The sequence below is a fragment of the Curtobacterium sp. ME-Dv--P-122a genome, from assembly GCF_030209645.1.
GTDB classification, from domain to species: Bacteria; Actinomycetota; Actinomycetes; order Actinomycetales; family Microbacteriaceae; genus Curtobacterium; species Curtobacterium flaccumfaciens.
Genome location: NZ_JARVRO010000014.1, coordinates 114360 through 172030, shown reverse-complemented (window position 1 = coordinate 172030; position 57671 = coordinate 114360). Strand labels below are relative to the sequence as shown.

Annotated in this window: 50 protein-coding genes and 1 tRNA gene (2 of these 51 cut by a window edge); 15 read left to right on the top strand and 36 right to left on the bottom strand. The window is 71.7% G+C overall.

The features are described 5' to 3' along the window. A protein-coding gene (gene treZ / locus QRN49_RS15555) for a malto-oligosyltrehalose trehalohydrolase (RefSeq protein ID WP_284756600.1) crosses the window boundary here: on the top strand, window positions 1-1350 show its 3' portion. 405 nt of this gene lie to the left of the window's left edge; the window shows 1350 of its 1755 coding nt (coding positions 406-1755); its start codon lies off the left edge, out of view; the stop codon is at window positions 1348-1350. Window positions 1351-1455: 105 nt separating this feature from the next. On the opposite strand, the gene QRN49_RS15550 is transcribed toward treZ, so the two are convergent. The 8 genes from QRN49_RS15550 to QRN49_RS15515 form a co-directional block, all read right to left on the bottom strand. After that, the gene (locus tag QRN49_RS15550) at window positions 1456-2250 is read right to left on the bottom strand and encodes a polyprenol monophosphomannose synthase (RefSeq protein ID WP_284756599.1); all 795 of its coding nucleotides are present in this window, start codon (window positions 2248-2250) and stop codon (window positions 1456-1458) included. Between the two features lie 45 nt (window positions 2251-2295). Next, complete coding sequence (locus QRN49_RS15545) at window positions 2296-3018, bottom strand: class F sortase (RefSeq protein ID WP_284756598.1); 723 nt, start codon at window positions 3016-3018, stop codon at window positions 2296-2298. Then, window positions 3015-4169: a family 8 glycosyl hydrolase gene (locus QRN49_RS15540; RefSeq protein ID WP_284756597.1), complete on the bottom strand. Its 1155-nt coding sequence runs from the start codon at window positions 4167-4169 to the stop codon at window positions 3015-3017. The genes QRN49_RS15545 and QRN49_RS15540 overlap by 4 nt, the downstream gene beginning before the upstream one ends. Window positions 4170-4268: 99 nt before the next feature. Then, on the bottom strand, window positions 4269-5093 hold the full coding sequence (locus QRN49_RS15535; RefSeq protein ID WP_111111288.1) for a DUF4397 domain-containing protein: 825 nt from the start codon (window positions 5091-5093) through the stop codon (window positions 4269-4271). 358 nt (window positions 5094-5451) lie between these two features. Beyond that, window positions 5452-7440, bottom strand: a complete 1989-nt coding sequence (locus tag QRN49_RS15530) for an ArnT family glycosyltransferase (protein ID WP_284756596.1) — start codon at window positions 7438-7440, stop codon at window positions 5452-5454. Beyond that, on the bottom strand, window positions 7437-8924 hold the full coding sequence (locus tag QRN49_RS15525) for a glycosyltransferase (RefSeq protein WP_111034041.1): 1488 nt from the start codon (window positions 8922-8924) through the stop codon (window positions 7437-7439). The genes QRN49_RS15530 and QRN49_RS15525 overlap by 4 nt, the downstream gene beginning before the upstream one ends. Then, window positions 8921-9418, bottom strand: coding sequence for a GtrA family protein (locus QRN49_RS15520; protein ID WP_258320816.1), 498 nt, complete (start codon window positions 9416-9418; stop codon window positions 8921-8923). Before QRN49_RS15520 ends, QRN49_RS15525 begins: the two co-directional genes overlap by 4 nt. A 217-nt stretch (window positions 9419-9635) precedes the next feature. Further along, a complete protein-coding gene (locus QRN49_RS15515; protein WP_071405490.1) occupies window positions 9636-10640 on the bottom strand; it encodes an aldo/keto reductase family protein in 1005 nt (334 codons plus the stop codon). Window positions 10641-10847: 207 nt separating this feature from the next. Here QRN49_RS15515 and QRN49_RS15510 point away from each other — a divergent pair, with 207 nt between their 5' ends. The 4 genes from QRN49_RS15510 (at window position 10848) to QRN49_RS15495 (ending at window position 14896) form a co-directional block, all read left to right on the top strand. Beyond that, the gene (locus tag QRN49_RS15510) at window positions 10848-11987 is read left to right on the top strand and encodes a putative endonuclease domain-containing protein (protein ID WP_284756595.1); all 1140 of its coding nucleotides are present in this window, start codon (window positions 10848-10850) and stop codon (window positions 11985-11987) included. Between the two features lie 109 nt (window positions 11988-12096). Further along, complete coding sequence (locus tag QRN49_RS15505; protein WP_027464630.1) at window positions 12097-12657, top strand: YceI family protein; 561 nt, start codon at window positions 12097-12099, stop codon at window positions 12655-12657. 686 nt (window positions 12658-13343) lie between these two features. Next, window positions 13344-13910: a TIGR03086 family metal-binding protein gene (locus QRN49_RS15500; RefSeq protein WP_110864494.1), complete on the top strand. Its 567-nt coding sequence runs from the start codon at window positions 13344-13346 to the stop codon at window positions 13908-13910. Then, entirely contained in the window at window positions 13907-14896 is a 990-nt protein-coding gene (locus tag QRN49_RS15495; RefSeq protein WP_284756594.1) for an aldo/keto reductase, read from the top strand. The genes QRN49_RS15500 and QRN49_RS15495 overlap by 4 nt, the downstream gene beginning before the upstream one ends. 82 nt (window positions 14897-14978) lie before the next feature. Here QRN49_RS15495 and QRN49_RS15490 read toward each other — a convergent pair whose 3' ends face one another. Beyond that, a complete protein-coding gene (locus QRN49_RS15490; RefSeq protein WP_110864492.1) occupies window positions 14979-15905 on the bottom strand; it encodes an oxygenase MpaB family protein in 927 nt (308 codons plus the stop codon). Window positions 15906-16000: 95 nt separating this feature from the next. On the opposite strand from QRN49_RS15490, the gene QRN49_RS15485 reads away from it, so the two are divergent. Next, complete coding sequence (locus tag QRN49_RS15485) at window positions 16001-17683, top strand: long-chain-fatty-acid--CoA ligase (protein WP_284756593.1); 1683 nt, start codon at window positions 16001-16003, stop codon at window positions 17681-17683. Between the two features lie 61 nt (window positions 17684-17744). Here QRN49_RS15485 and QRN49_RS15480 read toward each other — a convergent pair whose 3' ends face one another. From QRN49_RS15480 to QRN49_RS15465, 4 genes are all read right to left on the bottom strand, one after another. Next, window positions 17745-18752: an EamA family transporter gene (locus QRN49_RS15480; RefSeq protein WP_284756592.1), complete on the bottom strand. Its 1008-nt coding sequence runs from the start codon at window positions 18750-18752 to the stop codon at window positions 17745-17747. After that, window positions 18749-20650, bottom strand: a complete 1902-nt coding sequence (locus tag QRN49_RS15475) for an APC family permease (RefSeq protein WP_245164602.1) — start codon at window positions 20648-20650, stop codon at window positions 18749-18751. Before QRN49_RS15475 ends, QRN49_RS15480 begins: the two co-directional genes overlap by 4 nt. A 154-nt stretch (window positions 20651-20804) precedes the next feature. Beyond that, window positions 20805-21083 (bottom strand): hypothetical protein, encoded by a 279-nt coding sequence (locus QRN49_RS15470; protein ID WP_111111221.1) that lies wholly within the window; start codon window positions 21081-21083, stop codon window positions 20805-20807. A gap of 11 nt (window positions 21084-21094) precedes the next feature. Further along, a complete protein-coding gene (locus QRN49_RS15465) occupies window positions 21095-22495 on the bottom strand; it encodes a PspC domain-containing protein (RefSeq protein WP_284756591.1) in 1401 nt (466 codons plus the stop codon). A 114-nt stretch (window positions 22496-22609) separates the two neighbouring features. Here QRN49_RS15465 and QRN49_RS15460 point away from each other — a divergent pair, with 114 nt between their 5' ends. Both QRN49_RS15460 and QRN49_RS15455 read left to right on the top strand, forming a co-directional pair. Further along, the gene (locus tag QRN49_RS15460; protein ID WP_284756590.1) at window positions 22610-23842 is read left to right on the top strand and encodes an ATP-binding protein; all 1233 of its coding nucleotides are present in this window, start codon (window positions 22610-22612) and stop codon (window positions 23840-23842) included. Further along, window positions 23839-24501, top strand: coding sequence for a LuxR C-terminal-related transcriptional regulator (locus tag QRN49_RS15455; protein ID WP_284756589.1), 663 nt, complete (start codon window positions 23839-23841; stop codon window positions 24499-24501). The genes QRN49_RS15460 and QRN49_RS15455 overlap by 4 nt, the downstream gene beginning before the upstream one ends. Before the next feature lie 15 nt (window positions 24502-24516). Here QRN49_RS15455 and QRN49_RS15450 read toward each other — a convergent pair whose 3' ends face one another. From QRN49_RS15450 to QRN49_RS15410, 9 genes are all read right to left on the bottom strand, one after another. Then, a complete protein-coding gene (locus tag QRN49_RS15450; RefSeq protein WP_051596514.1) occupies window positions 24517-25365 on the bottom strand; it encodes an ABC transporter permease in 849 nt (282 codons plus the stop codon). Beyond that, window positions 25362-26363 carry an ATP-binding cassette domain-containing protein gene (locus QRN49_RS15445; protein WP_111022661.1) on the bottom strand — a complete coding sequence of 334 codons (1002 nt, stop codon included), beginning with the start codon at window positions 26361-26363 and terminating at the stop codon, window positions 25362-25364. The genes QRN49_RS15450 and QRN49_RS15445 overlap by 4 nt, the downstream gene beginning before the upstream one ends. A gap of 59 nt (window positions 26364-26422) precedes the next feature. After that, window positions 26423-27217 (bottom strand): hypothetical protein, encoded by a 795-nt coding sequence (locus QRN49_RS15440; protein WP_284756588.1) that lies wholly within the window; start codon window positions 27215-27217, stop codon window positions 26423-26425. Between the two features lie 153 nt (window positions 27218-27370). Further along, window positions 27371-28891, bottom strand: coding sequence for an inositol monophosphatase family protein (locus QRN49_RS15435; protein ID WP_284756587.1), 1521 nt, complete (start codon window positions 28889-28891; stop codon window positions 27371-27373). A 128-nt stretch (window positions 28892-29019) separates the two neighbouring features. Beyond that, complete coding sequence (locus QRN49_RS15430; protein ID WP_282819418.1) at window positions 29020-30096, bottom strand: ABC transporter ATP-binding protein; 1077 nt, start codon at window positions 30094-30096, stop codon at window positions 29020-29022. A 71-nt stretch (window positions 30097-30167) separates the two neighbouring features. Beyond that, the gene (locus QRN49_RS15425) at window positions 30168-30980 is read right to left on the bottom strand and encodes an ABC transporter permease (protein WP_128781245.1); all 813 of its coding nucleotides are present in this window, start codon (window positions 30978-30980) and stop codon (window positions 30168-30170) included. After that, complete coding sequence (locus QRN49_RS15420) at window positions 30977-32011, bottom strand: ABC transporter permease (protein ID WP_111034030.1); 1035 nt, start codon at window positions 32009-32011, stop codon at window positions 30977-30979. The genes QRN49_RS15425 and QRN49_RS15420 overlap by 4 nt, the downstream gene beginning before the upstream one ends. Further along, window positions 32008-33162 carry an extracellular solute-binding protein gene (locus QRN49_RS15415; protein WP_284756586.1) on the bottom strand — a complete coding sequence of 385 codons (1155 nt, stop codon included), beginning with the start codon at window positions 33160-33162 and terminating at the stop codon, window positions 32008-32010. Before QRN49_RS15415 ends, QRN49_RS15420 begins: the two co-directional genes overlap by 4 nt. A gap of 266 nt (window positions 33163-33428) precedes the next feature. Further along, the gene (locus QRN49_RS15410; protein ID WP_071405478.1) at window positions 33429-34379 is read right to left on the bottom strand and encodes a hypothetical protein; all 951 of its coding nucleotides are present in this window, start codon (window positions 34377-34379) and stop codon (window positions 33429-33431) included. Between the two features lie 114 nt (window positions 34380-34493). Between QRN49_RS15410 and QRN49_RS15405 the strand changes: the two genes are divergently transcribed. Both QRN49_RS15405 and QRN49_RS15400 read left to right on the top strand, forming a co-directional pair. Then, window positions 34494-34916, top strand: a complete 423-nt coding sequence (locus QRN49_RS15405; protein ID WP_284756585.1) for a DUF3054 domain-containing protein — start codon at window positions 34494-34496, stop codon at window positions 34914-34916. Beyond that, window positions 34913-35926, top strand: coding sequence for a LacI family DNA-binding transcriptional regulator (locus QRN49_RS15400; protein ID WP_027464613.1), 1014 nt, complete (start codon window positions 34913-34915; stop codon window positions 35924-35926). Before QRN49_RS15405 ends, QRN49_RS15400 begins: the two co-directional genes overlap by 4 nt. Before the next feature lie 136 nt (window positions 35927-36062). Here QRN49_RS15400 and QRN49_RS15395 read toward each other — a convergent pair whose 3' ends face one another. Beyond that, the gene (locus QRN49_RS15395; RefSeq protein ID WP_017886998.1) at window positions 36063-36716 is read right to left on the bottom strand and encodes a hypothetical protein; all 654 of its coding nucleotides are present in this window, start codon (window positions 36714-36716) and stop codon (window positions 36063-36065) included. Between the two features lie 70 nt (window positions 36717-36786). Continuing rightward, window positions 36787-37749 (bottom strand): DUF3097 domain-containing protein, encoded by a 963-nt coding sequence (locus tag QRN49_RS15390; RefSeq protein ID WP_194653672.1) that lies wholly within the window; start codon window positions 37747-37749, stop codon window positions 36787-36789. A gap of 80 nt (window positions 37750-37829) precedes the next feature. Here QRN49_RS15390 and QRN49_RS15385 point away from each other — a divergent pair, with 80 nt between their 5' ends. Further along, a complete protein-coding gene (locus QRN49_RS15385; RefSeq protein ID WP_111235477.1) occupies window positions 37830-38879 on the top strand; it encodes a zinc-dependent alcohol dehydrogenase family protein in 1050 nt (349 codons plus the stop codon). A gap of 109 nt (window positions 38880-38988) precedes the next feature. On the opposite strand, the gene QRN49_RS15380 is transcribed toward QRN49_RS15385, so the two are convergent. The 9 genes from QRN49_RS15380 to mnmA all read right to left on the bottom strand — a co-directional run bounded on the left by QRN49_RS15380 (window position 38989) and on the right by mnmA (window position 52274). Further along, window positions 38989-39711: a methyltransferase domain-containing protein gene (locus QRN49_RS15380; RefSeq protein ID WP_111038782.1), complete on the bottom strand. Its 723-nt coding sequence runs from the start codon at window positions 39709-39711 to the stop codon at window positions 38989-38991. Beyond that, window positions 39708-40907 (bottom strand): type III polyketide synthase, encoded by a 1200-nt coding sequence (locus QRN49_RS15375; RefSeq protein WP_284756584.1) that lies wholly within the window; start codon window positions 40905-40907, stop codon window positions 39708-39710. The genes QRN49_RS15380 and QRN49_RS15375 overlap by 4 nt, the downstream gene beginning before the upstream one ends. A gap of 123 nt (window positions 40908-41030) precedes the next feature. Continuing rightward, window positions 41031-42536: an Asp-tRNA(Asn)/Glu-tRNA(Gln) amidotransferase subunit GatB gene (gene gatB, locus QRN49_RS15370; RefSeq protein ID WP_284756583.1), complete on the bottom strand. Its 1506-nt coding sequence runs from the start codon at window positions 42534-42536 to the stop codon at window positions 41031-41033. Next, entirely contained in the window at window positions 42536-44083 is a 1548-nt protein-coding gene (gene gatA, locus QRN49_RS15365; protein ID WP_111022649.1) for an Asp-tRNA(Asn)/Glu-tRNA(Gln) amidotransferase subunit GatA, read from the bottom strand. The genes gatB and gatA overlap by 1 nt, the downstream gene beginning before the upstream one ends. Before the next feature lie 11 nt (window positions 44084-44094). Continuing rightward, window positions 44095-44394 carry an Asp-tRNA(Asn)/Glu-tRNA(Gln) amidotransferase subunit GatC gene (gene gatC, locus QRN49_RS15360; protein WP_017887005.1) on the bottom strand — a complete coding sequence of 100 codons (300 nt, stop codon included), beginning with the start codon at window positions 44392-44394 and terminating at the stop codon, window positions 44095-44097. A gap of 137 nt (window positions 44395-44531) precedes the next feature. Next, window positions 44532-46853 carry a transglycosylase domain-containing protein gene (locus tag QRN49_RS15355; RefSeq protein WP_284756582.1) on the bottom strand — a complete coding sequence of 774 codons (2322 nt, stop codon included), beginning with the start codon at window positions 46851-46853 and terminating at the stop codon, window positions 44532-44534. A gap of 287 nt (window positions 46854-47140) precedes the next feature. After that, window positions 47141-48577, bottom strand: a complete 1437-nt coding sequence (locus QRN49_RS15350; RefSeq protein WP_284756581.1) for an alpha/beta hydrolase — start codon at window positions 48575-48577, stop codon at window positions 47141-47143. Between the two features lie 193 nt (window positions 48578-48770). Then, the gene (gene ligA / locus QRN49_RS15345; RefSeq protein ID WP_209130237.1) at window positions 48771-51101 is read right to left on the bottom strand and encodes an NAD-dependent DNA ligase LigA; all 2331 of its coding nucleotides are present in this window, start codon (window positions 51099-51101) and stop codon (window positions 48771-48773) included. A gap of 66 nt (window positions 51102-51167) precedes the next feature. Next, window positions 51168-52274 (bottom strand): tRNA 2-thiouridine(34) synthase MnmA, encoded by a 1107-nt coding sequence (mnmA, locus tag QRN49_RS15340; RefSeq protein ID WP_284756580.1) that lies wholly within the window; start codon window positions 52272-52274, stop codon window positions 51168-51170. 56 nt (window positions 52275-52330) lie between these two features. Between mnmA and QRN49_RS15335 the strand changes: the two genes are divergently transcribed. The 3 genes from QRN49_RS15335 to QRN49_RS15325 all read left to right on the top strand — a co-directional run bounded on the left by QRN49_RS15335 (window position 52331) and on the right by QRN49_RS15325 (window position 54737). Continuing rightward, window positions 52331-53638, top strand: coding sequence for an MFS transporter (locus tag QRN49_RS15335; protein WP_284756579.1), 1308 nt, complete (start codon window positions 52331-52333; stop codon window positions 53636-53638). A gap of 166 nt (window positions 53639-53804) precedes the next feature. Continuing rightward, window positions 53805-53885: transfer RNA gene (locus tag QRN49_RS15330), tRNA-Leu, on the top strand. Window positions 53886-54029: 144 nt separating this feature from the next. Next, a complete protein-coding gene (locus tag QRN49_RS15325; RefSeq protein ID WP_138802754.1) occupies window positions 54030-54737 on the top strand; it encodes a DedA family protein in 708 nt (235 codons plus the stop codon). A gap of 88 nt (window positions 54738-54825) precedes the next feature. On the opposite strand, the gene rdgB is transcribed toward QRN49_RS15325, so the two are convergent. Genes rdgB through murI form a run of 3 tightly spaced genes read right to left on the bottom strand, consistent with a single transcriptional unit; the run spans window position 54826 to window position 56995 of the window. Continuing rightward, window positions 54826-55419: an RdgB/HAM1 family non-canonical purine NTP pyrophosphatase gene (gene rdgB / locus QRN49_RS15320; protein WP_194621584.1), complete on the bottom strand. Its 594-nt coding sequence runs from the start codon at window positions 55417-55419 to the stop codon at window positions 54826-54828. Further along, complete coding sequence (rph, locus tag QRN49_RS15315; RefSeq protein WP_111223806.1) at window positions 55416-56153, bottom strand: ribonuclease PH; 738 nt, start codon at window positions 56151-56153, stop codon at window positions 55416-55418. The genes rdgB and rph overlap by 4 nt, the downstream gene beginning before the upstream one ends. Beyond that, window positions 56150-56995, bottom strand: coding sequence for a glutamate racemase (gene murI, locus QRN49_RS15310; protein ID WP_111022679.1), 846 nt, complete (start codon window positions 56993-56995; stop codon window positions 56150-56152). The genes rph and murI overlap by 4 nt, the downstream gene beginning before the upstream one ends. Window positions 56996-57110: 115 nt before the next feature. Here murI and QRN49_RS15305 point away from each other — a divergent pair, with 115 nt between their 5' ends. Further along, on the top strand, window positions 57111-57671 hold the 5' portion of the coding sequence (locus QRN49_RS15305) for a nicotinate phosphoribosyltransferase (RefSeq protein ID WP_284756578.1). 729 nt of this gene lie beyond the right edge of the window; the window shows 561 of its 1290 coding nt (coding positions 1-561); its start codon is at window positions 57111-57113; its stop codon lies beyond the right edge, outside the window.

The window sequence follows — 57671 nt, the reverse complement described above, 5'->3', positions numbered from 1 at the left end:
CTCCCCGTCAACGCCGTGAACGGCGAGTGGAACTGGGGCTACGACGGGGTCGGCTGGTTCTCCGTGCACGCCCCGTACGGCGGCCCGGACGCCTACGACCGGTTCGTCGACACGGCGCACGCGCTGGGGCTCGGGGTCATCCAGGACGTCGTCTACAACCACCTCGGACCGAGCGGCAACTACCTGCCGCTGTACGGCCCGTACCTGCTGGCCGGGCTCGGCAACACCTGGGGTGACTCGGTGAACGTCGAGCACCCCGAGGTCCGCCGGTACGTGCTGGACAACGTGCGCATGTGGTTCCGCGACCACCACGTCGACGGGCTCCGGCTCGACGCCGTGCACGCGATCCGCGACACCACCCGCCCGCACGTGCTGGCCTCGATGGCCGACGAGACCGACGCCTACTCGTCCTTCATCGGCCGTCCGCTGTCGCTCATCGCGGAGTCCGACCTCAACGACCCGGTGATGTTCCGGCCGCGTGAAGCCGCCGGGTACGGCCTCGCCGGGCAGTGGTCGGACGACTTCCACCACGCCGTGCACGTGGCGCTCACCGGCGAGACGAACGGCTACTACGCCGACTTCGCCCCGCTGTCGGCGCTGGCGAAGGTGCTCGAGGACGGCTTCTTCCACGACGGCACGTGGTCGTCGTTCCGCGGCAAGCGGCACGGCCGGCCGATCGACCGCGGGACCTCCCCCGCGACGGCCCTGGTCGTCGCGAACCAGAACCACGACCAGATCGGCAACCGCGCCGCCGGCGACCGGCTCGCGGCGACGCTCGACGACGAGGGGCTCGTGATCGCCGCGGCCCTGACGCTGCTCGGGCCGTTCACGCCGATGCTGTTCATGGGCGAGGAGTTCGCGGCCTCGACGCCGTGGCAGTTCTTCACCTCGCACCCGGAGCCCGAGCTCGGCAAGGCCACCGCCGAGGGGCGCATCGCGGAGTTCGCCGCGCACGGGTGGGACGAGTCAGCGGTGCCGGACCCGCAGGACCCGACGACGTTCACCAACTCCAAGCTCGACTGGGCCGACGTCAGCTCGGAGCGCGGCGCGGCGATCCTGCGTGCCTACCGGGTGCTCATCGCCCTGCGGCGCACCGACCAGGCGTTCGTCGACCACCGCTACGAGGCGAACGCCGTCCGCTTCAGCGAGGACCGCCGCTGGCTCGTGCTCACGCGCGGGCTGCTCGGTCCCGACGTGGCGCCGGTGCACGTCGTGGTGAACTTCGCCGACGACGCAGCCGAGGTCCCGGTGCCCGACGCCGTGGGCGAGGAGCTCTACGGCTTCGGCGCGACCGAGGTCGATGCCGGCGTCGTCCGGTTCCGCGGCCGCGGCGTGGTCGTGCTGCGCTAGCCGACCGCGGGCTGCGCGAGCCACCCGCGGGCTGCACACACGAACGGCGACGAACCCATGGGTCCGTCGCCGTTCGTGTGTGCAGACGTTCGTGTGTCCCCGGCGTCAGCCCGCGTGGTCGGCGACCGCGTGCGCGTTCTTCCGCACGGACGGCAGCTTGCGGTGGTCCTTCACCAGGGAGCGGGTCTCGCGGATCCGGCGGTCGATGCCCCACTTCGTCACGAGCGCCAGGCTCTCGCGGACGATGTTGCCGCTCATCTTCGAGACGCCGAACTCCCGCTCGGTGAACGTGATCGGGGTCTCCACGACCCGCAGACCCGCCTCGAGGGCACGCCAGCACAGGTCCACCTGGAAGCAGTACCCCTTCGACGCCACACCGGCGAGGTCGATCCGCTCGAACGCCCGCGACGTGAACACCCGGAACCCGCCGGTCGCGTCACGCACCGCGATGCCCAGGGCGAGGCGGGTGTACAGGTTGCCCCCGCGGGAGAGCAGGAGGCGGTACCAGGGCCAGTTCTCGACCTTGCCGCCCTTGATCCACCGGGAGCCGAGCACCAGGTCGTTCGAGTCGGCGAGCTCGAGCATCCAGGGCAGGTACTCGGGGTGGTGGGAGCCGTCGGCGTCCATCTCGACGAGCTTGGCGTAGCCGTGTTCCAGGCCCCACGCGAAGCCGGACAGGTACGCACCGCCCAGGCCGTCCTTGACGGTGCGGTGCATGACGTGCACCCGACCGGTCTCGCGGGCGATCGCGTCCGCGATGTCGCCGGTGCCGTCGGGTGAGTTGTCGTCGACGACGAGCACGTGCACGGAGTCGTCGGTCGCGGCCAACGTGCGCTCGACGATCGGCAGGACGTTCTCGGCTTCGTCGTAGGTCGGGATGATGACCAGGGTCTCGCTCATGGTGCTCCTCGTGCTCGCAGTCGAATGTATCGCTGGCTTGGTGGGTCAATCCGACGAGAGGTCTGCGAACACGATCAGATTGTCCGTGTAGTGCCCGGTGGCGGTGTCGAACGTGCCGTCGCAGGTGATGAGTCGGAGTTGCGGGGTGGGGGTGGGGCCGTAGACGTCGCTCGTCGGGAACGCCGACTTGGCGGCGCGTTCGGAACGGTCGACGGTGAAGGTGCGGGTGGTGCCGTCGGACATCCGGACGTGGACCTCGTCGCCGGCGACCAGTTCGTCGAGCCGGAAGAACACCGCGGCGCTCGTCGGGCTGTCGACGTGACCGGCGATGACGGCGGGGCCGACCTCGCCGGGGACGATCCCGTCGCTGAACCAGCCCGCGCTGTCCCAGTCGACGGGCGGGTCGAGTTCTCCGGCAGCGCCGCGGTGCAGGTCCTCGAGCGAGGACCGCACGCCGATGGCCGGGATCGACACGCTGACCGGGGTAGCCGTCGAGCGGGCTTCGGGTGCGGCCGGGTCCTGGAACCCGTCGGTGCCGGAGCCCGAGGACGAAGACGACGACGAGGACGAGGACGACGACTGCGACTGCGACTGCGACGGAGACGACGAGGACTGCGGCGGGGACGACGACGCGCCACCGCCGACGGTCGACGCGACCGCCACCCCGGCCACGCCCCCGACCACCACGACGGCGGCGACCACGGCACCGATCACCCCGCCTCGGCGCCGGACGGCCGAGACGCGCCCGGCGCTCCGACGGCCGCTCACGAGCCGCCTCCCACGTCGCTGGCGCATCCGCCGAGCACGTCGGAGGTCAGCATGGTCGAACCGATGGCCAACCAGGCGTCTCCGTAGTAGGTCGGTGTGGTCGCCGCCGTGCGGTCGGCCCGCTCGAGGTCGGTGGCAGCCGCACGGGAGGAACCGGCGGCCTGCTCGGCCGCGGCCCGCGCGGTGTAGGCCAGCGCGTTCGTGTCCTGCGTCACCGGGGTGCCGCCGAGGTCGAGCTGCGAGGCGAGCCGCGTCGTCCGTCCGAGCGTGGGCGCGAGCGCCGCCGCGAGCTGCCGGTCGGACGCCGAACACGCCTCGGCGTACCGGAGCGGCGTCCGCATCGCGTCGTAGCCGTAGAGCACGCGCCCGTCGCCACCGGCGGCCGGCATCGGGTCCACCGATCCGTCGGCGTGCACCTGGGACCAGTCGCTGGGCAGGTCGGTGGCGTCCAGCACGGCGGCCGTCACGGCGCGGGAACCCCGGTTCAGCGCGTTCCAGCGGTCGTCCCCGGTGGCGTCCGCCAGCACCGAGAAGGCCGCGGGCGAGGCGTACGACGTGTTGTAGCTGTAGGGCTCCCGATCCGCCCACGGTCCGGGCAGCAGGATCGTGCCGAGGTCCGTCCGGGCTGTCTCGTGCTGGAGGATCGCCGCCGCGATGCGCTTGCCCGCGGCGGTGTACCGGTCGTCGTCCCAGGCCTTCCCCGCGAGCACGAGCGCCCGGGCGGCGTCGAGGTCGGCGTCGCTCGCGGACTGCTCGTCGGCGACGCCCTCGTCGGACGTCCACCGCCACGCCAGCAGGTCGTCGCCGGTGAGCAGGTGGTCCTTCGTCCACTCCCAGATCGCGTCGAAGCGTGCACGGTCGTCGTTCGCGTAGGCGATGAGCAAGCCGTACGCCTGCCCCTCGCTGACGGTGTCACCGCCCTGGTCGGTGCGGACGACGCGACCGCCCTCGACGTAGCGGTCCAGGAACGCCGACCGCAGCTGCTTCGGTGAGCGCGCCCCGTCGGGCGCGGTGGTCGAGGTCGGGGTCGCCGTGCCGCGAGCGGCGGTCGTGGTGCTCGACGACCAGGGACGGACGGCGACGATCGCGACGACGACGGCGACGAGGACCGCCGCCACAGCGGCGACCGGTATCCAGGTCCTGCGGGTCATGCTGGCCTGCCTCTCCGGGGATGGTGGGGGGGGTCGAAGGGGAGGCGCGGATCACGTGGGCCGTGCAGCGCACGTGATCCGCGCCTCCAGTCCGGGGCGTCAGCGGAACAGCGAACGGAGCATCGCGACGGCCGCGTGGACCGCCTCGGTCACCGGTCGGTCGGCGGCTGCGCCGCCACCGCCGGTCTGCACACCGCCGGACGGGGTGGCGGCGGTCGCCGCGGCGTCCGTCACGGGCACGACCGTCAGGTTGCCCTTGCTGTCGTCGAGGACGAACAGGGTCGAGACCGTGTTGCCGGCGAGGTCGACCTTGGCGGTGCCCCGCTGGCCGCTGCCGGAGACGTCGAGCGACCACTTGCCGGCGTCGACCGTTGCGTACTTGGTGGCGCTGCCGAAGGTGGCGTCCTCGGCGATCGGGGTGCCGTCGGAGGTCTGCACGTCGACGCGCTTCGCGGTGGTGGCGGCCTGGACGAGCCGGAGCTTCGCCTTGCCGTCGCCGGGCTGCTGCAGGTCGTCGGTGAACGCGGTCGTCTTGAGCCCGTCGTTCTTGCCGTAGGCGACGACGGTGCTGGCGTCGCCCTTCTGCACGGTGACGTCGGTGGAGATGACCGGGGTGGAACGCGGGGCGTCGGCGGCGCGCATCGAGAGGACGTAGGTGCCGACCGGCAGCTTCTCGTACGGGCTGACCTGGCCGTAGGTGACGTCGTCGAGTTCGAAGACGGTCTTGCCCCCGGCGAGGCTGGACAGTTCGACGTCGACGCCCTTCGTGTCCGGCGACAGGTGTCCGACGCGGAGCCAGCCCTGGTCGGCCGTCGCGGCGGAGGCGGTCTGCGGGGCGGCGAGCCCGACCGTCGCGGCGACGAGTGTGGCGGCGAGCGCTCCGACGACGACGGTGCGGCGGCGGTTCGTGGTGCGTGCGGTCATGATGGTGCTCCTTCGGGTCGAGGTGCGGTTGGCGTGCGGGTGTCGTGCGGGTGTCGTGTCGAGGTGCGGGCCGTGCGGGCCGTGCGGGCCCCCGGGCGAGCGGGCGGAATGCCGGGGTCCACGCCGGAGCCCTCCGGGCATTTCGCCCGCTCGTCCAACGGGCGCTCCGCCCCGACGTGTTCGCGGGGAACGGTTCCGCGGCCGCCCCGGCGATCGGGCGGAATGCCCGGGTCCACGCCGGAGCCCTCCGGGCATTTCGCCCGCTCGCGGGACGCCGGCTCGCGGAAGGCCGGCTCGCGGGACGCCCGCTCGCCGGACGCCAGCTCGGCCAGCTCCCGCTCGGCCGAGCGATCGGGGGTCACGAGGCGCTCGTCGCGGTCGTCGTCGGGTCGGCCGGGGCGTACGTCACCGTGAGACGTGCTCCCTCGCGCTCGACCGAGTCCGGCCGGAACGCCTGGGACATGGCGTCGAAGGTCCGAGCGACCCGTGCTGCCGAGGCGTCGTCGCTCGTGTGCAGGACGACGGTGCGGAACGGCTGGCCGGTCTCCCCGGTGCGCGGGGTGAACCGGTCGACCCGCACGTCCTGGTCGGCGAGCACCTGACCGAGCGCGATCATCGCCCGCGAGTCGACCTGTCCGGCGCGGAACTGCGACTTCGTGCCGTCGTCCGCACGCAGGGCCGGGTTCGAGGCGAGCTCGGTGCCCAGGGTCTTCCGGACGTCGGTGGCCCGGGTGATCGCGGTCTCGGCGGCACTGGCTCCCTCGGCGTGGATCCGGCGGACCTCGACCTGCTGGTCACCGGTGCCGAAGGTCGCGACGGCAGTGGAGTTCTCGATCGCCTGCCGCACGTCGGTGGACGAGTTGCCGCCGGTGCGCATGGAGTCCGTCGTGATGACGTAGTCCGAGTCCTTCCAGCCGTTCGGGGACTGCCGTTCCACCGCTCCGTCGGTGTCGAGCTTGTAGTACCAGACGACGTTGTTCCGGGCGAAGCCGTCGTCCACCAGGTCGACCCACATGGCGTCGTCGACCAGCAGACGCGAGGACTTCGGCACGTTGTCACCGACCCACTGCTCGGCCTGCTGCATGGGCAGGTCGAGGTTGCCGAGCAGGAACCCGCGCAGCTGCGTCCCCCACAGCGGCACCGCGACGACGAGCGCCGCAGCCGTGACGACGGCCCAGGTGATGCCGAGGCCGCGCCGTGCCCTCGGGCCGAACCGGCTCCGGGTGTGGACCCGACCGGCGACCGTCAGGACGGCACGCTCGGCGGTGTACGCGACGAGGAGCGCCGCGAACGGGATGAGCATGATGACGTACGGCACCGGCAGGTACCCGTTCGGCCGGAACATCACCGCGAGCAGGAACACGAGCATCGCGGCGATCGGTCGGACCCGGCGCAGGAACAGCCCGACGACGGCGGCGACCGAGCCGAGCACGATGAACACCGGGTCGAGTGCCCACCACTGCGCGGCGGCCTCGTTCGCCAGGCTGCCCCCGTCGAACACCGATCCGGAAGCGGTCCGCGACCCGAGCTGGTAGGTGACGCCCTCCCACAGGCTGACCCGCCCGGCGCCCGGCACGAGTTCGCCCTTCACCGCGGCGAGCAGCAGGTACCCGCCGCCGATCAGCACGAGCACGGCCCCGGCGACGCTGAGCGTGTACCGGCGGGTGCTCTTGTCGGCGCGACGCACGGCCATCCAGATGAGGAACGGCAGCGCGAGCAGGTAGGTCTCCTTGGACAGCACCGCGATGCCGAGGCAGGCAGCGGCACCGGCGAACCCGGCGAGCTGCTGGCGACGGCTCAGCACGAGGACGAACGCGGCGAGCAGCCAGGGCGTCGCGACGTTGTCGATGTACACGGTGCGGTGGTACTGCAGCGCGAGCGGTGACAGCGCGAAGACGAGCCCGGCCGCGGCCGCGGTGATCCGTCCGGCACCGAGTCGCCGGGCCAGGACGAACAGCAGGATGCTCGAGACGGCGGAGAAGAACACCATGGCCTCGCGCCCGGCCTCCACCGCGAAGGGGTACCGCGCGAACGCCCCGGTCAGTCCGGTGTACCCGGCGATCTGGATCCATCCGAGCGGCGGGTGGTCGTACCAGTACGTGTAGTGGGTGAGCTCGCCGAGGTTCGTGATCGCCCACGCTTGGGCGGTGTACGTCCCCTCGTCGTCGATGCGCTGCGGTGTGCCCGACATGTTCCAGGCCTGGACGAGCACGGTCACCGCGACGACGGGCAGCAACCACGTCAGGCTGGCTGCGTGCCGGCGGAACCACGCCCCGATGCCGGCCCGGTGTGCGGTGGAGCCACCACGGATCGGGATGCCCGTGGTGTCGGTGATGCTGGCGGTCATCGGGTGCCTCCCGTGGTGGTGCCGGCGAACGCACGGTCGGACGACGCTGCGCCCGATCCGTCGAGGTCCGAGGCGAAGCCGACCACCTGTCCGTTGCGGTGCTGGCCGGTGTGCTCGGTCTTCTCCCACCCGTTCTGGCCCTTGGCGTGCCGGACGACTGCCCGGACCGCCGCGGCGGCGAGGAACACCTGGTAGGGCACCAGGCCGAGCACGAGCCGCACGTAGTCGCGGAGCCGGACCTTCTCGCCGTACAGGCGGCCGAACTCGTTCAGCCCGACGATCTCGACGGCGAGCAGCATCAGCGTCGGTGCGACCGGGATGAACGACACCAGGGCGATCGCCGTCGGCACCTTGACGAACAGGATCATCAGGACGCTCAGCGGGATGAGCAGCCCGGTGGCCGCCTGGATGAACGGCATCGTGAGCATGTAGCGGGCGAAGAACCGCTGCCGGAAGGACGGCAGCTTCTTCCACTCCCCCTTGCCCAGCACCTGCAGGAAGCCCTGGTTCCACCGCGTGCGCTGCTTGAGCAGCGAGGCGAAGGTCGGCGGGGTCTCCTCGCGGGTGACGGCCTCGGGACTGTAGGCGACGACGACCTTCGCGCCGTCGGCGGAGAGCCGCACGCCGAGCTCGCAGTCCTCGGCGAGGCAGTGCGCGTCCCAGCCGTTCGACCACTCCAGGCGGGAGCGGGTCACGAAGACGGTGTTGCCCCCGAGCGGGATGAACTTGGACCCGGCGTGGAAGTGCAGGCGCGAGCGGAACCAGAAGTAGTACTCCAGGACGTTCCGGAGCGACCACCAGCTCGACCTGAAGTTCATCAGCTGGACGCCGCCCTGCACCACGTCGGCGTCGGTCTCCTGGAACCGCGAGTCGACGAGGGAGAGCAGCCGCGGGTAGACCTCGTCCTCCGCGTCGAACACCCCGACGATGTCACCCGTCGCGTGCTGGAGCGCGAGGTTCATCGCCTTCGGCTTGTTCTTCGGCAGGGTGTCGTCCACCACGACCTTGATCAGGGAGGGGTGCCGAGCCGCCGCGGCACGCACGACGGCGTCGGTCTCCGGGTCGTCCTCCCCGACGATCGCGATGATCTCGAAGTCGGGGTGGTCCTGGGTCGCGAGCATGTCGAGCGTCTGCCCCATCACGTCCTGCTCGTGCCGACCGGGCACCAGGAGCGTGAACCGGTGCGTCGCCGGACGCGGGGTCTGGCTGAAGCTGGTGGACTTCAGCGCGTCCCGCGAGCGCCAGGCGTGCAGCATCCACCAGAGGGTGGTCAACGCGATGATCGTGAGCAGCACGGAGAGGGCGATGAGGGTCGAGTAGCCGAGCCACTCGCCCAGCGACCAGGCGGCCTGTGGGAGCTGCCCCGAGCCTCCCGTCGGCACGTCCGTGGTCCCGCGGTTCGGGACGTCCCCGGTCGTGCCGGGGCGTTCGTCGGGCTGGAGCAGCGGCCCTGCGGCCGTCAGCAACACGGCTGAGATGGTCATTCGGGGAACCCCTTCGGACGTGTGTCGGTGGACCGGAAGACGAGGGCCTTGTACGCGGCGAACCGGAACGCGGTGCCGAGGACGAGGCCGACGCCGTTGCCGGCGACGTTGTCGGCGAGGGTGGACGTGAAGCCGAGGACGTAGTGCGAGACGAACAGGCAGGCAGCGGCGATGCCGAGGCCGACGAGGTTCGTGGCAGCGAAGAGCAACCCCTCGCGGACGGTCTCGCGGCGGCCGGTCTGGCGCTGGGAACGGAAGGTGATGAAGCGGTTGCCGAGCCACGCGACCGAGGTCGCCACGATGGCCGACACGATCTTCGCGGCGATGGGACCGTCCGACATGACGGTGGCGCGGAGCAGGTTGTAGACACCCAGGTCGATGACGAAGCAGACGGCACCGATGGTGCCGAACGACGCGAGTTGCCTCGCGGTGGCGAGCAGGCGCGGGACCGTGCCAGGGCGCACGGTCCGCACCGCACCGGTGTCGGGTGACACCAGAACGGGGGTACGAGTTCGGGTCATGCCCCCGATTCGGGGGGCGTGGCTGGGTGGTTTGGGCGGGGTACGCGACTTGCCAGGCCGCTGCCAGATGCGCGACACATGCCGTTCATCTTGACGATCCATCAGCTGCGGTGGTCAGGGGCGCACGGACGACGGACGGGAGGCCCGGTGCCAGCTGGCACCGGGCCTCCCGTCCGTCGGTCGGTTGCGTCTACGCGGGGCGCGACGACGGGGACACGTTCTTCGACGCGTCCCGTTCCGGGATGTCGCCGAGTGCCTCGTCGATCGCCGCGAGGGCGTCCGCGTCGAGCTTGACGCCGGCGGCCTTGACGTTGTCGGTGACCTGCTGCGGACGCGAGGCACCGACGATGGCGCTCGCGACGTTCTCGTTCTGCAGGGTCCACGCGATCGCGAGCTGCGCGAGCGTGAGGCCGGCCTGGTCGGCGACGGGCTGCAGGCGCTGCACGGCTTCGAGGACCTCGTCGCGCATGAACCGCTTGATCATGTCCGCGCCGCCCTTCTCGTCCGTGGCTCGCGAGCCCTCGGGCAGGGGCTGACCCGGCTTGTACTTGCCGGTCAGGACGCCCTGCGCGATGGGCGACCAGACGATCTGCGACAGGCCGAGCTGCTTCGAGGCCGGGACGACCTCGCCCTCGATGACCCGCCACAGCATCGAGTACTGCGGCTGGTTCGAGATGAGCTGGAAGCCGAGCTCCTTGGCGAGTGCGGCACCGGCGCGGATCTGCTCGGCGGACCACTCGCTGACGCCGATGTAGAGCGCCTTGCCCTGGCGGACGACGTCGGCGAAGGCCTGCATCGTCTCTTCGAGGGGGGTCTCGTAGTCGTAACGGTGCGCCTGGTAGAGGTCGACGTAGTCGGTCTGCAGTCGCTCGAGCGAGCCGTCGATCGACTCCATGATGTGCTTGCGGCTGAGGCCGACGTCGTTGTGCCCCTTCGGGCCGGTCGGCCAGTAGACCTTCGTGAAGACCTCGAGGGACTGGCGCCGCTCGCCCTTGAGCGCCTCGCCGAGGACGGTCTCGGCGGCGGTGTTGGCGTACGTGTCCGCGGTGTCGAACGTGGTGATGCCGGCGTCGAGCGCTGCCCGCACGCACTGGGTGGCGACGTCGTTCTCGACCTGCGAGCCGTGCGTCAGCCAGTTGCCGTAGGTGATCTCGGAGATCTTGAGTCCGGAGTTGCCCAGGTACCTGAATTCCATGATGTCGACGCTACTGGAGTGAGCGCGCACGTGAGGGGTCCCGCGAGTGCCTGTCGGGGTGGGTGGGGTGGGGGGTGTGCGGTGGTCTGGTCGGGGTCGGGGTCGGGGTCGGGGTCGGGTCGGGTCGGGTCGGGTCGGGACCCGCGAGCGGGCGAAATGCCACGGTGCTCTTGCCAGCCCACCCACACTTTTCGCCCGCTCGCCTGGATGACCCCGGGCTGCGACTTCCGCGCTCCCTGCGATCGCCTGCACCCCAGCGAGCGGGCGAAACACCGCGGTGCGGTCGGCAGCCGGCACGGTGTTTCGCCCGCTCGCGGGGGCAACTGTCCCTCCACATGGGCAAGGGCGGGCAAGCAGTCCACAGAGGAGGCCCGACTCCCGTCCTCGGGGACGGCTCGCCGTCACGCTGTGGAGATGACCGCAAGACGCCGACTCCCGATGGCACTCCGCGACGCTTCGTTCCGGGTACGGGACGCGCTGCACAGAGGCGTTTCGCGGGGCCGACTCGAGGCTCGCGATCTCGTCCGCCCGTTCCACGGCGTCCGATCAGCGTTCCCACCGGAGTCCGTGGATGAACGCGCAAGGGCGCTCACTCCTCGACTCCGCCCCGATCAGGTCTTCAGTCACGTCACTGCGGCAGCGATCATCGGCGTCCCGTTCCCCCGTCGTCTCGAACGCGATCAGCGGCTGCACGTCACGACGATCGGGACCAACCAAGCGCTCCGGGTTCGCGGCACGGTCGGCCACCGAGCCCGGTACGGGTCAGTCCGCGCGACGATCGCACGAGGAGTGCCACTGACCACTCCGGCCGACACGTTCGTCGCACTGGGCTCGATACTGACGCTCGACGAGCTCATCGTCGCGGGCGATGCGCTCGTGGGGCGGCTCGGCTGGGCGACGCTCGACGAACTCGCCCAGGCCGTCCGACGACGACGGGGCATCCGCGGGATCGTGAAACTCCGCCTCGCGCTCGACGAGATCCGGAGGGGATCTCGGTCTCCCGGAGAGACCCGGACACGGCTGGCACTCGTCCGCCGCGGACTCCCGGAACCGGCACTCAACCACGATGTCGTCGTCGACGGGCAGTGGGTCGCATGTGTGGACCTCGCCTACCCCGAGGCCAGGGTCGCGATCGAGTACGAGAGCGACCTGCACCGCACCGATCCAGCCACCTTCCGGAAGGACCTGACGCGCGGGGAGCACCTCAAGGACGTCGACTGGTGGCTCGTCAGAGCAACAGCAGACGACGTCGCGCACGGCGTCGACCGTTTCGTGGACCGCATCCGACGGCTGCTCGAGGCCGGCGCCAGAGGAGCCCACGACACGCGGTTTGCGACACTTGGGTGAACAATGGTTGACGCTTCAACCAAAACGGTGCACACTGTCGTAGTATCAACTCGATGCAGGCGCATGGAACGCGTCGCACCGCAGACTCTCGTTCGGAAGAAGGATCACCATGACGCTCACCGCTGACACCGTTCCCGGCTACAAGACCGGCACCTGGAAGATCGACCCGACCCACTCCGAGGTCACCTTCTCGGTCCGCCACCTCGCCATCAGCAAGGTCAAGGGCAAGTTCGAGACGTTCGACGCCACCGTCGTCACCGCCGAGAACCCGCTCGAGTCGACCGTCGAGGCCAACATCGACGTCGCGTCGATCAACACCGGCCAGGAGCAGCGCGACCAGCACCTCAAGACGAGCGACTTCTTCCTCACCGAGGAGCACCCGCAGCTGACCTTCCGCTCGACGAGCATCGAGGCGAAGGGTGACGACCTGCACATCGCGGGCGACCTGACCCTGCGCGGCGTCACCAAGCCGGTCGTCCTCAAGGCCGAGCTGGGCGGCTTCACCACGGACGGCTACGGCCAGGTCAAGTTCGGTGCCGAGGCGACCACGAAGATCGACCGCACCGAGTTCGGTGTGAACTGGAACGCGGCGCTCGAGGCCGGCGGCTTCACGCTCGGCAACGACGTCACGATCAACCTCGACGTCCAGTTCGTCCTCCAGGCGGCCTGAGCCACCTCTGACTCAACGCCCGACTGAGGGCACCGAGCAGCACTCCCCGAACCCGAGAAGAACGCCCCGACTCCGCACGGAGTCGGGGCGTTCTTCGTTGCCCGCACTGCTCCCCCGACCACGAGCGGGCGAAATACCACGGCCCTTCGTCCTGTCTCATCGGGCATTCCGCCCGCTCGACGATGCCGGCGCCGAAGTCGACGCTGATCCCCGCAATCACGCCCACGCCGGCACCCGTGCCCATGCCGTGCCCGTGCCCGTGCCCGTGCAAACATCCACGCCACGAGCGGGCGAAATACCACGCCGATCTCCTTAGCGCGCCGGACATTTCGCCCGCTCGTGCAAGGACCCGAGCGGGAGGCGGGCGAGCGACCACGGCCGAGATCGGAAGCGCGGCCGAGCGGGCGGAATGCCCGGGACGCAACGGGGACGAAGTGCGGCATTTCGCCCGCTCGCGGAACGAGGCGCGAGGACGCGCAGGACACGTAGCTAGGGGCACGAGCGCACCAGCGCGCACGAGCGGGCACGAGCGACCGGGCGCAGCCCCCGCCCCGACCGGCCCCGCCCCCGCCCCCGCGTAACGTTGGCACGTGCGACGGCACCGAGGGGAATCCGCACGCCGGACCCCGAGTTGCACGAAACGCACCAACCACGAGCACGCCCGCACGACGAACAGGAGCACCACCATGGCCACCGACTGGATCGCGATGCAGGCCCTCGCGGCAGCCGAGTTCGGCCGCCGCGTCGCCGCCGTCGCCGACTGGGACGCCCCCACCCCCGACTCCGAGTGGACCACCCGCGACCTCGTCGCCCACGTCGTGGACGAACAGCGCTGGATCCCGAAGCTCCTGACCGGGTGCGACTACGCCCAGGCCCAGGCCGACCTCGAGCCGATCGGCGACGACCTGGTTGCCGAGTGGCACCGGTTCGCCACGGCGGCCACCGACGCCTGGCGGAACGCCCCGCAGGACACCCCCGTGCACCTCAGCACCGACGTCGTGCCCGCCGCGCAGTACCTCACGGAGCAGACGAGCGACATCACGATCCACACGTGGGACCTCGCCCGGGCGACCGGCACCGAGGAGTCCCTGCCCGACGAGCTCGTCCGCGCCGTGTGGGAGTACTTCGAGCCGCAGATCGAGGACCTCGCCGCCACCGGCCTGTACGCACCCCCGGTCGACGTCACCGAGGACTCCCCGCTCCAGGTCCGCCTGCTCGCCGTCACAGGCCGTGATGCCAGAGTGACTGCATGACCACCGACACGAAGCGCCTCGGCAACTCGGGGCTCGAGATCAGCAGCGTCGTCCTCGGCATGATGTCGTACGGCGACCCGGACCGCGGCTCGCACGCCTGGAGCGTCGGCATCGACGAGGCCCGCCCGTTCGTCCGTCGCGCGTTCGAGGCCGGCATCACGACCTTCGACACCGCGAACGTCTACTCCGACGGCAGCAGCGAGGAGATCACCGGCACGCTCCTCGCCGAGCTGGCTCCGCGCGAGGACGTCCAGGTCTTCACGAAGGTCTTCAACCGGATGCGTCCCGGCCGGAACGGCGCCGGGCTGTCCCGCGCGGCGATCATGCACGAGATCGACGCCTCCCTGACCCGGCTCGGCACGGACTACGTCGACCTGTACCAGATCCACCGCTTCGACCCGGTGACGCCGATCGAGGAGACCATGGAGGCCCTCCACGACGTCGTCAAGGCCGGCAAGGCGCGCTACATCGGCGCGAGCAGCATGTGGGCGTGGCAGTTCGCCGAGATGCAGCACACCGCGGAACGCCACGGCTGGACGAAGTTCGTGAGCATGCAGGACCAGTACAACCTGCTCGAACGCGAGGAGGAGCGCGAGATGCTCCCCTTCTGCGAGCACACCGGCGTCGGCGTGATCCCGTGGAGCCCCCTCGCCCGCGGCCGCGTCACCCGCCCCTGGGACGCCTCCGGGTCGGGCTCGCGCGCGCAGACCGACGAGTTCGGCAAGACCCTGTACAAGCAGGACGAGGACGCCAACCGGGCGATCGTCGACGCGGTCGAGGCCGTCGCCACCGAGCGCGGCATCCCGATGGCGCAGGTCGCCCTGGCCTGGGTCGCCGGCAAGCCCGCGGTCTCCGCGCCCATCGTCGGCGCGACGAAGGAGCACCACATCGACGACGCGGTCGCAGCCGCCTCGCTGACGCTCACCGACGACGAGGTCACGCGACTCGAGTCCGCCTACACGCCCCGGGTGCCGTCGGGTTTCTGACGCCCCCACGAGCGGACGGGAGGCACGGTGCCAGCTGGCACCGTGCCTCCCGTCCGTCATGTGGTCGCGGTGACCGCCGTGCTCAGGCGACCGCGCTGCCGTCGGCGCGCTGCAGGCGCGCGATGCGCCGCCGCGCGGCCCGTTCGGAACCGGTCTGGTCATCGAGCACCGCACCGATCCCGTCGAGCACGAGCTTCGTGGTGCGGACCACCGGCAGCTCCACCGGGCCGACGATCGGCGCACGGAGGCCGAGGAGCGAGCGGTGCCGCGGGTCGAGCGTGGACACGGCGCCCTGGAACACGGCGCGGTAGCCGGGTCGCAGCAGACGGGAGAGCGGCGGGTCCTTGATGAACCGGACGACGTCGCGGGTGCGCGAGTCGACCAGGAGTTCGCCGCGGTCGAGGTACCCGTTCATCTGGGCACGGAGCTCCGCCTCGGACTCGGGCGGGTCGACGATGCGCATGAGGCGCCCGGCCTCGGCCCACTCCCGCACGTAGGCGTCGGCGCCGCCGGGGATCGGGCCTCCCCAGCGCTGGGCGGCGCGGAGGAACGCGTCGGTGAAGGCGAGGTGCACCCAGCGCGCCAGGTCCGGGTCGTTCGCCGCGTAGGGGCGGGTGGTGCCGTGCGCGTCGACGTACTGCCCGCGGACGCGCTCGTGCAGCCGGAGCACCCAGTCGCTGCCGCTGCGGGCGGTCTGCCGGTCGCCGTACGTGACGGTGGCGATCCACCGACTGGTGCCGGCCAGACGACCGAACGGGTCCTCGCGGTACCGGGAGTGGTCGGCGACGCCGGCGAGTGCGCCGGGGTGCAGCGCCTGGACGAGCAGTGCCCGCACGCCGGCGACGATGCCGTGGCTGCCGCCGTGCACCGCCCACGTGGCGGAGCCCGGACCGAAGAAGCCCGCGTCGGTGCCGTGTTCCAGGTCGTCCATCCAGGCTTCCGTGCCGGTCGAACCACCCGTGAACGTCTGGTTGAGGCGGGACCGGAAGACGTCGGAGACAGTGGACATGTCGTCATGTTCCGTCCGTCACCTGGGCGCTGGGGTGGCATCGCGCAAAGTGGCCCTCCCAGCGTGCACGGGGGTGGCCCACTAGGTTGGGTCGGGTGAGCATCGACACGCCTCGTCCCTGGCTTGCCTCGTACGCCCCGGGGGTCCCGCACGACATCGAGGAACAGAGTGGTTCCCTGTACGACCTGGTCGAGCAGTCGGCCCGGAAGTTCCCCAGGCAGGTCGCCCTCGAGTTCTTCAAGCGCACCACGAGCTACGCCGACCTCGAGGAGCAGATCCTCCGTGCGGCGAACGGCCTCCGGAAGCTCGGCGTGGGGGCTGGTGACCGCGTCGCCATCGTCCTGCCGAACTGCCCGCAGCACATCGTGGCGTTCTACGCGGTGCTGCGGCTCGGCGCGATCGTGGTCGAGCACAACCCGCTGTACACGCCGCGGGAGCTCCGCCACCAGTTCGAGGACCACGGCGCCAAGGTCGCCATCGCGTGGGACAAGTCCGTCGCGACGCTGCAGGACTTCCCGGCCGACGTGCACCTCGACGCGATCGTCTCGGTCGACATCACCCGCGCCATGCCCCGGAGCACCCGGCTCGCCCTGGCGCTGCCGGTCGCGAAGGCCAGGGAATCCCACGCGAAGCTGACGGCGAAGGTGCGCGGCACCGTCAAGTGGGACGACCTCGCCGACACCCGCAAGCTGTCGAAGCGGCACCCGCGGCCGGCCACCGACGACGTCGCGCTGATCCAGTACACGTCCGGCACCACCGGGACGCCGAAGGGCGCAGTGCTGAGCCACCGGAACCTGCTGGCGAACGCCGCGCAGGCCCGGGCGTGGGTGCCGCAGATCCGCCGCGGCGACAACGTCGTGTACGCGGTGCTGCCGATGTTCCACGCCTACGGCCTGACGCTCTGCCTGACCTTCGCGATGAGCATGGCCTCGCGGCTCGTGCTCTTCCCCGCGTTCGACCCCGCCCTCGTCCTGACGGCGATCAAGCGCCACCCGCCGACGTTCCTGCCGGCCGTGCCGCCGATCTACGCGCGGCTGCAGCACGCGGCCGACTCGGCGAAGGTGTCGCTCAAGGGCATCGAGATCGGCATCTCCGGCGCCATGCCGCTGTCGCAGGACATCGTCGAACCGTGGGAGGCCCGGACCGACGGCTACCTGGTCGAGGGCTACGGCCTGTCCGAGTGCTCCCCGGTCCTGATGGCCAACCCGGTCTCCCCCGAGCGTCGACTCGGATCGATCGGCCTGCCGCTGTCCTCCACCGAGGCGCGCGTGGTCGACCCCGACGACGACACGAAGGTGCTCGGGATCGACGAGCCCGGCGAACTGCAGGTCCGTGGACCGCAGGTGTTCCGCGGCTACTGGGGCAAGGCCGAAGCCACCGACGAGGTCTTCACGCCCGACGGCTGGTTCCGCACCGGCGACATCGTGGCCATCGACGCCGACGGGTACGTCCGGATCGTCGACCGCCTCAAGGAACTCATCATCACCGGCGGCTTCAACGTGTCGCCGTCCGAGGTCGAGGACACCCTGCTCAAGCACCCCAGCGTCAAGGAGGTCGCGGTCGTCGGCATCACGCAGGGCGGCAACGAGCAGGTCGTCGCCGCGGTCGTGCCGAAGGACCCCTCGACGTTCGACGCGGCCGCGCTCCGGGCCTGGTCACGCGAGCACCTGGCGGCGTACAAGGTGCCGCGCCGGGTCGTCGTGGTCGAGGACCTGCCGCGCTCGATGATCGGCAAGGTGCTGCGGCGGAAGGTGCGGGACCAGATCCTGGACGGCTGACGCGCGGGCACCGGGCGGCGCGGCTCAATTCGCGCGCCGGGCGGGTACCGGGCGGCGCCGCTCAGCCGGCCCGCCGCGCAGGCAGCGCCAGCACGGACAGCCCAGCGACCACCAGCACGATGCCGGCCCATCCGCCGATGCCCAGGCGCTCCCCCACCACGAGCACCGCGAGCACCGCCGCCACGACGGGCTCGAGCAAGGACAGCAGCGTCGCGACCGACGCCGTCACCGTCCGGAGGCCGAGCGCGTAGAGCGAGTGACCGATCACCGTCGGCACCAGCGCCAGGTACAGGAACACCGGCCAGTTGCCGGCGTCGGTCAGGAACGGCCCGCCCGCCACCACGGCGAGCACGACGAGCGGCACCGCCGCCACCCCGAACACCGCGCCGACGAGCCCCCGTTCGTTCGGCCCGCGGGCAGCCCGTGCGGCCGCGACCCCGACGTCCCCGCCGACGCGCATGCTGTCGGACTCCGTGCGACCGACGGCGATCGGCATGCGGCTCGTCGCGGCGTGCATCCCCCGCGCCACCGCCCACGAGTACAGCGCGTACGTCAGACCGGCGAGCAGCGCGCTGCCGACGCCGACCGCGAGTGACCGCCCGCCGCCGTCGTGCTCGGAGCGTGCGAGGGTCACGACGACCATGCCGACCACGCTCACCAGGGTGGCGACGACCCACCGGCGGGTGACGCGTCTGCGGTCGGCGATCCACTCGACCAGGCCGGCGAAGACGGGCGACGAGCCGATGGCCAGGGTTGTGCCGAGCGCGACCCCGGCGTCGGCGAGGGCCGCGTAGAACGCGACCGCGTAGACCACGAGCGACGCGGCGCCGAGCAGTGCCCAGCCGCGCGTCCGGCGCTGCGTGACGGCACGCAGCGTGCCCCGGCCCGCGGTGGCGGCGAGCACGAGCCCGCCGAGCCCGAAGGTGACCGCACCGAACACGAACGCCGGCACACCGGGCGCGAAGTGCGTCGCGGTCCCGGTGGTGCCCCAGACCGCTGCGGCGACCGCGATCGCCGCCAGGCCGCCGACGGGCCTGGAGGCACGCCCCGCGCCCGGTCCGTGGCTCACGCGACGTGGACGTTGGGCCGTCGGTTGACCTCGGGTTCCGCTTCGCGCAGGACCTCGCGCGTGACGGGGGCGACGTCGCCGGCACCGGTGAACACGAAGCGCAGGGCGTTCCGGATCGGGCTGCCCTCGTTCCACTCGAAGTAGATGCTCGGCACCACACCGGCGAGGTCGCGGATGGCGAGGAGTGTCGACGCGATGGTGTTCGGGACGTTGCCGGAGCGGACCTTGAGCACGCGGAACCCGTGGATGACGTGGCCTTCGACCACCAGGTCCTCTTCGAAGTCGGACGAGTCGGCGGGCAGGACCTCGAGGAACATCGTCGGCACGCGGGCGGGGATGCCGGAGTCGCGGCGTTCCTCGCGCCCCTTCGCCCGGTACGCCTCGGCCGTGCCGGCACCGGGCTCGTTGGCGATGATGCAGATCGAGCTGAACTGGTCGGCGTCGGCCTCGACGAACTGGCGGGCCGTCGCGTCGAGCTCGATCGACGATGCCCGGAGCTCGAACGAACGCCGCACGCGCGAGATGAGCGACACCACGACGATCGCGATGATGAAGATCGCCGCGATCCGCACGCCGTCGGGCCGCTCGATCACGTTGGCGACCGTGGTGTAGACGAACACGACCGAGATCACGCCGAACGCGATGGTGCGCTTGCGCTGCTGCTTGCGGCGCGCGGACAGCGTCACCGCGACCGCGGCGCTCGTGATGAGCACGAGCACGCCGGTGGCGTAGGCGCCGCCCTGCGCGTCGACGTCGGCCTGGAAGATGATCGTGATCACGAACGCGATGAGCGTGAAGATGATCACGAGGGGACGCACCGCACGCGCCCACTGCGGTGCCATGCCGTAGCGGGGCAGGAACCGCGGCACCAGGTTGAGGAGCCCCGCCATCGCGCTCGCGCCGGCGAACCACAGGATGGCGACCGTCGAGAAGTCGTAGATCGACCCGAACACGCCGCCCATGTACTCGTGCGCCAGGTACGCCAGGGCGCGCCCGTTCGCACCGCCGCCCGGCTGGAACTCTCGCTGCGGGATGAGGAACGTCGTCACGATCGACGACGTGATGAGGAACGAGCTCATGATGAGCGCGGCGACGGTCAGCAGGCGCTTGGTGCCGCGGATCCGGCCCTCGGGTCGGTCGCTGGTGTCGTCGGTGGCGTCGCCGCGGACCTGCGGCATCACCGCGACACCGGTCTCGAAGCCGGAGAGCCCGAGCGCGAGCTTCGGGAACACGATCAGGGCGATGCCGACCATCACGAGCGGGTTGCTGTGCTGTGCCGTCAGCCCGGACCACCAGTCGCTCGCCACCATCGGGTTCTCGAACACGTGCCAGAGGGCGACGATGATGACGACGGCGTTCAGGGCGAGGAACACCGCGACGAGGCCGACCGCGATGCCGATGGCCTCCTTGAACCCGCGCAGGAACACGATGCCGAGCAGGAGCAGCAGCGCCAGGGTGAGCGGCACCGGGATCTCGGTGAACCAGTGCGGCGTGTACGGGTTCTCGGCGATGTGCGCCGTGGCGTCGGCCGCCGACAGGGTCATCGTGATCATGAAGTCCGTCACGGCGAACCCGAGCAGCACCAGCACGAGCAGCTTGCCCGCCCACCACGGCAGGAGCTTCTCGAGCATCATGATCGACCCGGCGCCCCGGAAGCTGTCATGCGCGATCCGTCGGTACACCGGCAGCGCGCCGAACAGCGTGACGAGCACGAGGACGATCGTCGCGATCGGCGACAGCAGCCCCGCGGCGAGCGCGGCGATGGCGGGCTGGTACCCGAGGGTGGAGAAGTAGTCGACGCCGGTCAGGCACATGACCCGCCACCACGGATGGGTCTTCTCGACCTCGACCTGGTGCGGGCCCTGGTGGGAGGCTCCCTGGTCGGCCCCGTGCAGCATCCACCGGCGCAGGCGGGTGCTGCGGTCGAGGGGCTGCTCGGTGGCGTCGCGCTGGGCGGCCCGCTCGGCGTCTGTCGCGGTCACGTGGATGATGCTAAGCCGTCCGGGTGACCCCCGTGCACACCCGGACGGTCCTGTGGACGGGGCGCTCCCACTACCGCCGTGTGCGGGACAGTGTCGCCACGATCCCGGCCACGACCAGCAGCACACCGGCGGCGATGCAGGCGGCGAGCAGCAGGGTCGTGGTGTCCACTGAGAACATCGGCAGCGCACTCACGGCCATCGCCCCGGCGAACACGAGCATCAGGACACCCCACAGGATCGTGCCGAACCGTGCGCCACGGCGTGCGGGCCGCCGGACGGGCCCGTCGGGAGCCGCCGGTGGAGCCATCGGCGCAGTCGTCTCGTCGTTGGTCGTTCCGTCGTTCGTCATCGTCCCGTTCCTCACTCGCCGACCGTGATCGCCCGCGGCACGTCGACGCCGCCGCCGAGGATCCACAGGTGCACCGTCGTCGTCTCGTCCGCATCGGCCGTGCGTGCCGCACGGTTCTCGAGCGTGGTGGTCCGGAGCACCCCACCGGTGCCGTCGTCGTCGCCCCCGCCGGTGTCGATCCCGTAGCCGACACCGCTCACCTCGACCCGCACCGGCAGGTCGGTCGGCAGCAGCACCTCGGCTCCGCCGGCGCCCAGCCAGAGGCTCACGTCGCCCCCGACCGCCGACGGTTCGAGCTCGCGGAGGTCCAGCGTCGGACCGCCAGCCAGCATCGCGAAGTTCCGTTCGGTCCCCGACGCGGCCCGTTCCACCTGCCACGTGGTGCCGCCGATCAGCGAGACCTGCGTGCCGGCGGGCAGGACCCCGGTGACCACCAGGGCCACCGCGGCGACCGTCGAGAACAGTCCGAGCACGTCGTCGTCGCGGCCGCGGATCCCGGCGACGATCGTGGCGATCGCCAGCACCGCGAGCGCCGCGGCGATCCCGAGGACCGGGACGGACCACCCGGCCTGCTGTGCCCAGAACGCGACCCCGGCTCCGGCGACGAGTGCGAGTCCGAGGGACACGGCGACGTACGCCGCCCCGGGTCGACGCTCCACCCGCTCGGCCCGCCGTTCGGCCGCCCGCTCGCGTTCGGCGCGCATCCGCTCCTCCTGCTGCCGTCGCCGGTCCTCGGGGCTCGCGGGTGCACCCCACTGCCAGGAGGCCCGTCCCGCGTCCGTCGCACCGGTCGCCTCCGCGGTCCACGCGTTCCGGGCCGGGTGCGGCTCCTCGGGGCTGGTCCAGAAGTCGCCCCGCGGGGCAGCGGTCGGGCCGGTGCCGGTGCCGGTGCCGGTGCTCGCGGTCCGCTCACCGTCCACCCCGCGTCGGGCCAGGACCACGATGAGCCAGACGATCCCGCCGACGAGCACGATGCTCCACGCGGTGGCCAGGGTCGCCTCGAGCCAGCCGGGCATCCCCCAGGCGTCCGGGACCCCCTGCCACCAGAGGCCGCGGGCGGCGGGCACGAAGGTGAGTGCCACGAAGGCGCCGATCGCGATGAGCGCCGGGTCGAGGACCCCGCGGATCATCCGTTCGACGTAGATGCGTCCGGCGGTGTCGGGCAGCAGCGCCCAGCCGACGGCGTAGGCGAGGAAGACCGGCCCGCCCAGCAGCGCGACGACGATCGTCACGCCGCGGACCACGAGTGGATCGAGCCCGGTGCGGCGGGCGACGGCACCGCACACGCCGGCGAGCCAGCGGTCGTCGGTGCGCGCGATGCCGAGGCCACGGACCCAGTCGAAGAACCGGGTCGTCGAGTCGGCGCTGCCGGCGGCGGTGCCGGGAGCGGAGTCGTGCTGGTGATCGGTCATGGCCACCAGCATCCCGGCAGTGCTGCGCCGACACCATCGGGGTTCCCCCTGACCGGTCCCTGATCCCGGCCCCGAACACTGCTGCGGGGGCCGTCCGGGTGCCAGGATTGCCCCATGGCCACCGCGACGATGACGCGCCCGACCCCCAGGGTCGTCGGCGGGGTCTGCAGCGGGTTCGCGGCGCGCACCGGGCTGCCGGTCGGGGCCGTCCGGCTCGCCACCGCGGTCCTGGTGGTCTGCGGTGGCGCCGGGCTGCTGCTCTACGCCTGGCTCTGGGCGACCGTCCCGAGTGCGCCCGCCGGTTCGGCCTCGGGCCGCGCACCGCTCAAGTCCTTCTTGACGCCTGCCGTCGACGGAGACGACGACGACCCCGTGTCCGACCGTCGCGCCCCGGTCGTCGAGATCCTGCTCGGCGTGGCACTGCTCGGCGCCGCCGGCGCGGTGGTCGCAGCGCGGATGGGGGTGGCCGTCCCCCTCGAGGTCATCGTCCCCGGCGTCGTGGTCGTCACCGGCGCCGCACTCGCCTGGCGGCAGTTCGACGCACTCCGCAACGTCCGCACCGCCGGGTCCTCCGCCCTCGTCGTCCGGGCGCTCGGGGCCCTGGTGCTCGTCGTGCTCGGCATCCTGCTGTTCTTCACGACGAGCAGCCGCCCGAACGTCTGGACAGTCCTCACCGCCGCGGTCGCCGTCCTGGTCGGGGTCGCCGTCGTGGTCGCTCCGTGGGTGGTCCGACTCGTCCGCGACCTCGCCGAGGAACGCGCCGCCCGCGTCCGCGACCTCGAGCGCGCCGAGTTCGCGGCACACCTGCACGACTCGGTGCTGCAGACCCTCGCCCTCATCCAGCAGAAGGCCGAGCCGGGTTCGGACGCGGCACGGCTGGCGCGTGCGCAGGAGCGCGAACTGCGGTCCTGGCTCTTCACCGAGCGGGCGGAACCGGCGCGCGACCTCGGCGCGCAGCTGCAGGGCGCCGCCGTGGACATCGAGGCCGAGTACCCCGCCCGCATCGAGGTCATCGCGGTCGGACCCGCCCGCAGCGACCTGCCGGACGGGCTCGTCGCCGCCGCCCGCGAGGCGATGCTCAACGCCGCCCGGCACGCCGGTGGGACCGTGAGCGTGTACGCCGAGACCGCCGGCGACCGGGTCGAGCTCAGCATCCGCGACCGCGGCCCGGGCTTCGACGTCGACGCGGTGCCCGCGGGCCGGTACGGCGTCCGCGAGTCGATCATCGGCCGGATGCAGCGCCTCGGCGGCCACGCGACCATCGCGCCGGGGCCGGGCCGCACCGGCACCGAAGTCCGGCTGACCCTGCCGCTCGCACCCGCGGCGCACGACGAGGAGCACGCATGACCGAGCCCGCCCCGTTGACCGTCGCGATCGTCGACGACCACTCCATCTTCCGAGCCGGCGTGCGCGCCGGACTGCCACCGGGCCTCCAGGTCGTGGGTGAGGCGGCGACCGTCGACGAAGCCGTGACGCTCGTCGCGGCCACCCGCCCACGCGTCGTCCTGCTCGACGTGCACCTGCCGGGCGGCGCCGGCGGCGGCGGTGCCGAGGTCATCACGCGATCCACACCGGAGAACGCGGACACCCGGTTCCTCGCGCTGAGCGTGTCGGACGCCGCCGACGACGTGGTGCGGGTCATCCGCGCCGGCGCCCGCGGGTACATCACGAAGAGCTCGTCGAGTGCCGAGGTCGCCGAGGCCGTGACCCGTGTGGCGGACGGGGACGCGGTGTTCTCGCCGCGCCTGGCCGGCTTCGTGCTCGACGCGTTCGGAGCGGTCAGCGGCGAGACGGCGCAGCACGACGCCGAGCTGGACCGCCTGTCCGCCCGCGAGCAGGAGGTCATGCGGCTCATCGCGCGCGGGTACGCCTACAAGGAGGTCGCGACGGAGCTGTTCATCTCGGTGAAGACCGTCGAGACACACGTGTCGAAGGTCCTGCGGAAGCTCCAGCTGTCGAACCGGCACGAGCTGACCGCGTGGGCGCTGCAGCGCAAGCTGCTCTGAGCGCCCACGCCGGCGTCACTTCGCGCTGATGCGGGTGTACTTGTTGACCGCCCACGGCACGAACACCACGAGCATCACGGCGATCCCGATCAGGACGGTCAGCACGGGGTGCTGCATCGTCCAGATGTCCGGCACCGGCGCGGACCCGACGTTGCCGAAGAGCTCTCGCGCGGCCTGCACGAGCGACGACACCGGGTTCCACTCCGCGAACACGCGCAGCACCAGCGGCAGGGTGTCGCTCGGCACGAACGCGTTCGAGATGAACGTCAGCGGGAACAGGATCATGAACGAGGCGTTGTTGATGACCTCCGGCGTCTTGACGCTCATGCCGAGCAGCGCCATGACCCAGCTGAACGCGTAGCTGAACAGCAGCAGCAGGGCGATGCCGGCCAGGAACTCGAGCGGCGACGAGTTCACCCGCCACCCGACCGCGAGCCCGGTGAGCATCATGATCGCCATCGAGATCGAGTTCAGGACGAGGTCGGAGTTCGTGCGCCCCACCAGCACGGCGGACGCCGACATCGGCAGCGTCCGGAACCGGTCGATCAGCCCCTCCTTCAGGTCCTGCGCCATCGCCGACCCGGAGAACGTCGCGCCGAACACCACGGTCTGCGCGAAGATCCCCGCCATCAGGAACTGCGTGTAGTCGGTCCCCTGCACCTGGATGGCGCCGCCGTAGACCTGGCTGAACAGCAGCACGAACATGATCGGCTGCAGCACGGCGAACACGAGCATGTCCGGCGACCGCTTGAGCTTGATGAGGTTCCGCTTGGTGACGGTCCAGCCGTCCTCGACCCAGACGGCGAGCGGCGAGGTGACGACGACGGGCAGCTGGCGGCCCGGCGCGAGGGACGTGGTGGTCATCGTGCCGTCTCCTTCTGCTTGGTGGCCGCGGGTGCGCCGGCGTCGTCGTCCGTCGCGGCGTGTCCGGTCAGGCGGAGGAAGACGTCGTCGAGGGTCGGACGCCGCATGCCGGCGTCGTGGAGTTCGATGCCGGCCTCGCCCAGGTCGGCGAGCACGCGCTGCAGGGCTGCCGGACCGGCCTCCACCGCGATGGCACGGGTTCGGCCGTCGCCCGAGGTCTCGACCTCGCCGACCCCGTACCGCCGCAGCACCGTCGTCGCCGCGTCGCCGTCGGCCTCGTCCACCAGGGTCACGACCACGCGGTGCCCGCCGACCTGCGCCTTGAGCTGGTCCGCGGTGCCCTCGGCGATGACCGCGCCGTCGTCGATGACCGCGATGTCGTCGGCGAGCCGGTCGGCTTCTTCCAGGTACTGGGTGGTGAGGAGCACCGTCGCGCCCTCGGCCACGAGGTCCTCGATGATGCCCCAGAGCGCCAGTCGGCTTCGGGGGTCGAGGCCCGTCGTCGGCTCGTCGAGGAACAGCACGCGCGGGTTCATCACCAGCGCACCGGCGAGGTCGATGCGTCGCCGCATGCCGCCGGAGAAGCCCTTCACCGGACGGTCCCCCGCCTCGGACAGGTCGAAGACGTCGATGAGCTCCCGGGCACGATCGCGCGCTGTCCTGCGGCCCAGGTGGTAGAGCCGCCCGATCATCTCGAGGTTCTCGAACCCGGTCAGGTTCTCGTCGACCGCCGCGTACTGCCCGGACACCCCGATCGACCGCCGGGTGGCCTGCGGGTCGGCGATCACGTCGATGCCGTCGATCGTCGCGGTGCCCGAGTCGGGCGTGATGAGGGTGGTCAGCACCTTCACCACCGTGGTCTTGCCGGCGCCGTTCGGCCCGAGCAGCGCCTTCACGGTGCCCTGCGGCACCGACAGGTCGAGTCCGGCCAGCGCGTGCACCGGCCCGGACTTCGACTTGTAGGTCTTGGTCAGCCCGGAGGCTTCGATGATGGCCATGTCGCTCCTTCGTCGGACACGGTGGGTACCCGGGGGTCCGGTGGAGCGACGGACGTCACTCAGACGTCGAAGTCACCACCACCGAAGTCGCTGAAGCCACCGCCGAAGTCGGATCCGCTGTCGCCCCAGCCCGCATTGTCGAAGCCGCCGCCGTCGGATGCGCCGCCGTCGGACGCCCCGGCATCGCCGGATTCAGCACCAGTGTCCTCCGAACCACCGTCACCCGCAGCGTCGGTACCGCCATCGAACGAACCGGGGTCCGGCAGGAACGCGCTCATGATCGCCGAACCGATGACGTAGCCGGCCACGGTCCCGAGGATCGAGGCACCGATCATGCTGCCGAACGACGGACCGCCGCGCTGGCCGCCGAAGCGTCCGCCGCCACCGCCGACGCCACCGAGCGAGCGCTCCATGAAGCCCGGCTGGCGGATCTCGGAGCGGGTCGCCGACTGGGCGAGCGAGCGGGGGTCGTCACCACGGGGCGCCTCACCGGGAGGCGCGGTCCGGGTGAACTCGTCGTAGACCATGCGGCGCTGCTCGTCGGTCAGCTTGGCGAAGGCCTCGGCGTGGACCTCCTCGATGCGCTCCGGCGGTGCCGTGCGGAGCAGGTAGCGGTAGCGCTCGACCGCACGCTCGTCGTCGGTCGTCGCACCCTGCTGCGTCGGCGCACCGCCCCACTGCGGGACGCCGTACTGGTCGCCTGCGCCCTGCGGTGCAGACGGTGCCGGCTGCTGGTAGGACTGCTGGCCGTACCGGTAGCCCTGCTGCTGCGGCGGCTGCCCCCACTGGTTCTGCTGTGCGTCAGCGGATCGGTCACGCTCCGGACGTCCGAGCAGGCGGTCGAGGAATCCCATGGTCGATGCTCCTTCGGGTGCACGGTGGGCCCGGTCGGACCCGTCGTGGACTGCAACACTACGAACCCCCGGCGTCGGATGACTGAGCGCCCGCTCAGAGTCGGCCGGGAGGCGCGTGCCGGGCTGGCACCGCGCCTCCAGTCCGCACCGTGCTCACCCCGCGGCGAGCGCCGCCGTCCACACCGCGTGCAGCTCGTCCGCGGCCCCCGGGTGTGCCACGAGGAACGGCTCCCCCACGGGTGGGAAGCCCTCGACGGGGCCGGACCGCGTCAGCACGACGCCCCCCGCCTCGTGCACGAGCAGCACCGCTGCACCGTGGTCGACCGAGTTGAACGCCGAGACACAGCCGCCGATCCCCCGCCCGGCCGCGACCTGGGCGATCGTCAAGGTCCCCGATCCCTGCACCCGGAGCGTGCACGACCGGTCGGCCAGGGCGTCGAGGAACGCCCCGAACCCCGGCCACGGGCGGTGCCCGTCGAGCTCGGTGCCGACGACGGCACCGGCGAGCGGACGGGGTGTGTCGTCGAGTCGGAGCTGGCGGTCGCGCAGGGTGGCGCCGCGGCCGCGTCGGGCTTCGAGCACCTCGCCGCGCCAGGGGTCCGCGACGACGCCGACGAGCGGACGGCCGCCACGGGTCAGGCAGAGCGACATCGAGGTCCAGGGCACGCCGTTGGCCAGGTTGGTGGTGCCGTCGACGGGGTCCAGGAACCAGCGGTGGCGGTCGCCGGGGGCCTCGCCGTACTCCTCGCCGGTGAACCCGTGCGTCGGGAACACCATCCGCACGCGGGAGCGGACGTGCTGCTCCACCAGGCGGTCGACGTCGGTGACCAGGTCGGCGGGGTTCGCCTTGGTGTGGACCTCGCTGACCGGGTGCTCACGCGTGTAGGCGATGACCTCGTGGGCGATGCGGTGGGCCAGGGCCTGGGCGCGCGAGGCGACCTCGGTCTCGGTGGGCTCGCGGTCGCGCTCGGGCCAGCCGTCCCGCTCGGCCGCCGACAGGGCCGCTCCGATGGACCCGACGTCGTTCGTGGTGATCGAGTCGACTCCGAGCCGGGCTGCCCAGATCGCGGGCTCGACGTCGTCGATGGTCCAGACGGCGACGCGCAGGCCCAGGGCGTGCGCGACCTCGACGGTGCGCGGGGTGAGGAACGCGACGTCGAGGTTGAGCGTGGACGGGCCGAGCGCCTCGAGGTCCGCCGACACGGGCGGGTCGAGCGACTCCCATGCCAGCCAGACGTCGGCATCGGGCAGCACGGAGCGGACGGCCGCCATCGCCTCCGGTGCCCCGCACCAGGCCACCGCGGTGGAGCCGGTGAAGCCCGCGACGGTGCGGGCGGCGACCAGGGCGTCCTCGGCGTCGGTCACGTCGACGAGCAGGGTCGACCGGCAGCCGTCGAGGCGTTCGAGCGCGCCGTCGAGCCGCGGGATCCGGTCGAGGCCGTTGCCGAGCCGGGCGACGTCGCACCAGTCGACGTCGGACACCCGGCGGGCGTCGCCCCACATCCGGCCGAGCGTCTCGTCGTGCAGCAGGACGGCGACACCGTCGGCGGTACGACGGACGTCGACCTCGATCACCTCGGCGCCGAGCGCCTCGGCGACCGCGATGGCGGGCAGGGTGTTCTCACGGCGGACACGCGGCGCACCGCGGTGGGCGACGAGGCGTGGCGGACGCACGCCGGGCCTCCCGTCCGGACTGGTGGCGACCACCTGGTCGACCGCAGCCGCAGCCGCAGCCGCAACGGCAACCGAAGCCGACGCCGACGCAGCCGACACGGCCGCAACGGACGTCGGGACCCCCGCGCTCATCGCGCGACCTCGAGCAGCACGCCGTCGCGGTGGACGAGCACCTCGCCCAGGCGCACCCCGGTCTCGGTGCCGACCGCCGGCGGTGGCCCGGTGACGTAGGCACGGAGCTCCGCGCCGTCGGTGCTGAGCACGACCTCGGCGAAGTGCCCCCGCATGAGCACCCGCGCGACCGTCGCGCGGATCGGCGAGTCGTCGGTGAGCACGACCTGTTCGGGCCGGATCAGCACCGTGTCGGCCGCCGTCGGGCTGACCGACGTGCCGGCGAGGAACCGTCCGGTGACGACGCTCGTCGACCCGATGAACGACGCGACGAAGCTCGTGGCGGGGCGGGCGTAGAGCTCGGTCGGGGTCGCGATCTGCTCGATGCGGCCGTCGTGCATCACGGCGATCCGGTCGGAGATGCTGAGCGCTTCGTCCTGGTCGTGCGTCACGATCACGGTCGTGATGCCGAGCCGCTGCTGGATGCGGCGGATCTCGTCGCGGACGCTCACGCGGAGCTTCGCGTCGAGGTTCGACAGCGGCTCGTCGAGGAGCAGGACGTCCGGCTCCTGCACGATGGCGCGGGCCAGGGCCACGCGCTGCTGCTCACCACCCGAGATCGCGGTCGGCTTCGAGCCGGCGTGGTGGCTGAGGCCGACGAGCTCGAGCGCGTCGCGCACCCGCTCGGCGACCCGCTGCTTCGGCACCCGTCGGGTCCGCAGCGGGAACGCGACGTTCTGCGTCACCGTCATGTGCGGCCAGAGCGCGTAGTTCTGGAACACCATCGCGCTCGGCCGGCGCTCCGGACCGAGCAACGTGACGTCGCGGTCCCCCATGGTCACGACGCCGCCGTCGGCGGGCAGGAACCCCGCCACCATGCGGAGCGTCGTGGTCTTGCCGCAGCCGGACGGCCCGAGGAGCGAGACGAGCTCGCCCTTCGCGACGTCGAGGTCGATGCCGGCGACGACGTCGCGTCCGCCGAGCGTCTTGCGCAGTCCGCGGATGGTGAGGCCGCCGGATCGGGTCCGGTCCGTCGTGCTGCCGTCGGCCTGGAGGCCCGGTGCGCGTTCCGCGACGAGCGTTGCGTCCGTCATCTGGTCGCCTTTCGTGCTGGTGTGGGTCATCGGTGTCGGTCCGGGTGTCGGCCCGGTCGGTCGCGGCCGGGTCATCGGATCTGGAAGCCGTCCGCCAGTCGGCCGCCCATGATGTGCTTCCGGGCGAGCAGCAGCAGGACCACGGACGGGATGCTCAGCGCGATCGCGAACACCGCCGAGACCTGGCGTGGGGAGTTCAGGACGAGCGAGTACATCGCCGTCGGCATCGTCATGTACGTCGGGGCGCCGACCAGGTACGTGCCCTGCGCCTCGTCGAAGGACGCCAGGAACGACATCACCATCGCGACGAGGATCCCGGGCCAGGCGATCGGGAACGTCACCTTCCAGAAGGTGCGCCAGCGGCTGGCCCCGGCGTCGCGGGCGGCTTCCTCGAGGGACCGCGGCACGGCCGAGAACGCCGCGGCGGGCAGCCACGTCATGAACACGACGCAGCCCAGGACGTGCACGATCAGGATCCCGGTGACCGTGTTCATGAGGTTCAGCGCGGTGAACATCGCCGACATCGTGACGAAGAGGCCCATCTTCGGGAACGCGTTCGTGGCGAACAGCCCGACGAGCACGAGGCGCCGCCCCGGGAACTCGATGCGGCTGATCGCCCACGCGGCGGGCAGGCAGACCACCGCGGCGATGAGGACCGTGAGCGGGGCGAGGACGAGCGAGTTCTGCACCGCGACGGCCAGGCTGCGGTCCTCGAACACGGTGCCCCACCACTGCAGGGTCCAGCCGTCGGGCAGCAGGTTCGGGTAGGTCCACGTCGTGGCGAAGGCCCGGGCGGCCAGCCAGACGAGCGGCCCGAGGATGAACACGGCCAGCACGATCGCGGTCGCCCAGACGAGGGCGGTGCCGGTCAGACGCTTGATCACTGCTGCTCCTGACGCTTCTTGTCGAGTTCGCCCGCGTTCGAGCGGACCGTCGAGCGGAGGTAGAAGACGCTCGCGGCCGCGGCGAACGCGAACACGATGAACGCCATCGCCGTCGACTGCTGCGGACGGTTGTAGGCCTGGAAGTACTTCGAGATGTCGACGCCGAGCATCGTCGGCGCGTTCGGACCGGTGAAGTACGGCACGGTGAACGAACCGAGCACCCCGATCACGGTGAACGTCGTCGCGATGACGAGCGGGGTCGCGGCCATCGGCAGGAGCACCTGCCAGACGACGCGCCAGGTGCTCGCCCCGGCGTCCTTCGCGGCCTCGACCAGGGCGTCCGGAGTGCCCTGCAGCGCCCCGGCGATCATCAGCACCGCGAACGGCAGGCTGGTCCAGACGCTGCCGAACACCACGGCGACGAGGGTGTAGCCCCACACCGGGACGTCGAGGCCGAACTGCGCACCGAGGCTCCGGAGGAACCCCTGCGCGTCGGTGAAGGTCAGGATCGACCAACTCGCGATGACCACCGGCACGAAGATCGGCACCACGGCCAGGACGCTGAGGGTCTTGCCGAGGAAGCCTCCGCGGAGCCGCAGGATCACCGCGACGACGACGGCGAGCCCCACGGTCAGGCCCGTCGACAGCGCGGTGACCCCGAGCGTCGCGACCAGGTCACGCAGGAACGTGGCGTTGCCGAGCAGGGTCGCGTAGACCGCGAACGAGAAGCCGCGCACGGTGTCGCCACCGATGTCGGCGAGCGCCTGGTTCAGGCCGCCCGTGAACCCGAGGCTGAACAGGGCGGCGTTCACCACCGGGACGCCGACGAACAGGACGACGACCAGCACCGGGGCGGCGACGAGGGCGAGGCCCTGCCAGCGCCGGCGGCGGGCCAGCCGCTCCTGCGCCGTGCGTCCACTGGCGGGGTGCGCCGGGCCCTGGGCGTGGGGCGGGACGGGCGGGAGGCCCGTGGCGGAGTCGCCACGGGCCTCCCGGCCGGTTGCCGGGCCGTCCTGGACGGTCTGGGTCACTGCGGGACCTTCGCGTCCCACGCCGCGTTCATGTCGGCGGCGAAGTCGCTCTGGAACCCGAGGCGGAGCTGCGAGGGGTTCGCGTCGGCGAACTGCTCGGCGACCGACGCCGGCAGGCTGTCGAGCGGGATCACCGGGTAGCCGGAGACGGCGCTCGCGACGAGCTGCTGCCCCTTCGCGCTGAGCACGAAGTCGGCGAGCTTCTCGGCTGCCGCCTTCTTGGCCTTCGGCTCGGTCTTGGGGATGCCGAGGAAGCTCGCGCTGCCGGTGAACGACGGGTCCTCGATCTGCACGGCCTTGGTGGTCTTCGGGATGATGCCGGTCTTCTGCGAGGTGATGAACTGGTCGCTCCAGACCGGGGCCATCGCGATCTGGCCGCTGCCGAGCAGCTGCACGACCTGGTCGTTGCCGTTCGGGTAGACGCCCTTCTGGTACGTCGACGGGCCGAGGTCCTTCAGGGCCGCGAAGCCCTTGTCCCACTTCGACTCGAGCGACTTGTCGTACTTCGTCTGCATCGTCTCCTGCTCGGCGGGCGTCAGGTACTTCGCGAGCACCGTGGCCACGAAGGAGCCACCCGAACCGCCGGACGACGGGGAGTTGTAGGCGAACTCGCCCGGGTTGGCCTTGATCCAGGCGAGCAGGTCGTCGAGGGCCTTCGGCGGGTCCGTGACCTTCTTCGCGTCGTACGCCAGCAGCACGCTCGAGGCGCGGTACGGGATGGCACTGTCGCCGCCCTGCTGCTTCGTGGCGTCCGGGACGTCCTTCAGGTTCGGGATCGTGCTGTCGCTGACCGGTGCCATCAGCCCGGCCTTGCCGGCGGTGGTGACGAAGCCGGCGTCGACGAGGTCGTACGCGACGGACTTGCCGGCCTTGACCGCGGTGGCGAGGTTCGCCTGGGTCTGGGCGTCGTGCTCGCCGTGCAGGTCGATGCTCGTGCTGACGTGGATCTTCGGGTTCGCCTTCTCGAAGGCGGGGATGAGCGACTTGTCCCAGAGGTCCTGGACGTTGGTGTCGCCGCTGATGAACACGGTGAGGTCGGTGGTGCCGTCGGTGTCGGAGGCGTTCGATGCGTTGGCGCTCTGGACGCAGCCGGAGAGTGCGACGGTCGCGGCTGCCGCGATGGCGAGGCCGGCGAGGACTCGGGTCTTCACGTGGGTTCTCCCTGTTCCGTGGTGCGTGGGGTGTGCGGGGTGGGGGCGTGCGGGGTCGTGCGGGCGGGCCGTGTGGGAACGTTCCCGCGCCGGGGTCGAGTGTGGCGCTGCCGGGTGAACTCCGGGTGCCTCCGGCGTCGCCGCCGGGTGAACTCCGGGTGCGGTGCTCGCTCTGGTGCGAGGTTCCGTACTCCGTGCCCGCCCTTGAGCCCTGCACCGAGTACGGAACCTCGCACCGTTCGCGCCGCCCCTCGCACCGTGCGAGGTCACCGCGACATCGGTACCCGTGCATTCCGGAGCTTGGCGCGGAACGCGGACTCGTCCCACACGTCCTTCCAGCCGTACCGGATCACACCGCGCACCTCGGGGAAGGAGCGCAAGCGGTCCTCGCGGTACTTCTCCGCGATGACGACGTCCTCCGCCGACCGCCCTCCGCGCAGCGCTGCATCGCGGTACTTCACCTCACCGTCGAACTCGATCACCACGCCCTGGTCCGGGAGCCAGAAGTCCACGACGATGTCCGGCTCGCCCGGGGTGGTGAAGCGTCGTTGCAGCACCGGGGTGGGAGCGCCGTACTCGTCCAGGCGGACCCGGACCAGCGACTCCCCCACCGAGTCAGCGGCTGGGTCCGCGAAACCGACGGACCGCAGGGCACGGCGCCGGCCCTTCCGTCCCCGCCGCGCGACCCCGTCCAGGACGGCGTCGCGGTCCGCGCCGAGGGCGAGGAGCCGGTCGAGGGCCACCACCGCTTCCGTCATCGGCAAGGTCATGGCGAGGTCCACGGCCGTCCTGTCGAACCCCGTCAGGGTCAGGTCGTCCGCGCGGAACCGCCACGTGCCCGCCATCGACGGGTCGAAGTCGGCGTGCACGACGAACGTCGCGTTGGTCGTCCGCGCATCGCGCCCGGGGCTGGTCAGGTGGACTCGTTCCGGCCACCGGCCCACGTGCGGCACACCGATGACCGCTGCCGCCGACAGGTGCGACACGACGAAGCGAGGTCTGATCCGGTCGACGAGTGATCGCACGAGCACGTGGTGCCGCTGCTCGGGGCGGAGGCCCTTCCACCGCTCGGCGTCCGCGTACCGGCCGTGCGCGATGCGGACCAGTTCCCCAGCGCGGGCCCGGACCCGAATCGCCGCGGCCTCGTCCGGCCGTGACTCGTGCGCGACGAGGACCGTGCAGTCGGGGACGGCGGGGAAACGGGGATGAGCAGCCATGCATCGGATGCTGGCGGACACCCGCACGGTGCGAGTGCGGCCGGATCAGGCTGTGGACAGCGGCGTCCATCCACAGTCGCGAGCGGATGAATCAGCAGCTGCGAGAATGAGCGGGTGAACGCACGCACCTGGGGTTGGCTCGCAGCCGTCATCGACGTCGTCCTCATCGTCGTCTTCGCGCTCATCGGGCGCTCGTCGCACGGTGAGGCCAACACGGCACTCGCGCTCTGGACCACCGCCTACCCGTTTTTGGCCGGTTGGGCGATCGGCTACCTGACGAGCGGTGCCTGGGCCCGACCGCTGCGCTTCTGGCCGACCGGTGCCGTGGTCTGGATCCTCACGGTCTTCGTCGGTCTGGCCATCCGCGTCGCCACCGGCCAGGGCGACGTCGACGGCAACCCGCTGCCGATCTCGTTCGTCATCGTCGCGACGATCGTGCTCGGGGTGTTCCTGCTCGGCTGGCGCGCGATCGCCCGCGGAGTGCTCCGCTTCACCGGATCGCGGTCGCGGCAGGACGCCCCGGCGTCCGACGCGTGAACGGCAGCCGCGGTTCCCAGCCGACGATCCTCGACGTCGCCGCACGTGCGGGGGTCTCGAAGTCGGCGGTGAGCCGTGTGCTGTCCGGGACGGGACGGTTCTCGGACGAGACCCGCGAACGCGTCGAACGCGCGGCAGCCGAGCTCGGGTACGTCGCGAACGCGATGGCTCGCGGGCTGGTCAGCGGGCGCACGAACACGATCGGGATGCTCGTCCGGGACGCCTCGTCCATGGTCTACACCGCGCTGCACGCCGTGATGGAGCGCCGCGCATCGGAACTCGGGTACCGGGTCGTCACCACGACGGGCGTCGGTCGGGTCGAGGACGAGAAGTCCGCCCTCGCCGCACTCGTGTCGATGCGCGTCGACGGGCTCGTCGTGTGCAGCGGCCTGATGCCGTCCGCCGACATCGCCGAGTTCGCGCCCCGCATCGCCACCGTCGTCGCCGGTCGGCCGGAGCTGCACCCGGCGCTCTCGAGCGTCTACTGCGACGAGGTCGACGGTGGGGCCTCCATCGCGGACGCCGTCGCCGATGCCGGCCACACCACGGCCGTGGTGTTCACCGTCCCGCTCGACAACGCGATCACGCAACACGCGCGATCGTCGGCGATGCTCGAGCGGCTCCGAGCACGTGGCGTCCGGGTGATCGACATCGACGCGAGCTTCGTGCGGCCGCCGGACGACCTGGCTGCCGACCTGGTGGACGCCGTGCAGGAGTCGGGCGTGACCGCGGTGATGTGTCCGACCGACCGGCTGATGCTCGACGTGTGCGAGGCGCTCGCCCGCCGCGGTGTCGAGGTCCCGCGCGACCTCTCCGTCACCGGGTTCGACGGCGTCTACCCGCTGGCGAGCGACTGGATCGGCTTCACGACGCTCGAGCAACCGATCGAGCGCATCGGCCGCGAGGCCATCGACCTGGTCATCGGCCGCATCGACGACCCCACGCGCCCGGTCGAGCACCGGTCACTGCGCGGCACCGTGATCCCGGGCCGCACCCTGCTCCCCCGCTGAGTCCGACCCGCCGACCTCGCACCGTGCGAGGAGCCGTGCGAACGGTGCGAGGTTCCGTGCTCGGTGCGGCCAGACGACGCTCGCACCGAGTACGGAACCTCGCACCGAACGCACCCGCACGCACCCGCACCCCCGCCTAGAACAACCCGCTGCGCGGCCCGTCCTCCGGCCCGTCGAACCCGCGGAACATGTCCGACACCAGCGCCTCGATCTGCGGCTCCACCAGGCGTTCCACGGCTTCGGCGATCCGCGGCCGGTGGTCGATGAGCGCCAGGCACACCGCGGTGCCGGTCGACCGCGCACACTCGTCGGACAGCGCGATCTCGTGCCGGAGCGCGGCCTTCGCCTCGTCGGACAGCGGCTCGCGCGGCGTCTGCTCCCCCGCACCGGTGCCGGCCAGCTCGCCGAGGGTGAACAGGAACGGCGACCCCGGCGACGGCTCGGGGTCCACGTCGAGGCCCTGGAACTCCGGCGACAACCCCTCGGCCGGCTGGTACCCCGCGTGCCGCTTCCGCGCCGCCGCCCGCTCGAGTTCGCGCTGCAGCAGCGGCAGGTTCTTCGCCGTGTAGTCGTCGACGGCGTCCTCGACGATCGTCGAGATCCGCCCGATCAGCGCGTGCTGGACGGCGTGCGGCACGTCGGGTCCGAACCCCGCGGCCGCGGCGATCGGGGACCCGGTGCACTTCCGGCAGATGCGCGTGCGCGGGCGGGCGGTCCCGATCTGCCAGCGCGGCAGCCAGCGCAGCCACAGGTCGACCGCGCCCCGCACGCGACCGTCGATGCCGTCCATCCCTCAACAGTAGGCCTGGAGGCGCGGTTCACCCCCGGCACACCGCGCCGGTCGGGCAATCCGCCGGTTCTCAGGCCTGTGGTTCCGTCACGAAGTCGATCAGCTCCTCGACACGGCCGAGCAGCTCCGGCTCGAGGTCGGCGAAGGTGCGCACCTGCCCGAGGATCCGCTGCCATGCCCGGGCGATGTCGGCCTGCTCGGCGTGCGGCCAGCCGAGCGCCTGGCAGATGCCCGCCTTCCACTCGATCGAGCGCGGGATCGTCGGCCACGCCCGCAGCCCCACCCGCGCCGGCTTGACCGACTGCCAGACGTCGACGAACGGGTGCCCGACGACGAGCACGTGCGCGCCCCACTTGCCGCGCATCACCGCGTCGGCGAAGCGGGACTCCTTCGACCCGGGCACCAGGTGGTCGACCAGGACCCCGACCCGGCGCTCCCGCGTCGGCTGGAACTCGTCGAGCACCGCCGCCAGGTTGTCGACGCCGGAGAGTTCCTCGACCACGACGCCCTCGACGCGCAGGTCGGCGCCCCACACCTTCTCGACGAGTTCCGCGTCGTGCTTGCCCTCGACCATGATGCGGCTGGGGAGCGCCACCCGAGCACGCTGCGACTCCACGGCGAACGATCCGGACGCGGTGCGGAGGCGACCACCGTCGGACGCCTGCCGCACGGCGGGCGCGCCCCCGGGCCTCCAGTCCGCGTGCACGGCACCGACGGAACCAGCAGCACCAGCCCGGCCAGCAGCACCCCCGGCACCCCCGGCAGACCGCCCGACCGGCGCCGACGGCCGCCCCAGCGTCACCAGCTCACCCTCGAGCAGGAACTGCCCGGTGAAGGGGAAGGAGCGTGTGCGGCCCTTCCAGTCCTCGAGCGCGATGTTGCCGGCCTCGAGTCCCACCACGGCACCGGCCCACCCGGAGTCCGGGTCCTCGAGCACCATGTCCCGTTCGAGCGGCACCTGCCGCACCTTCTTCACCCCGCGCGAGCGCCAGTCCCCCGAGAGCACATCGCCGCCGTACCGGTCGTCGTCCACCCGCACGAGGGTACTGTCGACGACGGCCCGGACGACGTCGACCGCGCCGGTTCCCCATCATCTCGACGGAAGGCCCGCCCGTGCGCGCAGCGATCATCCACGCCCCGAACGACATCCGCGTCGAGGAGCGCGACCGACCCGGGCTGCTGTCCGGCAAGGACGTCGTCGTCAAGGTCCTCGCGGCCTGTGTCTGCGGATCGGACCTCTGGCCCTACCGCGGCGTCACCGAGACGAAGCAGCCGCGGCCGATCGGCCACGAGCTCGTCGGCGAGGTCGTCGCCGTCGGTGACGACGTCACCGGCCTGCACGAGGGCGACTTCGTCATCTCCCCCTTCACCATGAACGACGGCACCTGCCAGGCCTGCCGCAACGGCATGACCACCGGCTGCGACCACCTGTCCGGGTTCGGCAGCACGGACGCGTACGGCGACCCCGTCGGCGGCGCACAGGCCGAGTACGTGCGGATCCCGGACGCCGACGCCACGCTCGTCGCGGTCCCCGGCCCGGTCGACCCGGCCCTGGTGCCGTCGCTGCTCACCTTGTCCGACGTCTTCTCGACCGGTCACCACGCCGCGGTGTCGGCAGCGGTCGGCCCCGGCAAGACCGTCGTCGTGGTCGGCGACGGCGCGGTCGGTCTGTCCGCCGTGCTCGCCTCGAAGCGGCTCGGGGCGGAGCGCATCATCGCGATGAGCCGCCACGCCGACCGGCAGGCGCTCGCCCGCGAGTTCGGTGCGACCGACATCGTGGCGGAGCGCGGCGACGAGGGCGTCGCGGCGGTCCGCGCGCTGCTCGGCGGCGACTTGGCCGACTGCGCGGTGGAGGCCGTCGGCACCGAGGAGAGCATGGACCAGGCGCTGCACTCGGTCCGGCCCGGCGGCAACGTCGGCTTCGTCGGGGTCCCGCACGGGGTGCCGACCATCGGCACGCGCTACCTGTTCGACACGAACATCGCCATCGCGGGCGGCATGGCCCCGGCCCGGAAGTACATCCCCGAGCTGCTCCCCGACGTGCTGTCCGGCGCGATCGACCCCGGTCGCGTCTTCGACCTGGAGCTGCCGCTCGACGAGGCCGCCGAGGCCTACCGCGCGATGGACGAGCGCCGGGCCATCAAGGTGCTGCTGCGCCCGTAGCGGCGCGCGTCGTGGACGCACCGGCAGACGGACGGGAGGCCCGTGGCGGCGTCGCCACGGGCCTCCCGTCCGTCGTCTGGTCACGTCGGAAAACCGGCGGCCCGCCCGCTCAGGCGTCGCGGATCGCCAGCACCCGGTGCGGCGCAGCCGCCTCGGCCCGCCACCCGCCGGGCAGCACGTCGCGGAGTTCGGGCACCGTGAAGCTCCGGCGGATCGACCGCAGGCCGTCGACGCGGATGAACGTCCCCGCCGCCACGAGCGGTGACGCCAGCGCGTACGCCCGGTAGGCCGCCGGCGAGCGCCGGATGTCGGAGTGCAGGCTGCGCCCGCTCGCGAGCAGTTCGGAGTCGGCGAGGAACCCCCGACGCTCCTCGTCACCCAGGTGGTGCAGCACGTGGTTCGACACGACGACGTCGAACCGCTCACCCGCCGCGACCAGGTCACCGCTCGACTGCTGCCGGAACGTCACGCCGGTCGGGGACGACCGCCGTGCCGCGGCGATGGCTCGTTCGTCCGGATCGACCCCAACGACCTCGAGGTCGAAACCGTCGCTCGCCGCCCACCGCACCAGCGAGCGGGCCAGGTCGCCGCCGCCGCACCCCAGGTCGAGGACCCGGCCTCGGCCGCTGGCGGGCAGGGCCGGCACGACGTGCGAGCGCCAGGCCGCGCGCCAGCCGCTCACGAGCGCGTTCACGACGGCGAAGCGCCGGAACGTGCGCGCGAGGGCGCGCGGGTCGCAGTCCGGGTCGTCCATCAGCTCGGTCAGGTCGAGCGCGCGGGTGCGCAGGTCGACGGCCGGGAGGCCCGTGGTGCCGCCGTCCTGACGGCTCACGCCGCGCCCGTGGTCGCGACGGGCACGCGGGCGGGTGCGACAACGGGTTCCGCCGCGGGTTCCGCCGCGGGTTCTGCCGCGGGCGACGCCGCGGGTTCCGCTGCGAGCCACGCCTCGGTCCGCACCGCGGTGAGCCGTGCGCTCTCGACGGTGAGGCCGGGGCCGAAGGCGAGCGCGACGACGGCACTGCCGTCCTCGAGGCCGGCGTCGACGGCGTCCCGCAGCACGAAGAGCACGGTGGCGCTCGACATGTTGCCGTGTTCCCGCAGCACCCGCCGGCTCGACTCCATGGCGCTGTCGGGCAGGCCGAGCGACTCCTGGGTGCGGTCGAGGATGGCCCGGCCGCCCGGGTGCACCGCCCACACCGGCACGTCCGACGCCGGCCCGCCGTCGAGCAGCGGTTGCACGGCGCTCGGGACGTGCAGGCCGACGAGCTTCGGCACGGCGGTGGACAGGACCATCTCGAAGCCCTCGTCCCCGATGTTCCACGCCATCTCGGACGCCCCCTCGGGCACCACGGCCGTCGTGAAGTCGTCGAAGCGCAGACCGGCACCGTCGCGGGCGACGACCGCGGCGGCCGCACCGTCGCCGAAGACGCTGTTCGCGACGATCTGGTCGGGGTCGTTCGAGGCGCGGACGTGCAGGGTGCAGAGTTCACCGCAGACGACGAGCACGACGGCGTCCGGGTCCTGGTCGACGAACGCCGCGGCGATCCGGAGCGCGGGGAACGCGGCGCAGCAGCCCATGAAGCCGATGTGGTGCCGGAAGACGCCCCCGGGGAGCCCGAGCTGCTCGACGACGTCGATGTCGGGACCGGGCTGCGTGAACCCGGTGCACGACACGGTCACCAGGTGCGTGACGGCCTCCGGTGCGATGCCGGCACGTTCGACCGCGTCGCGGGCGGCGGCGACGAACAGCGGCGGTGCGAGTTCGCGGTACCGGTCGTTGCGCGAACCGGTGGACGGCGAGCGCAGGGTGCCGTCGTCGTCACGGAAGGCCCCACCGGCACGCGCGGAGTCGAGTTCCTCGAGGACGGTGTGCCGCTGGTCGACCGCCGACCCGTCGAACGCGGCGGGGACGAGCCGTTTGCCGAGCCGCCCGAGGTCGGGTTGGGCGGAGAACAGGTCACGCACCCGGGGCTGGTCGAGGGTCGTCTCGGGGACGGCGGTTCCGATGGCGCGGATCGTTGCGGACACGACTCATCCTGTCACCGGATCGCTGACGCGTCCCCAGGATGCACACGGCAACGGGACGCACGGCGACGGGACGCACGGAGGGCACGGCACCGATCGGTGCCGTGCCCTCCGTGGTGGGACCGCTTAGGACTGCTGCGCGCGCTCCAGCACGAGTTCCCGCACGCGGGCGGCGTCGGCCTGGCCCTTCATGGCCTTCATGACCGCGCCGATGATCGCGCCGGCCGCCTGGACCTTGCCGTCCTGGATCTTCGCCAGCACGTCGGGCTGCGCCGCGAGTGCTTCGTCGACCGCGGCGGTCAGAGCGGAGTCGTCCGAGACGACCTTGAGCCCACGGGCCTCGACGACCTGCGCCGGCGAACCCTCGCCCGCGATGACGCCCTCGAGCACCTGGCGTGCCAGACGGTCGGTCAGGTCGCCGGACTCGACGAGCGCGATGACCTCGGCGACGTGCTTCGGCGACACCAGGTCACCGGGGGCGGCGTCCTGCGCGTTGGCGACGCGGCTGATCTCACCGGTCCACCACTTGCGGGCGGCCTGTGGTGCGGCGCCGGCGGCGACGGTGCCCTCGACCTCGTCGAGCAGCCCGCCGTTGACGACGTCCTGGAACTCCAGGTCGGCGAAGCCCCAGTCACCCTTCAGGCGACGGCGGCGTGCGACGGGGGCCTCGGGCAGCGAGGCACGGAGCTCCGCGATGACCGCGGGGTCCGGCACGACGGGCAGCAGGTCGGGCTCCGGGAAGTACCGGTAGTCGTCGGCGTCCGACTTCGGACGACCGGCCGAGGTGCGGCCGGTGTCCTCGTGCCAGTGCCGGGTCTCCTGCGTGATCGTGCCACCGGCGGCGAGGATCGCGGCCTGGCGCTGGATCTCGTAGCGGATGGCACGCTCGACGGCGCGGAACGAGTTGACGTTCTTGGTCTCGGTGCGGGTGCCGAGCTTTTCCTGCCCGCGAGGGCGCAGCGAGATGTTCGCGTCGCACCGCAGGTTGCCGCGCTCCATGCGGGCCTCGGAGACGCCGAGCGACCGGACGAGGTCGCGGATGACCTGCACGTAGGCGGCTCCGAGCTCGGGGGCACGGTGCTCGGCGCCGAAGATCGGCTTCGTGACGATCTCGACCAGGGGCACACCGGCACGGTTGTAGTCGACGAGCGAGTACTCGGCACCCTGGATGCGGCCGGTGGCACCACCGACGTGCGTCAGCTTGCCAGCGTCCTCTTCCATGTGGGCGCGCTCGATCGGGATGTTGTAGATCGTCCCGTCGGCGAGCTCGACCTCGACCTCGCCCTCGTAGGCGATGGGCTCGTCGTACTGCGAGACCTGGTAGTTCTTCGGGTTGTCCGGGTAGAAGTAGTTCTTCCGGGCGAACCGCGAGGACTCGGCGATCGAGCAGCCGAGCGCGAGCCCGAGCTGGATCGAGTACCGCACGGCCTGTGCGTTCACGACCGGCAGCGACCCGGGCAGCCCGAGGTCGACCGGGGTGACGTTCGTGTTGGGTTCGCCGCCGAAGAAGTTCGGGGCGTCCGAGAACATCTTGGTCTTCGTCGCGAGTTCGACGTGGACCTCGAAGCCGAGCACCGGCTCGTAGCGCTCGAGCGCCTCGTCGAAGTCCATCAGCGCGTCCTTCTGCGCCATCAGATCACACCTTCCTGCGCAGCGGACTGCTGACTCTGGTCGAGGTCCGGGACGGACGCGATGAGCGGCGCGCCCCACTGCTGTTCGAGCAGACGCTCGAGGGCGGCACCGTAGCGGTACAGCCGGGCGTCCTCACGCTGGGGCGCCATCAGCTGCACGCCGACAGGCAGGCCGTCCTCGGGCGCGAGGCCGTTCGGGATGCTCATGCCGGGGACGCCGGCGAGGTTCGCCGGGATCGTCGTGAGGTCGTTGAGGTACATCGCCAGCGGGTCGTCGATGCGCTCACCGATCGGGAACGCGGTCGTGGGCGCCGACGGGCTGACGAGCAGGTCGACCTGCTCGAATGCGGCCTGGAAGTCCCGCTGCACGAGCGTGCGGACCTTCTGCGCCGAGCCGTAGTAGGCGTCGTAGTAGCCGGCGCTCAGGGCGTAGGTGCCGAGGATGATGCGCCGCTTGACCTCGGGCCCGAAGCCGGCTTCACGCGTGGCGGCCATGACGTCCTCGACGGTGGCACCGTTCTCGGGCGTGACCCGGAGGCCGAAGCGCACCGAGTCGAACTTGGCGAGGTTCGACGACGCCTCGGCCGGGAGGATCAGGTAGTACGCGCTGATCGCGTACGCGAACGACGGTGCGTCGATCTCGACGACGACCGCACCGGCCGACTCGAGCAGCGCGACCGTCTCCTGGAAGCGCTGGGTCACACCGGCCTGGAATCCGTCGCCCCCGGCGAGTTCCTTCACCACGCCGACGCGCAGGCCGCGGAGCGTGTCCGCCTGCAGCCCTTCGCGTGCGGCGGCGGCCATCGAGGGCCAGGCGTCCGGGATGGACGTGGAGTCCTTCGGGTCGTGCCCGCCGATGACGTCGTGCAGGAGCGCGGCGTCGAGGACGGTGCGGGACACCGGGCCGATCTGGTCGAGGCTGGACGCCAGGGCGATGGCGCCGTAGCGGCTCACCCCGCCGTAGGTCGGCTTCACACCGACCGTGCCCGTCACGGCACCCGGCTGACGGATGGAGCCACCCGTGTCCGAACCGAGGGCGAAGGGGGCTTCGTGCGCGGCGACCGCAGCGGCCGAGCCACCGCCGGAGCCGCCGGGGATCCGGTCGAGGTCCCACGGGTTGCGGGTCGGCCCGTAGGCCGAGAACTCGGTGGTCGAGCCCATCGCGAACTCGTCCATGTTTGTCTTGCCGAGCGGCACGAGGCCGGCGGCGCGGAGCTTCGCGACGGGGGTGGCGTCGTACGGCGGCACCCAGCCCTCGAGGATCTTGGACCCGGCGGTCGTGGGCATGTCCTGCGTGCACAGGACGTCCTTGACGGCGATCGGCACACCGGCGAGCGGCCCGAGGTCGTCGCCCGCGGCACGGCGGGAGTCGATCGACTTCGCCACTGCCAGGGCGTTCTGGTTGACGTGCAGGAACGCGTGCACGTCGCCGTCGACGGCGGCGATCCGGTCGAGGTGGGCCTGGGTGGCCTCGACGCTCGAGACGTCGCGCGCCACGAGGGCGTCGGCGAGCGCCGCGGCGCTCAGCTTCGTGATGTCGTCAGTCACTGTTCTTCGCCCTACTGTTCTTCGCCGAGGATGGCGGTCACGCGGAACCGTTCGCCGTCGGAGTCGGGCGCCCCGGAGAGCGCCTGCTCCTGCGTCAGCGTCGTGCCGACCACATCGGGTCGGGTGACGTTGCCGAGCGGCACGGGGTGGCTCGTCGCCGGGACGTCGTCGGTCGCGACTTCGGCGACCTTGGCGACGCTCTCGACGATGTGCGACAGCTCCCCGGTCAGCTTCTCGATCTCGTCGGGCGTGAGTGCGATACGTGCGAGGTTCGCCAGGTGTGCGACCTGCTCGCTCGTGATGTCAGGCATGGTGCTCCGTCGATCGGTTCGTGGAATGCCCCACAGTCTATTGGCTGCGTCGGGCGCGCAGGCGCGGCTGTGGACAACGCCCTGGAGGCCCGGTGCCGGTCCGCCGGACCGGCACCGGGCCTCCAGGGCGTCGAGGGTCACTTCCCGCTCTGGCCCCTCGCAGCCGGTGCCGCCGGGGCCACCGTCGCGGCGGGCGCCGGCGCAGCCGGAGCAGCGGGTGCAGCAGGCGCAGCCGGAGCAGCCGTCGGCGTCGTCTGGTCGTCCTGCGCCGTCCCCTGCCCGGACGAGGACCCCGACGACGACGAAGACGATGAAGACGACTTGCTCGCCTGCCCGATCATCGCCTGGCTCGGCGCGGGCAGCGCTCCCCCGCCGACGGTCTGGTCGAGGTACGCCATCATCGACTTCCCGACCCCGAACTTCGCGCTGTACCCGGTGGTGCCCTGCAGGAACGGCCAGTTCGCCAGGCTCACGCTCCCCTGCACGTTGCCGACCCAGGTGGCGTTCGTGTACTTCGTCGACGACGCGACCAGCCAGTTCTGCACGTCGCCGTCGGTGGTGCCGGTCTTCGCGAACTTCGCCACGCTGTCCCCGGGGTTCGCACTCGCCGCGGTGCCCGAACCGGACAGGACGCCCTGCAGCGCGTAGTCGACCGTGCCCGCGACGTCCGCCGAGACGCCCTGCGTGCAGGACGACGGCGTCGGGGTGATCTTCGTGCCGTCCGCCTCGGTCACCGAGTCGATCGCGGTGGGCGTGCACACGATGCCGCCGTTGGCGAAGCCCGCGTAGGCCTCGGCCAGGTCGATCGGCGACAGCTCGTTCACGCCGAGGATCGAGGACGGCGTCTGCGTCAGGTCGCCGCCGTCGGCGCGGTGGATGCCCATCGACTGCGCGAGCTGGGCGATCTTGCACAGGTCGAGCTGCTTCCCCATCTGGGCGTACGCGGTGTTGATCGACTCGACCGTCGCCGCCTCGACCGACATCGACGACGGCACGCTCTCGGCGTTGGCGACGTTCCAGGTGCCGCCCGCGACGTTCTGGCAGGTGTTGGTGAACTCGGCGTTCTCGAACTGGTGCTCCGAGGTGGTGACCGAGTCGGACAGGGTGTGCCCGCTGGCGAGCCACTCGGCCAGGGTGAACACCTTGTAGGTCGAGCCGGTCTGGAACCCGCCCGAGTTGCCGTACCCGGAGTCGGCGCTGTAGTTCACCGCCGTGGCCCCGGCAGCCGCGTTGTCCCCCTGCGTGTACGTGGTGTTCTGGACCATCGACATGATCCGACCGGTGCCGGGTTCCACGGTGACGTTCGAGCCGCCCACATCGACGCCGGCCATCGTGGCCGGCACGTAGGTGGACAGGGCGGACTGTGCCTGGTCCTGCAGGTCGAGGTCGAGCGAGGTGTGGATCTGCAGGCCCTTGGTGTCGAGCGTGGCGATGCGTGCCGCCGCGGTCTTGCCGAACGCGGGGTCCTGCAGCACCTGGTCGCGGACGTAGTCGCAGAAGTACCCGGCGTCGTGGTGCGTCGCGGCGGTCGAGCACCCGTTGGCGGTCTCGGTGATCTTCGGCGTGACCGGCGTCGCGATCGCCTTCGTCATCTGTGCCTTCGTGATCGACCCGTGCGCCTGCATCCGGCGGAGCACGTAGTCGCGGCGCTCCTTCGTCAGCTCGTACCCGTTGGCCTTGCCGTTGTCCTTGTCGCTCGGCACGTCGATGCGCAGGTTCGACGGGTTGTTGAGGATCGCGACGAGCGTGGCCGACTGCACGAGCGACAGGTCCTTCGCGTGCACGCCGAAGTAGTGCTCGGCCCCGGCCTCGGCCCCGTAGACCCGCCCGCCGAGCCCGACGATGTTGAGGTACCCGGTCAGGATCTCGTCCTTCGAGTACTTCTTGTTCACCGCGATCGCGTACCGCATCTCCTGCAGCTTGCGCTGCGGCGTGACGCCGGCCGCGTCCTCGTAGCAGGCTTCGACCTTCTTCTCGGTGGCGGCCTGGTCCTTGCCCGTGAGCTCCTCGCACTGCTGCACCAGGACGTTCTTCACGTACTGCTGCGTGATGCTCGAGCCGCCCTGCACGTCCCCGCCGACGACGGTCGCGGCGACCCCGCGGAGCGTCCCGAGCACGTCGATGCCGCCCTCGTCGTAGTAGCGCGGGTCCTCGGTGTCGATCGCCGCCTGCTTGAGCGAGTCCGCCATCTGGTCCGCCGTCACGTTCGTGCGGTTCTCGGCGTAGAACGAGGCGATCTTGACCTGCTTCCCGCCCTGCTCCGCGTACACGGACGACACCTGCTGCGGGGTCTGCACGTCGAGGTAGGTCGGCAGGTCCTCGAAGAACGAGACCGCCCCGGACGTCCCCTCACCCGCGACGGCGACCGCCGGGGTCACCGCGACGGCGACGAGCATGCCAGCGAGCACGGACATCACCACGAACATCAGGAGAGCACCAGGCCATCGCACCACACGCATGACGGCACCGTAGGCAGCAGGGCTGTACTGGTTCTGCCCTGGAACGAGTGCAGGCTGCGGTCGCGCTCAGGTTGCCACCCAGGCGGTTCCGAGGTCGGGTCGCGATCCGCGCGTGCGCGCCGATCCGGCCGGGAGGCCCGCAACGGCTCCGCCACGTCGGCCGCCGGTCACGATCGGGTCACGTCCACCGCGTCGCCACGACCGGCGGGTCCGCCCGGTCGGTGGTCGGGCACCGCCGGCCGTTCAGGGCTGGTCGGCCGGTCGGCCGGTCGGTCGGTCACGGCCGGTCAGTCACGGGGCTGCAGGTCCTGCGGGCGCACGAGGTACATGTCCGGCGAGGCGCCGACGATGCCGTCACCACCCGACTTGCCGCGTCGGACCTGCTCGCGCACCAGGTCGCCGCGTCCGATGCCGATCAGGGCGACGTCGTGCAGCGATGCCGTGCCCGGCTTGAGGTAGTCGTTGTGCCCCACGGGTCGCCGGAACACGTCACCGGCCGACAGCGCGTCGGCACCCCCGGCGAGGTCGAGCACGGTCGACCCGAACGACGCCCCGCCCGGGTCGGTGCCGAAGTACCCGGAGCCCGCGATGGGGTCGCTGTGCGCGCCGCCGACGAACACCTGCCCGGTGGCGACGGCGAGGTCGTCCGCCGTCCGGACGTCGCTGCCCGGAGACCCGAGCACGGTCAGGGTGTCGGCGGTCATCCGCCCCGACGCCAGGGCCGTCATCGCCGTGGTCGACCCGTACGAGTGCGCGACGATGTTCACGCGCGGTTGGTCTCCGGCACGGATCACACGCAGCCCTGCGACCGTCCGTTCGAGCCGCTCCGCCCCGGTCCGGGCGAGCCCGAGCGACAGGATGTTCGACAGGTCCGGCGTGCGGTACCCCATCCACGCGACGACGGCGGCTCCCGACCCGTTGCCCGTGGCGGCGAGCGGCGCCAGGGTGGCCTGCTCGCGGGACAGGTCGTTGGCGGTGTTCGTGAAGTCGGTCATCTGCCCGGTGACCGTGAAGAACATGCCCGGCACCACGACGGTGACGTCGGCCGCGGTGTCGAGGTCGCCGATGCTGATCGCCGCACGGCCGGACCCCCGGGTGTCGAGCGCCACCAGGAAGCGCCGCGGGTCGCCGGCTTGCTGCACCAGGGAGTCCCGGACCTGCCCGAGCATCGCGGCCCGGGCTGCACCGAGATCGGCGTCGGCGAGGCCGGACGTCAGCGTCGCACGGTTCGCCTGGTCACGGACGGCGTACGGCACGCCCTCGAGGTTCCCGACCAGGGCGGGCGCGTGCGCGAGGAGTCGGTCCTGCTCGTCGGCGGGCAGGTGCGACCACCACTGCGCGACGGTCTGCGCGGGCGGCGGGTCGTCCTGCACCGTCGCCACGACGCCGCGGTCGGTGGCCGCGCTCCGCAGGTCGGCGGCGCCGAGCGCACCGAGGTCTTCGACGAAGGCGCGCCCGTGCGCGGCGGCGAGGTCGTCGACCCCCACCGCGGTCGTCGACGACGCCGCTGTCGCCACCGGCGTCGCCACGGGAGCCGACACGGATGCCGATGCCGACGCCGACGCCGACGCCGACGCCGACGAGAGCGTGTCGTCGACCGGGACGATGCGGGTCGTGGCGGTGCTGGCGACCGTGACATGGTGCGCCGGGGGCATGCCTGGGGCCTCGATCACTCCGAGCGAGTGCACCGAGGCGGTGAGCAGAGCCGCAGCGATGAGCAGCATTCGGGTCTCCCCCGGGAAGGCCGTCCCGACGTCCCCCTGCAGACGACGGGTGATGCTCGGTCGAGTCTATGGAGATGTCCGCGGATCATCCATGCGCGATGCAACTTGTCCCCCGAACTGGGCGCGTTCGACGGCGCGCCGCGCTCAGCGGATGCGACCGGGCGTGCTGTGCGCCCCGGTCGGTCCTCGGTCCTCAGTCCTCGGTCGTGGGGGCTTCCGGTTCGGCGAGCGCCGCGGGTCCCTCGGTCACGAGCAGGTGGAACTGCTCGGCGTCGATGATCCGGACGCCCAGCTGCTCGGCCTTCGTGAGCTTCGAACCGGCACCCGGACCGGCCGCCACGAAGTCGGTCTTCTTGCTCACGCTCGAGGCAGCCTTGCCACCGGCGGTGATGATCGCCTCCTGTGCACCTTCGCGCGTGTAGCCCTCGAGCGACCCGGTCGCGACGACGGTGACGCCGCTCAGCACGCCGCCCTCGACGTCGGCGCTGCCCGGGCCGGGGTGGCCCGGGGTGGTGAACTGCACGCCGGCCGCCGTCCAGCGGTCGATGATCTCGCGGTGCCAGTCGACGTCGAACCAGGCGAGCAGGGCGTCGGCGATGATCCCGCCCACGCCGTCGACGGCGGCGAGGTCCTCGCGCGAGGCCGACCGGATCGCGTCGAGGGAGCCGAAGTGGTTCGCCAGGGCCCGGGCGGCGACGGGTCCGACGTGGCGGATGCTCAGGCCGACCAGGATCCGCCACAGGGGCTTCGTCTTCGCCGCGTCGATGTTCGCGAGCATCTCGAACGCGTTCTTCGACGGGTAGCGGCTCGGCTCACCGGTGTAGTCGGCACCGCGTGCCTCGGGGTCGAACGGCGGGTCGGTCTTCTTGCGCGCCCGGCTGAACGGCGTGACGCGCTTCGGGGTGCCGTCGTCGTCCACCTTCTCCATGCCGGTCTCGGCATCGCGGACGATGACCTCGATCGGGACGATGTCCTGCATCGTCAGGTCGAACAGCCCGGCCTCGGTGACGAGCGGCGGGGTCTCGGGGCGAAGCGGCTGCGTGAGTGCTGCGGCCGCGACCTCGCCGAGCCCCTCGATGTCGAGCGACCCGCGCGAGGCGATGTGCTCGACCCGACCGCGCACCTGCGCCGGGCAGCTCTTCGCGTTCGGGCACCGCAGGTCGATGTCGCCTTCCTTCGCGGGGGCGAGCTCGGTACCGCACTCGGGGCAGTTCGTCGGCATCACGAACTCGCGCTCGGAGCCGTCACGGAGCTCGACCACCGGGCCGAGCACCTCGGGGATGACGTCGCCGGCCTTCCGCAGCACGACGGTGTCGCCGATCAGCACGCCCTTCGCCTTGACGACCTGTTGGTTGTGCAGCGTGGCCTGGCGGACGACGGACCCGGCGACCTCGGCCGGTGCCATCACCGCGAACGGGGTGGCACGGCCGGTGCGGCCGACGCTGACCACGATGTCGGTGAGCGTCGTGTGCACTTCTTCCGGCGGGTACTTGTACGCGATCGCCCACCGCGGCGCCCGCGACGTCGACCCGAGTTCCTCGTGCAGGGCGAGGTCGTCGACCTTCACGACGACGCCGTCGATCTGGTGCTCGACGGACGACCGGCGCTCACCCGTGGTCCGGACGAAGGCGTTGACCTCGTCGATGGTGTCGAACACCCGGTAGTGGCTGCTCGTCGGGAGTCCCCAGGTCTGCAGCAGCTCGTACACCTCGGACTGGCTGCGGACGTCGGTGCCCTGCTCGAGTTCACGGACGGGCCACGCGCCGATGCCGTGCACGAGCATCCGCAGACGCCGCAGCCGGTCGACCATCAGTGCCCGCTTCGCCTCGGACTTGCCCTCTTCCTTCTGGCGGAGGGACCCGGCGGCGGCGTTGCGCGGGTTGGCGAACACGCGCTCCCCCGCCTCGCGCTGGTTGGCGTTGAGCTCGTCGAACTCGGCGACCGGGAAGAAGATCTCGCCCCGGACCTCGACCAGGGGCGGGTGACCGGTGCCGGACAGGCGGTCCGGGATCGTGCCCATCGTGCGGACGTTGCCGGTGACGTCCTCGCCGACCACGCCGTCACCGCGGGTGGCGGCGGAGACGAGCCGACCGTGCTCGTACCGCAGGTTGATCGCCAGGCCGTCGATCTTCAGCTCGGTCAGGAACCGCACCCGCTCGGCACCGGCGTCCCGCTGCACCTTGAGGGCCCACTCGGTGAGCTCGTCGGGGCTGAAGACGTTGTCGAGCGAGAGCATGCGCTCGGCGTGCTCGACCGGCGCGAACTGCGTCGTCTGCGCCTGCCCGCCCACGGTCTGCGTGGGGCTGTCGGGCGTCAGGAGTTCCGGGAACCGCCGTTCGATCGCGTCGAGGCGGTGCACCAGGGCGTCGTAGTCGGCGTCCGACAGGGGCGATGCGTTGCCCTCGTAGTAGTCGTGGCGCAGTTCGGTGACGCGGGCGCGCAACCGGTCGACCTCGCGCGCGGCCTGGGCGGCGTCGAGCCCGTCGGGGTCGATGGTCTCGAACGTCGCGTCGGTCTCGCTCATGGCATCAGTTCTACCGTGCACCACCGACGCGACGTGCAGCGAGCGTGTGCCCCGGGAGCGGCGGGGTCAGGCGTCGACGGGGACGGCGCTGACCGTGGTGTCGATCGTGCACTGGCCGAGCACCCGCGTGCCGACGTAGACCACGGCGGTCTGCCCGGGAGCGACCCCGTGCAGCGGCTCGTCGACGTCGATCACGAGCACGTCGTCCTGCACCCGGGCGGTCGCGGGCACCGGGTCGGCGTGCGCGCGGATCTGCACGTCGCAGGCGAACGGCGTCGCGGGGTCGGCCGGGGCCGTGCCCGCCCAGGTGAACCGCGAGCCGGACATCGAGGTGACGGCGAGGGCCTCCTTCGGGCCGATGACGACCGTGTTGTCCTTCGGGCGGATCTCGAGCACGAACCGGGGCTTGCCGTCCGGTGCCGGGCGACCGAGGGCCAGGCCGCGGCGCTGTCCGACGGTGTAGCCGGTGGCGCCCTCGTGCGAGCCGACGACCGTGCCGTCGCGCTCGACGACCTCACCGGGGGCGGTGCCGACGCGGTCCGCCAGCCAGCCGCGGGTGTCCCCGTCCGGGATGAAGCAGATGTCGTAGGAGTCCGGCTTCTGGGCGACCGTCAGCCCGCGCTCGGCGGCCTCGGCCCGGACCTCGTCCTTCGACGGCGTCGCGCCGAGCGGGAACATCGCGTGCTGCAGCTGCTCGGCGGTCAGGACGCCGAGCACGTACGACTGGTCCTTCGCCCACGCGGCCGACCTGTGCAGCTCGCGGGAGCCGTCCGGACCGGTGACGATCGAGGCGTAGTGCCCGGTCGCGACGGCGTCGAAGCCCAGGGCCAGTGCCTTCTCGAGCAGCGCCGCGAACTTGATCCGCTCGTTGCAGCGCATGCAGGGGTTCGGGGTGCGGCCGGCCTGGTACTCGGCCACGAAGTCGTCGACGACGTCCTCCTTGAACCGGGCCGAGAAGTCCCACACGTAGTACGGGATCCCGAGGGCCGACGCGGCGCGCTGGGCGTCCATCGAGTCCTCGATGGTGCAGCACCCGCGGCTGCCGGTGCGCAGGGTGCCGGGCATCCGGCTCAGGGCCAGGTGCACGCCCACCACGTCGTGGCCGGCGTCGACCGCCCGGGCTGCGGCCACCGCCGAGTCGACACCACCGCTCATCGCCGCAAGAACACGCATGCGTCCAGGGTAACCCGCCGACGAAGCGGTACCGCTGGCGTACCGTTGGTCGGGCGATGGCCACGACGGGGAACGACTCATTCGACTTCCGGTCCGTCCTGCTGTCCGGGTTCCTGCCCGCTGCGCTCTTCGCGATCGGTGAGGGCGCGATCATCCCGATCATCCCGATCGCGGCCGACTCGCTCGGTGCCAGCCTGGCGTTCGCGGGCTTCGTCGCCTCGCTCATCCTGGTCGGGGAGCTCATCGGCGACGTGCCGTCCGGCATCGTCGTCGCCCGCATCGGCGAGCGGAACGCGATGATCGGCGCCGCGCTCGTGTCCGTGGTCGGGCTCGTGGTCGCCACGACGGCCGCGAACGCCTGGGTCCTGGCGCTCGGGGTGTTCCTGGTCGGTGTCTCCACCGCGGTGTTCGCCCTCGCCCGGCACGCCTACATGACCACCGCGATCCCCCTGCGGATCCGGGCCCGGGCGCTGTCGAGCCTCGGCGGCGTCTTCCGCTTCGGCTACTTCGTCGGCCCGTTCATCGCCGCCGGCGTCATCCACCTGACCGGCACCACCAGCAGCGCCTTCTGGATCCACGTCGTCTGCTGCCTGGCGGCGGCGACCGTGCTCCTGGTGCTGCGCGACCCCGCGACGGGCACACGCGGCCTGCGGTTGCCGCCACGGGCCTCCCGGCTGTCGGCCGACCACACGACGGACGCGAGCGACCAAGCGACCGAACCGCCCGCCGACACCGGGGCGCAGTTCGTCCAGCAGGAGGCGCAGGGCCTCTTCCGCACCATCCGCGCGAACGGGGCGGTCCTGCTGCGGCTCGGCAGCGGCGCCGGCCTGATCGGTGCGATGCGCGCCGGGCGGCAGGTGATCCTGCCGCTCTGGGCGGTGAGCGTCGGTCTCGACGACTCGACCGCGGCCCTCGTGATCGGCATCGCCGGAGCCGTCGACTTCGCGCTGTTCTACACGAGCGGGCAGATCATGGACCGCTGGGGACGGCTCGCGAGCGCGCTGCCCTGCATGCTCGGCCTGAGCATCAGCTACTTCCTGCTCGCCTGGAGCGGCCACCTGGACGCCAGGGTCGGCTGGTTCGTCGCGATCGCGATGGGCATGTCCCTGGCCAACGGGGTCGGCTCCGGCATCCTCATGACGCTCGGCGCGGACCTCGCACCGCGCGACGCCCCGGCACCGTTCCTGGGGGCCTGGCGGTTCACCGGCGACTTCGGGTCGGCGGCCGCACCGCTCCTCATCTCCGGCGTGACCGCCGTCGCGTCCATCGCCGTCGCGAGCGGGGTGATGGGCGTGCTCGGCCTGGTCGGCGCGGGCATCCTGCTCCGGTACGTGCCCCGGTACCTGCCGCGCCCGCTGCGCTGACGCGCGGCCGTCCCGTGCGAGGTTCCGTACTCGGTGGCACTCGGCCCACCCCGCACCACGTCCGGTTCCTCGCACCGGGTCGCGGAGCGCGCACGGTGCGTCCCACGGCCTGGAGGCCCGGCGCACGTCCGCCCCGCACCCCGCGCTCGGTAGACTGCCGCTGCTCGCGGGAGTGGTGGAATCGGTAGACACGCAGGATTTAGGTTCCTGTGCCCCAGGCGTGAGGGTTCGAGTCCCTCCTTCCGCACCGAGTCCCTCCTGGCGCACCGTTGCGGTCATCCGCACGCCTCGTGCAGGTCAACCCTGCGAGGGATGGCCCGGTCACTTCCGGGCGGTACCCTCATCCCGCGGGAGTCCTCCCCGTGACTCCCGCTCCACGACCGGAAGAACCATGCACTCCGTCGCACTCGCCCTGATCCCGTGGCTCGATCCGCAGTACATCCTCGACCACTTCGGGGCCATCGCCGTGCTCGTGGTCTGCGCGATCGTGTTCGCCGAGACCGGTCTGCTCATCGGCTTCATCTTCCCGGGCGACAGCCTGCTGGTCATCACCGGCCTGTTCGCCTTCGACCGCGGTGGCGAGATCGGCGGCATCCCGATCTGGGTCGCGGCGCTGATGATCGGCGCCGCCGCGTTCCTCGGCGGCGAGCTCGGGTACTACATCGGCAAGAAGGCCGGGCCCCCGATCTTCGAGCGCAAGGACAGCGGGCTCTTCTCGAAGGCGAACGTCGAGCGCACCAACGCGTTCTTCCACCGCTTCGGCCCCCTGGCCGTGATCCTGGCGCGCTTCGTGCCGGTCGTCCGCACCTTCGCCCCGATCGCGGCGGGCGTCGGCCGGATGGACTACAAGAAGTACTCGCTCTACAACGCGATCGGGGCCGTGGTCTGGGGCGTCGGCGTGACGTTCCTCGGGTACTTCATCGGGCACATCCCGTTCGTGGCGCACATCGTCCGCGAGTACATCGACATCATCCTGCTCGCCGCGGTCGTCGTGACCGTCGTGCCGATGGCGCTGACGTACCTGCGCAACGCCCGCAAGGCGAAGCACACGAACGAGACCGAGGCCACCACGGCCCCGACCGTCGACCCGACGCTCTAGCGCCCTGCACAACCGAAGTCGCCCCGAACAACGTGATCACGTGGTTCGGGGCGACTTCGGTTGTGCGGGACGACGAGCGCGCCGGTGCTCAGACGCCGAAGTGCTCCCGCACGATCGGCGCGATGCCCCGGAACGCCTTGCTGCGGTGCGACAGGGCGTTCTTCTCGTCGCGGGTGAGCTCCGCCGACGAGCGGTCGGCGTCGTCCGGCCGGAACACCGGGTCGTAGCCGTGGCCGCCGTCACCGACGGGCTCGGTCAGCACCTCGCCGTTCCAGACCGCCTCGACCACGTGCTCCTGACCGTCGGGCGTCACGAAGGCGGCAGCGCACACGAACGAGGCGGTCCGCTCGACGACGCCCTGCAGGTTCGTGAGCAGCAGCGCGATGTTGTCCGCGTCCGAGCGGGTGCCGGCGTACCGGGCCGAGTGGATGCCCGGTGCGCCCCCGAGTGCGTCGACCGCGATCCCGGAGTCGTCGGCGAGCGCCGGCAGCCCCGTGTGCGCGACCGCGGCACGCGCCTTGATCAGGGCGTTCGCGGCGTAGCTGTCGCCGTCCTCGACCGGCTCGGGGCCGTCGTACCCGACGAGTTCGACACCCTCGCCCAGCGCCGACCCGAGGATCTCGCGCAGCTCGACGACCTTGCCCTGGTTGTGGGTGGCCAGCACCACCTCGCGGGACGTCACGCCAGACCCAGGACCGAACGCTGGATCGCTGCGAGCGACTGGTTGCCGGCCAGGCCGAGGTCGAGCAGGACGTTCAGCTCGTCACGGTCGAACGGCGCGTGCTCGGCGGTGCCCTGCACCTCGATGAACTTGCCCGAGCCCGTCGTGACGATGTTCATGTCGGTGTCGGCGGCGGAGTCCTCGGTGTAGGCGAGGTCGAGCATCGGCTCCCCCTTGACGATGCCGACCGAGATCGCCTGCACGCTGTCGGTGAGCGGAGTGGCCTTCTTCGCGATGAAGCCCTTGGCACGGCCCCACTCGATCGCGTCGGCCATCGCCACGTACGCGCCCGTGATCGACGCCGTGCGGGTGCCGCCGTCGGCCTGCAGCACGTCGCAGTCGATGACCAGGGTGTTCTCACCCAGGGCCTTCGTGTCGACGACCGCGCGGAGCGAACGCCCGATCAGGCGGGAGATCTCGTGGGTGCGGCCGCCGACCTTGCCCTTGATGGACTCGCGCTGCATGCGCTCGTTCGTCGACCGCGGCAGCATCGAGTACTCGGCGGTGACCCAGCCGGTGCCCTTGCCGGCGAGCCAGCGGGGTACGCCGTTGGTGAAGGACGCGGTGCAGAGCACCTTGGTGTTGCCGAAGGAGATGAGCGCGCTGCCCTCGGCCTGCGTGCTCCACCCCCGCTCGATGGTGACGGGACGGTGGTCGGTGGCGGTGCGGCCGTCGACGCGGAGGGTGTCGGTCATGGGGTCCTTTCGGTGCGGGGCAGCGTGATGGCCCCCGTCTGGAGGTGGCCGACGCTCGAGACCTCGGGACCGAGGAAGCGCCGGGCGAGCCGGATGAAGCCGTTCTTGTCGTCGCCCGTCGCCTCGAACGAGTAGGTCGGGGCGGTGGTCGCGGTGCGCTCGAGCCCGTGCTCCACGAGTCGGCGGTAGACGTCGTTCGCGGTCTCCTCGGCGCTGGAGACGAGCGTGACCTCCGGACCCATGACGAACTGGATCGCGGCGGACATGAGCGGGTAGTGGGTGCAGCCGAGCACGAGGGTGTCGACGTCGGCGGCACGGATCGGGTCGAGGTAGCCGGCCGCGATCTCGCGCAGGGACGGCGACGAGGTGTCCCCGGCCTCGACGAACTCGACGAACCGGGGGCACGCGGCGGTGGTCAGCGTGACGTCGGCGGCGACCGCGAAGGCGTCCTCGTAGGCGCGCGACGCGATGGTGCCCACGGTGCCGATCACCCCGACGCGGCCCGTCCGGGTCTGCTTGACGGCGGCGCGGGCCGCGGGCTGGATGACCTCGACGACGGGGATGCCGTATGCCTGCTCGTACCGTTCGCGGGCGTCGCGGAGCACGGCGGAGGACGCGGTGTTGCACGCGATCACCAGCGCCTTGACGCCCTGCTCGACCAGGTCGTCCATGACCTCGAGCGCGTAGCGGCGGACGTCGGCGATGGGCTTCGGGCCGTAGGGCGAGTGCACGGTGTCGCCGACGTAGCGGATGCTCTCGCGCGGGAGCTGGTCGATGATGGCGCGGGCCACGGTGAGGCCGCCGACCCCGCTGTCGAAGACTCCGATCGGTGCATCCGTCACGGCACCAGCGTACCGACGCCCGCCGACCAGCACCGACGCGACCACGCGCGCCACGCAGGCCGGGCGCACGGGATGATCCGGGCCTCCCCACCGGTACGTCACTAGTGTCGGAGACGTGACCAGCGCGCTCCTCACCGACCAGTACGAGCTCACCATGGTGGACGCCGCCCTGAAGGACGGCACCGCCGACCGCCGATGCGTCTTCGAGGTGTTCGCCCGGCGGCTGCCGGACGGCCGCCGCTACGGCGTCGCTGCCGGGCTCGGACGCTTCCTCACCGCCCTCGGCGACTTCCGCTTCGGCGACGAGGAGATCGGGTTCCTGCGCGACCGCGGCGTCATCGACGCCGGCACCGCCGCGTGGCTCGCCGACTACCGGTTCAGCGGCGACGTCCGCGCCTACCGGGAGGGCGAGGTCTACTTCCCGAACTCCCCCATCCTGCAGATCGAGGGCACCTTCGCCGAGGCCGTCGTGCTCGAGACCCTCGCCCTGAGCATCTTCAACGCGGACTCCGCGATCGCCTCGGCCGCCGCCCGCATGGTGTCGGCCGCCGACGGCCGCCCGCTCGCCGAGATGGGCTCCCGCCGCACCGGTGAGTGGAACGCCGTCGCCGCCGCCCGTGCCGCGTACATCGCCGGCTTCGGTGCGACGAGCAACCTCGAGGCCGGTCGCACCTGG

What these genes read in the sequence shown, in the direction of transcription:
- gatC (WP_017887005.1), bottom strand. Translation starts at nt 44,394, where the DNA reads ATGCCTGACATCACGAGCGAGCAGGTCGCACACCTGGCGAACCTCGCA.
- QRN49_RS15395 (WP_017886998.1), bottom strand. Translation starts at nt 36,716, where the DNA reads ATGGACGGCATCGACGGTCGCGTGCGGGGCGCGGTCGACCTGTGGCTG.
- QRN49_RS15430 (WP_282819418.1), bottom strand. Translation starts at nt 30,096, where the DNA reads ATGACGGACGCAACGCTCGTCGCGGAACGCGCACCGGGCCTCCAGGCC.
- QRN49_RS15460 (WP_284756590.1), top strand. Translation starts at nt 22,610, where the DNA reads ATGGCCACCGCGACGATGACGCGCCCGACCCCCAGGGTCGTCGGCGGG.
- QRN49_RS15490 (WP_110864492.1), bottom strand. Translation starts at nt 15,905, where the DNA reads ATGTCCACTGTCTCCGACGTCTTCCGGTCCCGCCTCAACCAGACGTTC.
- QRN49_RS15505 (WP_027464630.1), top strand. Translation starts at nt 12,097, where the DNA reads ATGACGCTCACCGCTGACACCGTTCCCGGCTACAAGACCGGCACCTGG.
- QRN49_RS15470 (WP_111111221.1), bottom strand. Translation starts at nt 21,083, where the DNA reads ATGACGAACGACGGAACGACCAACGACGAGACGACTGCGCCGATGGCT.
- QRN49_RS15325 (WP_138802754.1), top strand. Translation starts at nt 54,030, where the DNA reads ATGCACTCCGTCGCACTCGCCCTGATCCCGTGGCTCGATCCGCAGTAC.
- QRN49_RS15540 (WP_284756597.1), bottom strand. Translation starts at nt 4,169, where the DNA reads ATGACCCGCAGGACCTGGATACCGGTCGCCGCTGTGGCGGCGGTCCTC.
- ligA (WP_209130237.1), bottom strand. Translation starts at nt 51,101, where the DNA reads ATGAGCGAGACCGACGCGACGTTCGAGACCATCGACCCCGACGGGCTC.
- QRN49_RS15495 (WP_284756594.1), top strand. Translation starts at nt 13,907, where the DNA reads ATGACCACCGACACGAAGCGCCTCGGCAACTCGGGGCTCGAGATCAGC.
- QRN49_RS15445 (WP_111022661.1), bottom strand. Translation starts at nt 26,363, where the DNA reads ATGGCCATCATCGAAGCCTCCGGGCTGACCAAGACCTACAAGTCGAAG.
- QRN49_RS15455 (WP_284756589.1), top strand. Translation starts at nt 23,839, where the DNA reads ATGACCGAGCCCGCCCCGTTGACCGTCGCGATCGTCGACGACCACTCC.
- gatB (WP_284756583.1), bottom strand. Translation starts at nt 42,536, where the DNA reads ATGGCGCAGAAGGACGCGCTGATGGACTTCGACGAGGCGCTCGAGCGC.
- QRN49_RS15350 (WP_284756581.1), bottom strand. Translation starts at nt 48,577, where the DNA reads ATGCTGCTCATCGCTGCGGCTCTGCTCACCGCCTCGGTGCACTCGCTC.
- QRN49_RS15510 (WP_284756595.1), top strand. Translation starts at nt 10,848, where the DNA reads ATGACCCCGGGCTGCGACTTCCGCGCTCCCTGCGATCGCCTGCACCCC.
- rph (WP_111223806.1), bottom strand. Translation starts at nt 56,153, where the DNA reads ATGACCGACACCCTCCGCGTCGACGGCCGCACCGCCACCGACCACCGT.
- QRN49_RS15515 (WP_071405490.1), bottom strand. Translation starts at nt 10,640, where the DNA reads ATGGAATTCAGGTACCTGGGCAACTCCGGACTCAAGATCTCCGAGATC.
- QRN49_RS15550 (WP_284756599.1), bottom strand. Translation starts at nt 2,250, where the DNA reads ATGAGCGAGACCCTGGTCATCATCCCGACCTACGACGAAGCCGAGAAC.
- mnmA (WP_284756580.1), bottom strand. Translation starts at nt 52,274, where the DNA reads ATGCGTGTTCTTGCGGCGATGAGCGGTGGTGTCGACTCGGCGGTGGCC.
- QRN49_RS15355 (WP_284756582.1), bottom strand. Translation starts at nt 46,853, where the DNA reads ATGCGTGTGGTGCGATGGCCTGGTGCTCTCCTGATGTTCGTGGTGATG.
- QRN49_RS15500 (WP_110864494.1), top strand. Translation starts at nt 13,344, where the DNA reads ATGGCCACCGACTGGATCGCGATGCAGGCCCTCGCGGCAGCCGAGTTC.
- QRN49_RS15450 (WP_051596514.1), bottom strand. Translation starts at nt 25,365, where the DNA reads ATGACCACCACGTCCCTCGCGCCGGGCCGCCAGCTGCCCGTCGTCGTC.
- QRN49_RS15475 (WP_245164602.1), bottom strand. Translation starts at nt 20,650, where the DNA reads ATGCTGCACGGGGCCGACCAGGGAGCCTCCCACCAGGGCCCGCACCAG.
- QRN49_RS15525 (WP_111034041.1), bottom strand. Translation starts at nt 8,924, where the DNA reads ATGACCATCTCAGCCGTGTTGCTGACGGCCGCAGGGCCGCTGCTCCAG.
- QRN49_RS15530 (WP_284756596.1), bottom strand. Translation starts at nt 7,440, where the DNA reads ATGACCGCCAGCATCACCGACACCACGGGCATCCCGATCCGTGGTGGC.
- QRN49_RS15440 (WP_284756588.1), bottom strand. Translation starts at nt 27,217, where the DNA reads ATGGGATTCCTCGACCGCCTGCTCGGACGTCCGGAGCGTGACCGATCC.
- QRN49_RS15335 (WP_284756579.1), top strand. Translation starts at nt 52,331, where the DNA reads ATGGCCACGACGGGGAACGACTCATTCGACTTCCGGTCCGTCCTGCTG.
- QRN49_RS15465 (WP_284756591.1), bottom strand. Translation starts at nt 22,495, where the DNA reads ATGACCGATCACCAGCACGACTCCGCTCCCGGCACCGCCGCCGGCAGC.
- QRN49_RS15410 (WP_071405478.1), bottom strand. Translation starts at nt 34,379, where the DNA reads ATGGCTGCTCATCCCCGTTTCCCCGCCGTCCCCGACTGCACGGTCCTC.
- QRN49_RS15535 (WP_111111288.1), bottom strand. Translation starts at nt 5,093, where the DNA reads ATGACCGCACGCACCACGAACCGCCGCCGCACCGTCGTCGTCGGAGCG.